The following is a 55841-nucleotide window of genomic DNA, read 5'->3' as shown; positions in this document are numbered from 1 at the left end:
CAAGGGCCTCGACGGGGTCGAGGTGGACGAGCTCGACCTCGGCGACCTCGGCAGCGTACGCGCCTTCGCCGGACGCTTCCTCGCCACGGGCCGCGACGCCCACCTCGTCATCACCAACGCGGGCATCATGGCCTGCCCGGAGACGCGCGTCGGGCCCGGCTGGGAGGCGCAGTTCGCCACCAACCACCTCGGCCACCACGCCCTGGTCAACCTCCTCTGGCCGGCCGTCGAACGCGGGCGAGGCCGGGTGGTGGCCCTCTCGTCCGTGGGCCACCGCCGCTCACCCATCCGCTGGGACGACGTGATGTTCGAGCGGGGGTACGACAAGTGGGCCGCGTACGGGCAGGCCAAGACCGCCAACGTGCTGTTCGCCGTGCACCTCGACGCCCTGGCCAGGGACGCGGGCGTGCGCGCGTTCGCCGTGCATCCCGGAGGCATCCTCACGCCCCTGCAGCGGCACCTGGCCAGGGAGGAGATGGTGGCGCAGGGGTGGATGGACGAGCGGGGGAACGTGCTGCACACGTTCAAGACGCCTGAGCAGGGGGCGGCGACCGAGGTGTGGGCCGCCACGTCGCCGCTGCTCGACGGGATGGGCGGGGTCTACTGCGAGGACTGCGAGGTCGCCGAGATGGTCACCGGACCGGAGGCTCGTTCGGGGGTGCGCGACTACGCCGTCGACCCGGACCAGGCGGCGCGTCTCTGGGCGCTGTCGGCGCAGCTCACGGGCATCGACGCCTTCGCCCGCTGACCCCGCGGATTGCCCGGGGTCAGCGCTTCATGGCGCCGTCGGCGATGGCGTCGGCGGCCTCGCCGATGGCCACCCCCACGATCTCCAGCCGCCGCACCAGCTCCCGCTCCTTCATCGCGTTGGCGGTGATCTCCTCGGAGAAGATGCGCGAGATCTCGTACTGGTACATCCGCCGGATCGCCCCGCCCGCCTTCTTGGCCTCCAGCGCGTCGTGCGACACCGCGGACGGCCGCGCCGCGAGACTCCGCACGGCCTCCTCCAGCGCCTCGATGCCCACGATGACCTGGTCGAGCATGGGTGTGAAGCGGATCTGGTCAGGCACCCGGTACAGGTGCGACTCCCGGACGAAGTCCCGCAGCGAGTCGAGCACGTCGTCGATCGACCGTGACAGCCGGAACAGGTCCTCCCGGTCGATGGGCGTGACGAGGGCGGTCTTCAGCTCGTCGATGAGCCGGGCCCGTTCCTCGTCGCCCAGGTGCTCGATCGAGCGCATCTGCTCGTGCGCCCCCGTCCTGCCCACCTCGCCGCCGATCATCGCCATCGCCAGCCACGCCCCCTCCTTGGTGGCCTCCAACTGCCCGAGGAGCGCCTCCGTCAACGCGCTGTCCATGCGCCCGGTCATGAGGTCCCTGATCCGCCGCAGCCGTTTCACTCCCGACTTTCCCTTCATGACAGCTCCACGCTCGCGAACCCCCTTACCAGCAGGGCCAGCCCCCAGCCCAGCAGGCCGCTGGCCGGCAGGGTCAGCAGCCAGGCGGCGACGATCTTCCCTGCCGCGTGCCAGCGGACCCGGCCGCCGCCCTGTGCCACGCCGGCGCCGATGAGGCCGCCCGCGATGGCCTGCGTCATGCTCACCGGCATGCCGACGGCCGCGCACCCGATGACCGCGACGCCCGCGGCCAGTTCGGCCGCGACGCCGTGCGGGGGCCGGGAGACGATGATCTCGCGGCCGAGCGTGCGGCCCGCCTTGGGCAGCCCGTACAGGGTGCCGGCCGCGAACAGCACGGCGACCAGCACCGTGTACTCGATGGGCGCGCCGGTGAAGCCCAGTGCGATCATGAACACGGCCAGCATCTTCTGGGCGTCGTTGGCCGCGTACGCGAGCGTCTCCAGCAGGAAGCCGGCCCAGTGCCAGCGCCACAGCTGCCGTGCGGTGGTCGTGGCCACCAGCACCCGGATCAGCACCCACGCCAGCAGCCCGCCCACCAGCGGCGCGGCCAGCCCGAACGCCAGCACCAGCGCCACCCACCCGGGCGCCACCTCCAGCCCCCAGCCGAGCCCTGCTCCGGTGAGCCCGCCGACCACGGCCAGGGTCAGGCTGGTCGGACGGCCCTTGGCGCCGAGCACGCCCACGACGGCGAGCGCGGCGACCACCGCGACGGTCATCGCGATCTGGCCGCCGGGCTGGTCGTAGGAGCCGAGCCGGGTCACGAACGTCATCGCCACCTGGTGCGTGACCAGCGGCACGACGGCGACCAGCACCGTCAGCACCACGATCCCGGTCATCGGGCGCACCGTCGGGAGCTTCAGCCCGGTCGCGAGGAGTGCGCCTCCGTCGTTGACCCCGGCCACGACGGCGAACAGGCCGGCCACCACGATCAGCACGACGGCGTCCAAGGGCATGCACTCCATCCCGCCCCGCCTCTGCGGGGACACACGTACCAGGAGACCAAATACCTACCCAAAAAGGACAGAACGTTTCTGCGAACTCGGTCACGCTCCCGCAACCGCTCGTCGCGGGTACCCTCGTCTCAGGCTACGTTTGAGCACTTAGACGTCCGTGAGAGTGAAGGCATGACCAGCCCCGCCGAATACATCCTGACGCTGTCCTGTCCCGACCGGCCCGGTGTGGTGGCCGCGGTATCCGGCCTGCTCGCCGGGCACGGATGCAACATCATCGAGAGCCAGCAGTTCGGCGACAGGGTGGCGCAGCGCTTCTTCATGCGCGTGCAGTTCGCGGCGGGCCTGGGCGAGGACGACCTCAACGCCGCCTTCGCCGCGCTCGCGCCCGACTTCGCCATGGAGTTCAAGCTGCGCGACGTGGCCAGGAAGCCGCGCGTGCTGATCATGGTGAGCAAGTTCGACCACTGCCTGAACGACCTGCTCTACCGCGTACGCTCCAAGGCCCTCGACGTCGAGATCGCCGCCGTCGTGTCCAACCACCCCGACCTGCGGCCGCTCACCCAGTCCAACGGCATCGACTACCACCACCTGCCGGTCACCCCCGAGACCAAGGCCCGGCAGGAGGCCGAGGTGCTGGCGCTGGTCGAGCACTACCAGGTCGATCTGGTGGTGCTGGCCCGCTACATGCAGGTGCTCTCGGAGGACCTGTGCGGGAAGCTGGCCGGGCGGGCGATCAACATCCACCACTCGTTCCTGCCGTCGTTCAAGGGCGCCAAGCCCTACCACCAGGCCCACAACCGCGGCGTCAAGCTCATCGGCGCCACCGCGCACTACGTGACGGCCGACCTCGACGAGGGGCCGATCATCGAGCAGGAGGTGGCCAGGGTCAACCACAGCCACTCACCTGAGGACCTGGTGGCGATGGGCCGCGACGTGGAGTGCCTGGCGCTGGCCAGGGCGGTCAAGTGGCACGCCGAGCAGCGGGTGCTGCTCGACGGCCACAAGACCGTCGTCTTCCCGCGCTGATTATGGCCGGTACGTGCCGAAGTACCAGGGGTTGCCCTCCGGGTCCTGGCAGGCGTACTCGCGCGACCCGTACGGCTGGTCGACCGGCTCCATCGTGATCGTCGCCCCCGCCGCCGCGGCGCGGTCGCGGTGGGCGTCCACGTCCTCGACCGCGACGTAGACGCCGGGGCCGCCGGGCCTGCCCTGGCCGAGCATGATCAGGTCGTCGCCCACGAGCAGCTCGGCGTGGTGGACGACGCCCTCGTCGTTCTTGGACGCCTCGTGCAGGCGGAAGCCGAACGCGCCGGTCAGGAAGTCGATCGCGGCCTGGCAGTCGGCGTAGCGGGCGAGCGCGTAAACAGTGCGTGTCATGACGCCCACGATGCCGCGCCGCCGTCGCCCGGTCTTGGACGAATCTGACCTGGCGTGGTGTCGCCCAGCACCCGGAACTCGCGGTTCATGTGCGCCTGGTCGTAGAAGCCGCACTCCGCCGCCGCCTCGGCCGGAGCCGTGCCCGCCCGCAGCAGCCGCAGCGCCCGCCCGAACCGGATGACCCGGGCCGCCGCCTTCGGGGGCAGCCCGACCTGGTCGTGGAAGCGGGCCACCAGATGGCGGTGACTCCAGCCCAGCGTGTCGGCCAGCGACGAGACGCCCAGCCGGCCGCCCGACTCCAGCAGCCGCGCCCACGCCCACGGCAGCTCGGGCCCCAGCGCGGGGCCCGCCGCGATGCGCTCGCACAGCAGCCGGTCGGTCAGCGCCAGCCTGGCCCGCCACGACGGCGTCGCTGCCAGCCGCTCCAGCATCAGGTCGCCCCACCGCCCGAGCAGGTCGGTGACGGGCACCACCCGGTTCGTCAGGTGCCGCATCGGCATGCCGTACAGGCGGCGGGCGCCGAACGGCGTGAGGAACACCTCCACGCCCTCCGACGGCCCGGCGATGCGGGTGACGGTGAAGCGGTCGCCCAGCCCGCCGCCGAACGCCCTGACCCGCTGCCCGCCCGCCTCCATCGGCGTGCCGAAGGCCAGGATCAGCACGGAGCCGGGCATCGCCACCTCCGACCTGGTCAGCGGGGCCGCGTAGTGCTCGCGGTAGGCGCACAGCCGGGTCACGTACGGGCGCAGGGCAGCGCTGGGGGTGGCCTCGACCATGGCCAGCCCCAGCGCGGTGCTCATGCCTTCGAGCCTAACGGCCGGTGCACCCGGCCAGAAAGGCTCGCGGGCCAGCGCGTCAGGCCGGTGGGAAGGCTCGAGTGCCGGTGCTACAGGCCGGTGCTACAGGCCGGTGTGCTTGGCCAGGAAGGTCAGCGTGTCGGCCGACAGGTCGACCGACCTGCTCACCGAGCGGGCGCCATGACCGACCTCGGTCTCGTTGCGCAGCAGCACCGGCCGATCGGCCGTCGAGGCGTGCTGCAGCGCCGCGCACATCTTCCAGGCGTGCAGCGGGTGCACGCGCGTGTCGGACTGGAAGACGGTGAACAGCGTCGCCGGGTACGCCACCGACTCGCTGACGTGGTGGTAGGGCGAATACCCCCACAGCCAGCCGAACTGCTCAGGGTCGTCGGCCGAGCCGTACTCCACGTTCCAGGTAGCCCCGAGCCCGAACTTCTCGTACCGGATCATGTCGAGCAGCGGCGCCGAGCAGACCACCGCCGCGTACAGCTCGGGGCGCTGCGTCAGCGCCGCCCCCACCAGCAGGCCGCCGTTGGAGCCGCCGGAGATGCCGAGCTGCTCGCGCGTGGTGACGCCGGTGGCGATGAGGTGCTCGGCTGCGGCGTGGAAGTCGTCGAAGACGTTCTGCTTGTTGGCGAGCATGCCCGCGCGGTGCCACTCCTCGCCCTCCTCGCCGCCGCCGCGCAGGTTGGCGATGGCGTAGACGCCGCCCGCCTCCACCCAGGTCAGGATCGAGGCCGAGTAGCCGGGGGTCATGGACAGGCCGAAGCCGCCGTAGCCGTACAGGATGGTCGGGCGCGGGCCGGACGCCTCGCCGACGGGGGAGATGATCAGCATGCGGACGTCGGTGCCGTCCTTGGAGCGGTAGACGACCTGCTCGGTGCGTACCGGAGGCACCTCCACCGCGCCAGGGGAGGCCGCCCAGAGCGTCGTCTCACCCGTCCTGGCGTCGTAGCGCTGGATCGTGGGCGGCGTGGTGTTGTCGGTGTAGCCGAACCACGCCTCGTGGCCGCCCTCGGGGCGCTCGGCGATGCCGCCGATCGAGCCCAGCCCCGGCGCCGGCACCTCGCCCACGACCTCGCCGGTCGCCAGGTCGTGCACGGTGATCTCGCTGATCGCGTGGCGGGTCCAGCCCACCAGCATGACCGGGCTCTCCAGGTCGTCGAGGATCGCGAAGTCGCTCAGCACCGCCTCGGGGTGCTCGGGGATCAGCTCGCGCCAGGTGTCGTAGCCGGGCTCCGCCGGGTCGGTGACGCACACCCGGCCCCTGGACGCGTCGCGGTCGGTGTGCACGTAGAGCCTGCCGTCGCGGCCGAAGTACAGCCCGACCTGCGCGTCCACGCCCTCCTGCACGACCTTCAGCTCCGGCCGCTCGATCGGCGAGGCGGTCAGGTCGGCCACCCAGACGTCGTTGCGCGGCGCGGTGCCCTCGTGCGCCGAGACCTGCAGCCAGCGGCCGTCACGCGAGACCGAGACGCCGTAGTAGTTGGTCATCTTCAGACCCTGGCCGAAGATCATCACATCGTCCTCGGTGGAGGTGCCGACGCGGTGCAGGTAGACGCGGCGGTGGAACTGCGTCTCGTTCTCCGGCACCTCGGTGCTCGGCAGCCTGCGTACGTAGTAGAACGCCTCACCGCCCGGCAGCCACGCGATCGGCGAGTAGCGGCACCGGTCGATCGGCCCCTCGACCCGCTCGCCCGTGGCCACGTCGACGATGTAGAGGATCGACTCCTCGTTGCCGCCCACGGAGATCTGGTACGCCAGCAGGCGCCCCTCCTTGTCGGGCTGCACCGCGTCCAGCGTGGTCAGCCCGGACGGGTCGAGCGCCATCGGGTCGACCAGCGCCCGCTCGGTGCCGTCGGGCTCGACCACGTAGTAGACCGCGTGCTCCTGGTCGGGCGTGCGCCGGGAGAAGAAGTAACGCTCGCCGCGCCAGGCCGGCACGCCCACAGAGCCGGACCTGAGCAGCTCGGCGATGCGGTCCTTGAACCGCTGCGGGCCCCGCTCCGCGCCGAACAACTCGGCCTGCGCGTCCAGCCATCCCTTGGTCTCGGGGCTGTCGGGGTCCTCGAGCCACCGGTAGGGGTCTGGGACGGGGGTTTCGTGCAGGATGTCGACGATGTCTTCGCGACGTGCTGTCGGGTACGGCTCTCGCGTCATGCCAGGAACCCTACTGCCAAAGGGCATGCGTAAAGCGCTGGTAGAGCGGGCATAAAACGTACCGTGCGTCCCTCTGGTCATTCCGGCGAGTGGTATTTGGGGTGGCGGGGACCACGGTGCAAACGCCAGACTTGGTGACAGGACGGTGCCGTGGTGACCATCCGCTGGACCGTCCGGCGGAGGTCCACGTGACGGAAGCACGAGTGCCCCAGGAGGGGCCGACAGGAGGGACATGCCGCGGCATGTCCCCTTTGATACGCGCGCAGCGGGAAGAGGCCCGATGATGCGCCAGGTCCTGCTGCTGAATGCCACCTACGAGCCACTGACCACCCTCTCGCTGCACCGAGCCGTCGTGCTCGTGCTGCGGGAGAAGGCCGACGTCGTCCATCGCGACGGCCGGGGAGCCGTGCTGCGGTCCGCCAGCCGCACGCTCGACGTTCCCTCGGTGATCAGGCTCCGCAGATATGTCCGCATCCCCTACCGGTCCCGCATCCCCCTGACCAGGGCCGCCCTCATGCGGCGCGACGACTACCGTTGCGCCTACTGCGGGCAGAAGGCCGAGACCATCGACCATGTCATCCCCAGGTCCAGGGGCGGCACGCACACGTGGGAGAACTGCGTGGCCTCCTGCACCACCTGCAACCACCGCAAGGCCGACAAGTACCTGGAGGAGCTGGGGTGGACGCTGCGCGTCAGCCCGGCGGTGCCACGGGGCGCTCACTGGCGGCTCATCGGCGCCTCGCTCGTCGGTGACCCGCAATGGGCGCCCTACCTGGAAGCAGCGGCCTGAAACCGCGTTGAGCGCGAGGCCGCATGCCTGACACCATGAGCAGGCATGTGGACCTTCACCTCATCCGTTGAGGAGTACGCCGCGGTCGCCGAGCCGTTCCTGCTCGGCGACCCGGTGCGCAACACCGTGCCACTGACCGTCCTGGCCAACCTGCGGGCCGGCATGCCCGTCAAGGACCCCCGCTACGGGTGGTGGACGGTCGGCGGCGAGGTGCGCGGCGCGGTCTTCCACACGCCGCCGTTCCCCGCCGGGCTGTTCGCCGTGCCCGTCGAGGCCGTCGCGTCCCTCGTGCGGGCGCTGGACGGCGGGCTCACCGCGTTCGTCGGCCCCCTGGAGGTCACCGGCGAGGCCACCCGGCTGCTCGGCGAGCCGTCGCGGGTCGTCTCCGAGCGGCTCTTCCGCCTCGGCGCCCTCACCGTCCCCGACGTGCCCGGCCGGGGCAGGCTCGCCGTGCCCGGTGACCTTCCGCTGCTGGTGAGCTGGTACCAGGCGTTCGGCGACGAGACCGGCATGGGCGAGGGCGACGTCGTCGACAGGGTCGTGCGGCGGCTGGAAGGGCGGGAGCTGTTCGTGTGGGAGGCGGAGCAGGCGCCCGTCTCGCTCGCGGCCCTCTCCCCGGAGGCCGGTGGCGTCTGCCGCATCGGGCCCGTCTACACGCCGCCGTCGCGCCGGCGGCGCGGGTACGGGGCTGCGGTCACCGCTCACGCCAGCCGGGTCGCGCTGGAGGAGCGGTGTGACCAGGTGGTGCTCTTCACCGATCTGGCCAACCCGACGAGCAACGCCATCTATCGGTCGATCGGGTACGAGCCCGTCTCCGACTACGCGCACATCAGCTACGACTAGCGGGGAAGTGGCGAGCGGCCCCTGCGGACACCGCGACCGCGGCTAAACTAGCGCCATGCCGCGCTACGACTTCCGGTGCCGCGCCTGCGGTTCCACGTTCGAGGTGTCCCGCCCGATGTCCGCCTCCGACGACCCGGCGACCTGCCCCGACGGCCACGCCGACACGGTGAGGCTGCTCTCCACGGTCTCCATGACGGGCAGCGCGTCCGCCCCCAGGCCCGCCGGTGGCGGCGGTGGCGGTTGCTGCGGCGGAGGCTGCTGCTCCTGACCGTCCACCCGCCCTGGTCAGCGTGTGAACGGCGAGCCTGGCCATCCGCTCCACGGTGGCGACGCCGTTCTCCATGGCGGGGTTGCGCTCCGACAGCACGGCGATCAGCAACTCGTGTCCGCGCACCACGAGCCGCCCCACGCTGTTGACCGTCCACAGCCCGTCGTGCACCTCGGCGGGCAGCCACCCGTTCTTCAACGCCACCTCACCCTCCGGGGCGGCCGCGCTGACACCCCACGCCTGCGACGGCGCCACCGACGACATGAGGTCGAGCGCGTAGCGCCGGCTGCGGGCGGGCAGCGGCCCTCCGGCGCCGGTCAGCCGCTCCAGGACCTTCACCTGGTCAGAGGGCCTGCTGTGGGTGTAGCCCCAGGACAGCCCGGAGCCCGGCCGCGTGTGCCGCACGCCGATCCGGCGCAGCGCCCGGTCCAGACCGTTCCGGCCGCCGATGGTCAGGTACAGCTCGTGCGCGCAGTCGTTGTCGCTGTAGCGGATCATGCGGGAGGCCAGCCTGCGTTCGTACGCGCTCAGCCGCCGGCCGTCCTTGCCGAGCAGGAACGCCAGCAGGATGTCCACCTTGGCCACGCTGGCCAGCAGGAACGGGGTGTGCTCGCGGAAGGTGTACCAGGCGCCGGTGGTGCGGTCGTGGACGGCCAGCGCCGCCCGTCCCGGACGTTCCCGCAGGTAGCGCTCCAGGGCGTCGTCGAGGGCGCGGCGGCGGTGGGCGGGCGGCAGCGCGCTGTCGGCCGCGTCCGTCGGCGCCTTCCTGGCTGGTGGACCTGGGTGCGGCGCCTCACCGGGAGGCGCTGTGCAGCCGGGCGTGGCCAGCAGCAGGATGGCGAAGAGCGAGAACCCCCGTACGCGCATGTGCGGGAGCCTGCCACCCGCCACCCCAACGGCCGGGGGACGGGTGGTCAAGCCTCGGCCAGTTTCGGCGTGGCCCGCCGCTGCTCGCGCCATGGCCGCCATGAACGCGAGAGCGCCGCTGGCCGCCAGGCGCGCGAGATGGCCGCTGCTCGTCGACGCAGCCAGGAGTGGGAGATGGGCCGCAGCTCGCCGAGGTGGCGAGCGTCACTGAGGCCGCCAGGTGCGTCCAGGACGCTAGCTGCGCCGAAGCCGCCAGCGCGCCCGCGACCCTTCGCTGAGGCAGCGGGCTGGCCAGCCGCAGCTCGCCGAGGTCGCCAGCTGCGCCGAGGCCGCCAGCATGCTCGCCACTCTTCGCTGCGGCGGCGGGCTAGCCAGCCTTCGCCGAGGTCGTCAGCGTCGCTGAGGCCGTCAGGTGCGTCCATGCCGCCAGTTGCGCCGAGCCGCCAGCATGCTCGCCACTCTTAGCTGAGGCAGCAGGCTAGCCACCAGCGTCACTGAGGCCGCTAGCTGCGCCGAGGCCGCCAGCATGCCCGCCACTCTTCGCCGAGGCAGCGGGCTAGCCAGCCTTTCGCCGAGGCCGCCCAGCGAGGCGGCCGCTGTTCGCCGAGTGCCAGCGGTTCCGCCGAGGCCGCCGGCGCAGGGCTTTCTGCGGTGGCGGCTCGGCGGGCGGGTGAGGTTAGGCGGTCAGCCGTCGCTGGCCGGTGCCGGCCGCTGTGACGGCGCGGCGCTTGCGGCGCTGGAACGGCAGGAACCGATCGGCCAGGTGCGGCCGGGACGGCGTGAGGGTGGGCTCGACCGCGATGATCCGGTCGAACCTGAACGCCCTGATCCCACGGCGCATCTTGCACACGCCGACCAGGTACCAGTATTCGCGGTGCACCAGGCACGTCACAGGCTCGACGTCGCGAGAGGTGACGACACCGGAGGCGTCGCGGTAGTGCAGGCGGATCATGAGCCGGCTGGTGATGGCGTCGGCCATCAGCCGGGCACGGGAGGCGACGTCGACGGACAGCGGCTCGGTGAGGGTCGTGAGCGTGGTGGCGATGACGTCGTCGTCGAGGTCGAGGTGCTCGAATGCGTGCTGCAGGCCACGCCGGGCGGTGACGGCCTGGGGGCCCGCCCCGAGGTGGGCGAGGGAGAGGGCGAGTGCGGCGATCTCGGCGGTCGTCAGCGGGCGAGTATCGTGCTTCACGACTGTCGTCATACCCCAACAATAGGGATGAGCACCGACAATTTTCGAAAGTCTGTCCGGGAAGACAGGTGCCTGTGCGGCAGGCGAGAACCCACTCGCCCACCGCACAGGAAACGGTGCGGCAGGCGCGAACCGCCGCACAGGACGGTGGCTAGCGCGAGAGCTGCGACAGGTCGCGCGAGGCGCCGGTCGAGGCGGACGTCGTCATGGCCGCGTAGGCCTGCAGCGCCACGCTCACCTGCCGGTCACGGTCGCGCGGCCGGTAGCCGCCCAGGTCGGCGAGCAGCCGCTCGCGCCGCGCGGCCAGCTCGGCCTCGGGCACCCGCAGCTCCATCGACCGGCCGGGGATGTCGATGTCGATGATGTCGCCGTCCTCGACCAGCGCGATCGTGCCGCCCTCGGCCGCCTCGGGGGAGGCGTGGCCGATCGACAGCCCGGAGGTGCCGCCGGAGAAGCGCCCGTCGGTGACCAGCGCGCACACCTTGCCCAGACCCCTGCCCTTCAGGAAGGACGTCGGGTAGAGCATCTCCTGCATGCCGGGGCCGCCCTTGGGGCCCTCGTAGCGGATGACGACCACGTCGCCGGCCTTGACCTTGCCGCCGAGGATGCCCTCGACCGCCTGCTCCTGCGACTCGAACACCACGGCGGGCCCGCTGAACTTCCAGATGGACTCGTCCACGCCGGCCGTCTTCACGACCGCGCCGTCACGCGAGATGTTGCCGTAGAGCACGGCCAGGCCGCCGTCGGCGGTGTAGGCGTGCTCGCGGTCGCGGATGCAGCCCGCCTGGCGGTCGAGGTCGAGGTCGTCCCAGCGGTTGTCCTGCGAGTACGCCTTGACCGTGCGCACGTTGCCGGGCGCCGCGTGCCACAGCTCCACGGCCTCCGGCTTGACCGTCGGCGACATGGCGTCCCACTGGGCCAGCAGGTCGGCCAGCGTGCCGCCGTTCACGGTGGGCACGTCGCGGTGCAGCAGCCCCGCGCGGTCGAGCTCGCCCAGGATGGCGGGGATGCCGCCGGCGCGGTGGACGTCCTCGATGTGGTACTTGGCGGTGGCCGGGGCCACCTTGCACAGGCACGGCACCCGCAGCGAGATCTCGTTGATCTCCTTGAGCCCGAAGTCGACCTCCGCCTCGCGGGCGGCGGCCAGGATGTGCAGGATCGTGTTGGTGGAGCCGCCCATCGCCACGTCGAGGGTCATCGCGTTCTCGAACGCCTCGCGGGTGGCGATGGAGCGCGGCAGCACCGACTCGTCGCCGTCCTCGTAGTAGCGGCGGGTGATCTCGACGAGCTGGCGGCCGGCGTCCTCGAAGAGCTGCTTGCGCGCCTTGTGCGTGGCCAGGATCGTGCCGTTGCCGGGCAGCGCGAGGCCGATGGCCTCGGCGAGGCAGTTCATCGAGTTGGCGGTGAACATGCCGGAGCAGGAGCCGCAGGTCGGGCAGGCGCTCTCCTCCATCTCCAGCAGCTCGGCGTCGGAGACGGAGTCGTCGGCGGCGGCGATCATCGGGTCGATCAGGTCGAGCTTCTTGCCCGGCGTCTTGCCGGCCTCCATGGGGCCGCCGGAGACGAAGATCGTCGGGATGTTCAGCCGGAACGCGGCCAGCAGCATGCCCGGCGTGATCTTGTCGCAGTTGGAGACGCAGATCAGCGCGTCCGCGCAGTGGGCGTTGACCATGTACTCGACGGCGTCGGCGATCAGCTCGCGCGACGGCAGCGAGTAGAGCATGCCGCCGTGACCCATCGCGATGCCGTCGTCGACCGCGATCGTGTTGAACTCGCGGGGGATGGCCCCCGCCTCCCTGATCGCCGCCGACACCACGTCGCCGACCTCGCGCAGATGCACGTGGCCCGGGACGAACTGGGTGAAGCTGTTGGCCACCGCGATGATGGGCTTGCCGAAGTCGCTCCCGGCTACGCCGGTCGCCCGGAGCAGGGCCCGGGCACCGGCCATGTTCCTGCCGTGGGTGACTGTACGTGACCTGAGGGCGGGCATTGGGCATCTCCCATCGTTGGCGAGTCTTCACATGTTACGGCCACCGCCCGGTAAATGAGACGCTTGTCCATGCCTCGGACGGTTGGTTACCGGATCGTGCCGGAATCGACGGCCGCTCACACCCGAACTCGTGTTACAGAGATCAAATGAGTCACGGGGCAGCCATGCTGGACGACCCCGCAAGGGTCGGCAACTTCATTCATACGATAGACCGCTTATGCCGAAGACCTGCCAGGGGCGAGGGCGTACAGGACTCCCCGCACGTCGCCAGACGGCCACTGCTGACCGGGTGGCGGGAGGGAGCCGAGGCCAGGCAGCACACGGACCGCAAGGGGATCCCGCTCGTCCGGCTCAGCGAGGCCGGCGCCTGGCCGCAGGCGCTCGCCCCCAAAAGTCCTGAAAACTTTGGGGAAAAGGCCGTCACGCACGTCATCTCGCCCGACATCCCGCGCGCCCACCCGGACATCCAGCCCGGCGAGCCGGTCCCCAGGATCCTCGCCCGCGTCGTGGCCGAGCTGCGCAGCAACCGGCTGCGCTTCCCGCGCTACCGGCTGACCGCCCTGCTGGTCGAGCAGCTCGCCGAGACGCACGGCGGCGAGGAGCACGCCCGCCGCGTCCTGCGCGAGGCCGACCGCAACTGGGGCTGGGGCGTGGACACGGCCAGCACGGGCGCCGAGCACGTGCCGTTCCCGATCAACCTGCTGCTGCGGCTGGTGCCCGGCTTCCTGCACGACCTGCGGCTGAGCGGGCGCGTGCCGGGTCTCGGCGGCAGGTTCCGCTGGCTGCGCCGCGCCCTGTCGCAGGACGACCGCGCCGCGCCCGGCGTGCCCGCCCTCCTGGCCGGCCTCGACCCGGACGACGACAAGCGCGTCTCGCGGCTGCTGCTGCGGGCGTTCCTGGACGACCTCACCCGCCAATACCGGCGCTCACCGTCCCACGTGCGGGGCGCCGCCCACGTCTTCTACCCGCTGCTGCTGCTCAACGAGCACGGGGACGAACTGGTCGAGCTGATGGCGGAACGGCGGGCGGATCTCGACAGGTTCGACCCGGTCGTAGTGGTCTCCTACACGGCCGACGCCGTCCAGATCGAGGACGACGAGGAGCCGCTGTGGACGCTCATCCGCTGGCGCAGGGAGCTCGTCACCGCCGACGACGCGGCGACCTGGAGCCAGGTGCTGCGCAACCCGCTGGCCATCAGCGCGCCGCCGCTGCCGTCCGACCTGTCCCGGTACGACGTCGGCGACCGCACCTGGGTGCCGCCCGCCCGCGTGGCCCCCTGGTGGTCGTCCTGGGTGGCCATCACGCTGTTCTGGATGGCCCTGGCCGGCGCCGCGGGCGCGTACGCGGGCCAGACCGCCGCCTGGCACCGGAACGCCTGCGCGACCGGGCTGTGGACGCCCTGGTCGGAGAGCGGCAGACAGCTCACCGGCACCGAGTGCGTGGGCGTGGCCGAGCCCGGCTACCTGTTCGCGCCGGGCAACGCCGAGATGCGGCAGGTCCAGGCGGTGCTCCAGCAGGAGAACGAGCGGGCCGCGCGGCTGAGCGAGGGCAGCGACCGGCCGTACGTGACGATCGTCTACCTGGCGGCGCTGACCTCCTCCGACAACGACACGCTGGCCGCCGCCCGCGAGGGCCTGGCGGGCGTGGCCATCGCCCAGAAGCGGCAGAACAGCGCGGCCGGCCCCAGCGAACCGCTCGTCCGCATCCTGCTGGCCAACGCGGGCGGACGCATGCAGCACGGCTCCCGCATCGCCCGGCTGCTGCTGCGCTACCAGGACGGCCAGGCGCCCATCGTGGGCGTCGTGGGCCTGGACCAGAGCCGCCAGGAGACGGTCGCCGCCATCCAGGAGCTGGGCAAGGCCGGGCTGCCCATGGTGGCCTCCACCCTGTCGGCCGACCGCCTCGTCAACGAGTCGCCGTTCTACTTCCAGGTGGCGCCGCAGAACTCCAGGCAGGCGTGGATGGCCGCGGCCTTCGCCGACTCGCTGGCAGGCAAGGGCGAGGTGGCCCGCCGGGCCCGCGTCTACTACTCCCACGACGAGACCGACTACTACGCGGCCAACCTGAAGTCCCGCGTCGTCGCCAACCTGCGGGAGAGCCGCTTCGCCGTCGAGGCGCACCGCTTCACGCCCATCGGCCTGGCCAAGCCGGGCGCGGGGGACCGCAGCGAGGACCCGTACGCGGGCGACCCGCGCGACGCCGGAGTGTCGGCCTGCGGCTTCGACGGGCTCGTGTACTTCGCCGGCCGCGGCATCCCCGACTTCGCCGAGTTCGTGAAGGGGGTGGCCGACAAGTGCGCGTCGTCGCCGCCGGTCATCCTCGGGGGCGACGACGTCACCCGCTACGTCGCCGACGTGCGCGTCCGAGCGGCCGTCGGCGGGATCGGCTACTACTACGAATCGTTCGCCGTCGCGCCCAGCAAGTGCGGCCAGCCGCAGCGGCACGACTTCTACGCCGAGCTGTTCGCCACGTTTCCCTTCGAGTGCAAGGAACCAGGCCCCGGACGTACCCTGGACGGGCACGCCGCGCTGTCGTACGACGCCACCGAGACGATGATCACCGCCATCCGCAGGCTGGGCGGCATGCGCCACCGCGTGCCCGTGAACTCCTACACCGTCTGGCGCCAGCTCGGCACCCTCTACACCGCGGACCCGGCCGGCCACGCCATCGAGGGCGCCACGGGGGCGCTGGACTTCGGGGCGAGCTCGCCCCGGCAGTACCCGCTGGACAAGGCCGTGCTGATCCTGCACGTCAAAGGCGCGGAGCGGCCCACCCAGATCGGAGCCTGCGGCAACATCACGGGCGCCACCGACGACGAGCTCTTCCCCTGGTGCGACTCGATCCCGGAACGCTACCGCTAGCCCGGCACTCACCGCCGCCGAGGACGCCGGCGGTGAGGAGGGTCAGCCTTCGCCGTAACGGGCGGGCAGCACCTGCGCCGCGATGTCGTAGATCCGGTCGATCTCGGCCGTCGTCAGCGCCCGCTCCCGCTTCGTGATCCACTTCCGGGCCCGATCGCCCTGGTAGACGTCCACGCCGCGGATGTTCATGATCTTCCACGGCACGGGCGGGCCGTAGATCGCCAGCGACGGCACGACCGCGACCTCACGGCCGAACGACTCGCTGATCAGCTCGCTGGCCTGCGTCGCCTCCCACTTCGCCTCGGTGAGGCGGGGCTTCATGTCGAACGGGCCGTGGAACAGCTTCTTGCCCATCTGCACGCGTACGGGCAGCCGCCGGTCCCACTTCTCGGAGTCGACCGCGTACACGCCCGTCGGGCCCACCACGAGGTGGTCGATCTGGGCCTCGCTGCCCGGGATCGCCCTGGCGTGCAACGTTCGGTAGCCGCTGCGCTCAAGCCTGCGCAACTGCGCCTCCGTGCGGCGCTCGGCCACGGACGTCCGCCGCCACGCGGGCACGGACGAACTGGAGCGAGCGCGGTAGACCGCCTCGAGGATGGCCGCGATCACACCCGCGGTCACACCCACCCGCCAGTCCTGCACAAGGAAGCCCACCGCCAGGCCGGCGACCAGCGCGAGGATCGCGCGGTTGCGCAGGCGGCGGAAACGGGGCTGCTGCAGCAGGCTACGCACGGACGCGCGCTCGACCGGCGCGTACGTGGAGGTGGGCGCCGAAGGCTTCGCGGCGGCGGTCTGCTCGCTTTCTGGTCGGTCGCTCACCCAGATGGGTGACGCGTTGTGACCGTCTTCTCGCTGGTTGTCGGAGTCCACGTAACTCACCGTAGCCCGGGGATTCGATCGATTCCTAGTGTTGCCGTGTCCATAGTTTTATGGCCCAGCTCATCGTGTTCCACGCATGTTTTCGGGGTATGTCTACTGTTCTTCTCTAGAGAGCCCCCGCTTGGTAAAAGATCTTAACCCGGGGAGAGGACCACCCCAACGACGGGTCTGGTCGAGCCCGCTGACGAGGTTTACGGTCTTGGTGTGAACAGCGCGGCGGAGATTCTGCTCTTCCTCATCGGCGTGTCCATGGGGCTGTTCGTACTGATCACCCTGCTCGTCATGGTGCCGGTACGCGGTGCGCAGCGCCGCATCGAAGCCGGCCCCGTGTGGCTGGGAGGCCCTTCCCGGAGTGAGCGCGGGGTGAGCACGTCCGGCCTCGTACTGGCCGACAGGGTGGCGGCGTGGGCGGAGGTGCCCGAGGACGACTGGGTGACCGCCGCCGAGACGGCGGAACCCGGCAGACGCGTCGGCGGCGCCTCGGCGGGATGGTGAGGCGCCGCATGTACGCCGCATGTACCTCGGCAGGACCGGTTTCGGCGGGATGGTGGTTTCGGCGGGATGGTGAGGTGAGTCATGAAAGGACTGACCGCCGCCCAGGGCGACGACGTCCGTAAGGCCCTGCACACCGCGGAGCGGCGCAGCGGGCTGCGGTTCGGCGTGTTCCTCGGCGAGCCCGTGGGCGGGCGGCGGCACTTCGCCGAGCGCCTGCACGCCGCCCTCGGCGCGGAGGCCGACGACGCCGTGGTGGTGTTCGTGGATCCGCGGGGGCGGGCGTTGGAGATCGTCACGGGCGAGAACGCACGCCGGCGGCTCAGCGATGGGGCCTGCCGGATGACGGCCATGTCCATGGCCACGGCGTTCAGCGTGGGCGATCTGATCGGCGGCTTGCTGTACGGGATCGGCGCCCTCGGCGAACAGGCCACCGCCCGCCGCTAACGCCGCATGCCCGGCGCCGCCGTGTCGCGCCGCCGTGTCGCGCCGCCGTGCGCCGTGCCGTGCGTGCCGCGCCACGCCGCGCTGTGCTGTGCCGCCGTGCCGCGCCATGCCGCCGTGCCGCGCCACGCCGTGCCACGCTGCCGTGCCGTGCCGTGCCGCGCCACGCCGCGCTGTGCTGTGCCGCCGTGCCGCGCCATGCCGCCGTGCCGCGCCACGCCGTGCCACGCTGCGCTGCCGTGCTGCGTTGCCGTGCTGCGCCGCTGTGCGTCCTTGCCCTTGCGCTGCCACTTCGCCGCCAGCGAGCGCGTTGCCACAGCGAGCGCGACGCCAGTGCGCCCGGGACTTAGGCCCCGGGATGCCCGAGAACGTGTCACGTTGCGCGGCCCGGCAGTGTCACGGGTGGCGTTCGAGCAGGGTCACGATGTGCTCGCTGACCCCGTGCAGCAACGTCGACGGCTCGATGGCCGCGTCGGCGATGGCCGAGAAGAGCGACGGCAGCCCAGGGAGCGGAAAGCCGTCCTCCTTCAGCGCCGAAGTGCCGATCGGGTTCTTGTCGAGCACCGCCCGGCTGCGCTCCCACGCGTCCAGCACCTCTTCGGGCGACGGCACCCCGAACCCGTGCCCCACCGGCGCCGCGTGCCGGAGCCGGACGAGCGGGGTCTCGGCGAACGCGAGCGCCGTACGGGCCCGCGACTGCAGGTCGGCGCGCGGCTCCGGATCGATCCAGGCCATGGACGTGCACGGGTTGCGGCAGGTGGCCACGCACACGCCGATCGCCCCGGCCACCTGGCTGTGCTGGCGGTCGAAGTAGGCGCGCCAGCCCTCGGCGGGCTCGGTCGCGACCCGCAGGGTCCGGTTGGTGGCGGACTGCTCGGACTTGGTGTGGTCGCACTCCCGGTCACCGATCACGCCGAACCGGCTCCCCGCCGCGCTCAGCCCCGCCGGCCACCTGGCCGGATCGCCGGCGTGGCCGAGTTGCGGCTCGACGGCGAGCAGCGGCAGGTACTCGCTGGCGATGTGCACGGCGGCGATCATGGGGCTCAGCTCGCGCCGATGCCACCGTACGGCGATGACCTCAAGCAGCAGCCCGTACGCGGGCCGCAGCGACTCCAGCGCCCCCCGTGGCTGCTCGCGCGGGGTTTGCGGCATGTGGCAGGCCCTGGCGCGTCGTCGCAAATCGGCGGGTACGACCCGGGCCTCGGCCGCGAAGTCCTCGGCGTCGAGCGAGAGCAGCCGGTGCCCGAACTCGCACACCTCCGCGATCTCCGCGGCGGGCGCGAGCGCGCCGAGGTCGGCGAAGGCGTAACGGCGGGCGAGGGCGACGAGCAGGTCACGAGTCGAGTCCACGCGATGACTTTCTCACGATCAGGCAGGGATTACGGACATAGGCCCATGGGTGTCGCCGCCCGGCCCGCCCCCAGGGCTGCTGCTCCGGCCAGGGTCCGCCGCGATCACGGTCGGGCGGGGCGGTGGATGGCGGGAGGGAACGGGCGACGCTGGAGCGGCCGGAGGGTGGGCGGAGGCGGGGAACGCCGGAGCGGGCCGGAAGGTGGGCGGGAGACGAGCAGCGACGGAGCGGGCCGGAGGGGGTGGTGGGTGGAGAGGGAGCGTGGGCGGGTGGAGGGGTCACGGGCGGGAGGCGGTGCCGCCCACGGCCAGGTGGGCGATCACGGCCGGGTGGGCGGTCACGGGCAGGGGGCGCGGATGCACTGGATCTCGCCCGGCTGGCTGGTGATCGTAGGTTCGACCGTCGGCTCCTCGGGCCCCGGCGTGGTCGGCTCCTCCGTGGGCTCTTCCGGCTCGGACGTCGTAGGCGTCGCGGAGGGGCTCTCCGTCGGCGGGCTGGACGTGGTGACCGTCGGGCTGGGGGAGGGCTCGCCGGTCGGGCGGGTCGCCCGCGGGCTGGGCTGGCGCTTGCTCGGCTGCACCGTGTGCCTCCTGCCGCCGGTGGCCGACGGAGTGGTGGGCAGGAGGTCGGCCGGGCCGCTGACGCTGACGGGCGGGGCGGGCGTCTCGCTGCGGGACGCCTGCTCGGTGGGCCGCAACCAGACGAACCCGGCCACGGCGGCCGACACGAGCACCGCGGCCAACATGGTGAGCACCGCCTGCACCGTCCGGCGCCGCCGCCTCGACGGCGGCCCGACGGGCTTGGTCGCCGTGACAGGCGTCCCCTGTGAGCCGGACGCGCCTCCACCCATGCCCGCAGCCGCAACGCCGTCCGCAGCACTACCGGCCGAAGAGCCGAACGAGGCTGACGGATCGGTGGCGCCTGCCCCGCCAAGAGCGCCTGACCCGCCAAGAGCGGCTGACCCGCCGAAAGCGGACGACGGGCCAGAAGCGGACGACGGGCCAGAAGCGGACGACGGGCCAGAAGCGGGCGACGGGTCGTAGGCACCGGCCGCAGGTGAGGTCAGAGCGGCGCGCGCCGCCTCCGCCATCTGCGGCGCGGTCTGCCACCGCCCCTCGGGCGCCTTCTCCAGCGCCCGCTCCACCACCTGCCGCACCCCGAGAGGAATCTCCTCGGGCAGCCGCGGCACAGGAGCGTTGAGATGCTTGAAGATGATCTGAATGGGCGTGTCACCCTGGAACGGCAGGTGCCCGCTCAGGCACTCGTAAGCCACGACTCCCAGCGCGTACAGGTCGACCGCGGGCGTCACCTCGTTGGAGGTGGCCATCTCGGGAGCGCAATAGCCGGCCGAGCAGAGCATCGTCCCCGTGGCGGTGAGCTGGCCGGCGGAGGCGGAGTGGGCGATGCCGAAGTCGGTGAGCACGACGCTGCCGTCGGGCTTGACCATGAGGTTGGCCGGTTTGACGTCGCGGTGCACGATGCCCTGCGCGTGCGCGGCGGTGAGCGCGTCGGCGACCTCGGCGACGAGCTTCATGGTGGCGGCGACGCCGAGCGGCCCGCCCCGCCGCAGGGCGCGGTCGAGCGACTCGCCCTGGATGTGCTCCATGACCAGGTAGCTCACCCTGCGCCCGTCGACGTCGCTGATGCCGTAGTCGTAGACGTCGACGACGCCGGGGTGGGTGAGCGTGGCCATGGCTCTGGCCTCGTTCTGGAAGCGCTGGGCGAACGTGGGGTCCTCGCTGAGCGCGGGCATCAGCACCTTGACCGCCACCGTGCGCCCGAGGACCGTGTCGTCGGCACGCCACACCTCGCCCATGCCCCCGCCACCGATGCGGGTGCCGAGCACGTAGCGTTCGTTGAGGGAGGACCCCGGGCCTAGCACGTTTCGAGGCTAACACCGCGCCTTGGATGCCAGCGTCAACTCGGCGTGACCGGCCCGCGCCTGTCAGGGGCGCGGGCCGGCCGGGGCGTCACGCGGACGCGGCGTCCTTCTCCCTGTTGCGCAGGGCGCGGCGGACGCCGTCGGCGCCTTCGAGGATGAGCCGGCGCAGCGCCTGCGGCGGCTGCGCGGCGGACAGGAAGTCGTGCGCCGCTCGCACCGTGGTGGGCTCGATGAGCAGCGCGGGGAAGCACCCGACGGCGAACGTCGAGGCCTGGTCGAACGTCCACTCCTGGTAGACGCGCCCGACTTCGGCGAAGTACTTCTCCCGGTACGGCCCCATCAGCTCGGGGTGGCGCGGGTCCTGGAAGCCGCCGATCGTGGCGCGGGCGATGTGGTTGGCCAGCGTGCCGCTCACGATCCGCGTCCAGGCCGCCTCCTTCGCCTCGGCGGTCGGGATCGCGGCCCGGCACTGCGCGGCCGAGCGCTCACCCGTGGCCGTAGGGTCCCGCTCCAGCTCGGCCTCGATGTCGGCCTCGCCGAGCCGGCCGCCGGAGACGAGCGCCTGCACGAGGCTCCAGCGCAGGTCGGCGTCCACGGTGACGCCCTCGGGCACCGCCGTGCCGTCGAGCACGCCCTGCAGCAGGCTCAGCTCCTCCTCGGACGTGGCGACGGCCGCGTACGCCTGGAGGAAGGAGAGCTGCTGGTCGGAGCCGGGCTCGGCGGAGTCGAGCAGCGTGCGCAGCTCGGTGGCCAGCAGGGTCAGGCCCTCGGCCCGCCAGGCCGGGTCGGCGTACTGCTGCGCGGCCAGGCGCGCCTGCCGCAGCACGGTCTGCAGGACGGTGATGTCGCTGACGGTGGCCACGCCGGAGATGACCAGCTTGACGTAGTCGCGGGTGGACATCTCGCCGTCGCGGGTCATGTCCCAGGCGGCGGTCCAGCACAGGGCGCGCGGCAGGGACTCGGTGAACGCGGTGATGCCGCCGTCGACCAGCGTCCGCAGGGAGTCGGCGTCGAGGCGGATCTTGGCGTAGGTGAGGTCGTCGTCGTTGAGCAGCACCAGGTCGGGCTGCTCCTCGCCGATGAGCTGGCTGACGCTGGTGCGGGCGCCGACCACGTCCAGCTCCACCCGCTTGGTACGGGTCAGCTTGCCGTCGGCCAGCGAGTACAGGCCGATCGCGATGCGGTGGGAGCGCAGCGTGGGGTGCTCGACCGGCGCTTCCTGCAGCACGTCGAAGCTGGTGAACCGGCCGCCGGACACCTCGAACTCGGGGCGCAGCGTGTTGACCCAGGAGGTCTCCAGCCACTCCTTCGACCAGGACGACAGGTCGCGGCCCGAGGTTCGCTCCAGGGCGTTGAGCAGGTCTTCGAGCTCGGTGTTGCCCCAGGCGTGGGCGGCGAAGTAGTCGCGTACGCCGGCCAGGAAGTTGTCGAGGCCGACGTAGGCCACGAGCTGCTTGAGCACCGAGGCGCCCTTGGCGTAGGTGATGCCGTCGAAGTTGACCTCGACCGCCTGCATGTCGGGGATGTCGGCGGCGATGGGGTGGGTGGAGGGGAGCTGGTCCTGGCGGTAGGCCCAGGACTTCTCCACGTTCGCGAACGTGGTCCACGCCTTGTTCCACCGGGTGGACTCGGCCTGGGCGAGCACGGACATGTAGGTGGCGAACGACTCGTTCAGCCACAGGTCGTCCCACCAGCGCATGGTGACGAGGTCGCCGAACCACATGTGCGCCATCTCGTGCAGGATCGTCTCGGCGCGCCGCTCGACGGCGGCGTCGGTGACGCGGGAGCGGAAGACGTAGTCCTCCAGGAAGGTCACGCAGCCCGCGTTCTCCATCGCGCCGGCGTTGAACTCGGGTACGAAGAGCTGGTCGTACTTGCCGAACGGGTAGCGCACGCCGAACACGCGGTGGAAGAAGTCGAAGCCCTGGCGGGTGACTTCGAGGATGTTGTCGGCGTCGAGGTGCTCGGCCAGCGAGGAGCGGCAGTAGACGCCGAGCGGGATGCCGTCGTGCTCGGAGGTCACCTTGTGGTAATGACCTGCTACCAGTGCGGTGATGTAAGTGGAGATGACCGGTGTGGGGGCGAACTCCCACCGCTTGGCGGCCCGCTCGGTCACTTCCTCGATGGTGGTGGCGGCGGAGTTGGAGACCACCTCCCAGTCGGCCGGGGCCAGCACGGTGAGCTGGAACGTGGCCTTGAGGTCGGGCTGGTCGAAGCAGGCGTACATGCGGTGCGCGTCGGCCGTCTCGAACTGGCTGTGCAGGTAGACCTTCTGGTCCACGGGGTCGACGAAGCGGTGCAGGCCCTCGCCCGAGCGCATGTAGGCGCAGTCGGCGTCCACGACCAGTTCGTTGGACGCGGCGAGCGAGGTGAGCGGGAAGCGCCCCTTGTCGGCGTCGTAGGCCGACACGTCGAGGTCGGCGCCGTTGAGCGTGACCTTGCGGAGGTTGGCGCCGTGGAGGTCGACGAAGGTGGACGCCCCCGGGGTGGTGCTGGTGAAGCGGACCTTGGTGACGCTCTCGAAGCGCTCCTCTCCCTCTGTCAGGTCGAGTGCGACCTCGTACGACTCGACCTTCAACAGCCGGGCGCGCTCACGAGCTTCGTCCCGGGTCAGGTTGCCTGCCAAGTTGCGCTCCTTTTCACCACTTCGTCGGGGTTGTCCGTATCCTGCCATGCCGGGAATAGGACCCGAACCACCTCAGGTTACGGGCAGACATGACTGAGAAGATTCCCGTGGACCTGTGGTTCGACCCCTCCTGTCCGTTCGCGTGGGTGACCTCGCGCTGGCTCCTGGAGGTGGAGAAGGTCCGCCCCATCGAGCCGCGCTGGCGCATGATGTCGCTGTACTTCCTCAACCAGGAGAAGGACGTCCCCGCCGACTACCTTGAGCGGGCCGCCAAGGCCATGGGCGCCATCAGGACCGTCGCCGCGGCCGCCGCCAAGCACGGCGAGCAGGTCATCGGCCCGCTCTACACCGGGCTCGGCACCCGCCTGCACAACCAGGGCATCAAGGACCCCGAGCGCCGCCGCGAGGTCATCGAGGGCGCGCTCGACGACGCCGGCCTCGAGCGCGCCCTCGCCGACGCCATGAACTCCGAGGAGTACGACGACGTCATCCGCGCCTCCCACGACGAGGGCATCGGCCTCGTCGGCCAGGAGGTCGGCACCCCGATCATCCGCGTAGGGGAGAACGCCTTCTTCGGCCCCGTCATCACCAAGATCCTGCGCGGCGAGGACGCGGGCAAGCTCTGGGACGGCGTGCTCATGGTCACCCAGTACGACGACTTCTTCGAGCTGAAGCGCACTCGCACCAAGCGTCCTCAGTTCGACTGATCTGGCGGTGCAGAAAAGCAGGTGGCGGTGCAAAGGGCTTATCCCTCGGTCAGGATGAGCCCTCGCCATGTGGCCTGGGTCACTGTAAGGATGGGCCCATGCGTCAGCTGTTCATCGGCGGCTCCTGGACCGCTTCGGCCTCTGCCGAGCCCATCGAGGTCGTCAACCCGGCCACGGAAGAGATCATCGACCGGGTGCCCGCAGGCTCACCCGACGACGTCGAAGCGGCTGCGGCAGCAGCCAGAAAAGCCTTCCCCGAATGGTCGCGGACGGCTGCGAGCGAGCGCGGGAAACTGCTCGCCCACGCGGCCGACCTGCTGAAACAGCGATCAGAGAAGATAGCAGAGACGATAGCCCGCGACATGGGCGCGCCGCTCGGCTTCGCGCTCAAGGTACAGACGCTCATGCCGGCGACCGTCCTGGCCTCCTACGCCCAGCTCGCCGAGAGCCACCCCCGCGAGTCCCGCGTCGGCAACTCCCTGGTGGTCAAGGAGCCCATCGGCGTGGTCGCCGCGATCACCCCGTGGAACTATCCGCTGCACCAGATCGTGTGCAAGGTCGCCCCCGCCCTCGCCGCCGGGTGCACCGTGGTGCTCAAGCCGAGCGAGGTGGCGCCGCTGGCCGCGTACGCACTGGCCGAGATCTTCGAGGAGGTCGGCCTGCCCCCGGGCGTGTTCAACCTGGTCAGCGGCCGGGGCCCGATCGTGGGCGAGGCCATGGCGGCCCACCCCGAGGTGGACATGGTCTCCTTCACCGGCTCCACCGCCGCCGGCCGCAGGGTGGCCGCGCTGGCCGCCGAGTCCGTCAAGCGGGTCGCGCTGGAGCTGGGCGGCAAGTCCGCCAACATCATCCTGCCCGACGCCGACCTGCCGCTGGCCGTCAAGGTCGGGGTGGCCAACTGCTTCGTCAACGCCGGGCAGACCTGCTCGGCGTGGAGCCGCATGATCGTCCAGCGCGACCAGTACGACGAGGCCGTGCACCTGGCCGTCGAGGCCGCGCGGGGCTACCGCGTCGGCGACCCCTTCGACGAGTCCACCAAGATCGGCCCCCTGGTGTCCGCGACCCAGCGCGACCGCGTGATCCGCTACGTCAACCGCGGCCAGGAGGAGGGCGCCAGGCTGGTGGCGGGCGGCACGGAACGGCCGCACGAGCGCGGCTACTACGTCGAGCCGACCGTGTTCGCGGCCGTGGAGCCGGGGATGACGATCGAGCAGGAGGAGATCTTCGGGCCAGTGCTCACGCTGATCCCGTACACGACCGAGGACAACGCCGTCGAGATCGCCAACGACACCAGGTACGGCCTGGCCGGCGCCGTCTGGGCGGGCACCGAGGAGCACGCGGTCGCGGTCGCCCGCCGGCTGCGCACCGGGCAGGTGTCGATCAACGGCGGCCGGTTCAACCCGGCGGCGCCCTTCGGCGGCTACAAGCAGTCGGGCGTGGGGCGCGAGCTGGGCGAGCACGGCCTGGAGGAGTACCTCGAGGTCAAGTCACTGCAGCTCTGACGGCTCCCCGGAGGAATCCCCCTGGAGGCTTAGAGGAGCAGACCGCCGGTCGCCAGCACGTTCTGCCCGGTGACCCACCGCCCGTCGGGCCCGGCGAGGAACGCCACCACCGCGGCGAGGTCGTCGGGCCTGCCCAGCCGCCGCAGCGCGGTCATGGCGGGCATCTGCTCCAGCGTCTCCGGCGAGTTGGCCTTGCGCAGCATGTCGGTGTCGGTGGCCCCCGACGAGACGGTGTTCACCGTGATCCCGCGCGGCCCCAGCTCCCGCGCGGCCACCTTGGTGAACTGCTCCATCGCGCCCTTGGAGCCGCAGTAGAGCGCCAGGGTCGGCGCGGGCAACTGCGTGTTGAGCGACGAAAGGTTGACGATGCGCCCGCCGTCGCGCATCACCCGGCCGGCCCACTGGATGGCCAGGAAGACGGCCCGGGTGTTCACCGCGAACACCCGCTCGTACTCCTCGTCCGTCAGGTCGGCGATGAGCTTCTTCGGCTCGTCGGTGGCGGCGTTGTTGACCAGGATGTCCACCCCGGGCAGCCGCGCCTCCGCCTCGGCGAACAGCCGCCGCAGGTCCTCCCTGCTGCCCAGATCCGCCTGTACGGCGTGCGCGCCGGTCTCCTTGGCCACCTGCCCGGCGGCCTCCGCTGAACTCTGGTAGTTGAAGACGACTTCCGCGCCGTCGCTGGCCAGTCGCTCCACGATGGCCTTGCCGATGCCCCGGGAGCCTCCGGTGACCACTGCGCCCTTTCCGGAAAGTACGCTCATGCCGCCAAACTATGCCTTGAGCATGATCTCCCGGGCCTCGTTTCGCGGCAGGCGATCGACGTACAGCTTGCCGTCGAGGTGCTCGGTCTCGTGCTGGAAGCAGCGCGCCAGCGAGCCGCGCGCCTTGACGCGCACGGGACGCTGCAGCCGGTCCAGGCCCTCCACGGTCACGCCGGCGGCGCGGGCGACCGTGGCGTAGATCGGCTGGCGGGTCCGGCGGTCGGGCACCGACAGGCAGCCCTCCTCGTCCAGCACGTCCTCGGGGTCGTCCACGGTCAGCAGCGGGTTGATCACGTGGCCCTTGCGCCCGGCGATGTCGTAGACGAACAGCCGCCGCGACACGCCGATCTGCGGGCCCGCGAGGCCGACGCCGTTGACCGCGTACATGGCCTGGAACATCTCCTCGATGAGGCGGCGCAGCTCCCGGTCGAAGTCCGTCACCGGCTCGGCCGGCGTGCGCAGGACGGGATCGCCGATGACGCGGATCTCTCGCATGGCTCTCTGCTTTCGCGATGTAAGGACTGGACTGCGATGCAGACCCTTACTCTAGCGGGCGAGCCCGATCGGCGCGGCTGTGGAAGGCGGCTGTGGAAGACTGGGCGGGTGCGTGTCTACATCGGTGCCGACCATGCCGGCTATGAGCTCAAGAACCACCTGGTGTCCTGGCTTAAGGACCACGGGCACGAGGTGACCGACTGCGGTCCCTTCGTCTACGACGCCGAGGACGACTATCCGGCGTTCGTCCTGCGGGCGGCCGAAGGCGTCGCGGGCGACCCCGGCAGCCTCGGCGTGGTCATCGGAGGGTCGGGCAACGGCGAGCAGATCGCCGCCAACAAGGTGCGCGGCATCCGCGCGGCCCTGGCCTGGAGCGAGGAGACGGCCAGCCTGGGGCGTGAGCACAACAACGCCAACGTGGTGGCGGTGGGGGCGCGCATGCACTCCCTCGACGAGGCCACCCGGTTCGTGGAGGTGTTCCTCGGGACGTCGTTCTCGGGGAGCGAGCGGCACAGCAGGCGGATCGCGCAGCTCACCACGTACGAGACGATCGGGCAACTGCCCTCGCTGCCCTAGCCCCCGCCCGCCCGGGAACGGCGTGGGCGCGTTGCCCTGAGAGGGGCAGCGCGCCCGTGCCGCGCTGCCCCTCAGCTCTTGCGTTTGGTGTCGCGCCTGGGCATCTCGTCCCGCAGCGGCCGCCGATCGGCCGCCTCCTGCTGCTCCTTGGACGGCCGGGACACATCCCGGGCCCGCATGGCCACAACCGCCGTGATCTGCAAACTCTGCAGCGCCATACCTTTGACCCTACGTCAGAACGTCAGCCCGGCCCACGGCCTGGGGCTCCACGACATGGCGGTGGCGAGCCGCCGCACCGCCCCGGGCGAGTGCTCGCGCAGCAGCCCGGCCTCGAGCTGCTCGCCCAGCGTCCCGTCCCCCAGGTACGCCGACCCGAGCGCGTTCACCGGCAGGGTCACGTCGGGTTCGTCGTCCACCGGCTTGCACTCGGCGCCCGTCAGGTCGGCGGTGAGCCGCCACCGGCGGGCGTTCCACGGGCACACGTTGTCCTCGACCTCGATGACCGCGTCCACGGGCGCCGAGTACGACCGCTCGGTGAGCGCCCGGTCGACCTCGACGAGCCGTACCCACAGCTCGTCGGCCCACCGCGGCCGGAGCTGGCGCTGGTCGGCCATGAGCACGGTGAGCGGGTCGTCCACGGGCCTGCCGCCCGCCTGGACGGTGGTGACGAGGTCGCGGTCGAGAACGCTGCGCCAGAGCAGGGCGTAGGCGGCCGGGTCGGACGCCTCCAGTTCGTACAACTTCAGCGTCCCGTCGGGGACGCCCGCGTCGTCCCAGGACGACTTGATGCGGAACAGGGCGTAGCCGCGCACGCCGCCGTCGTCCTCGGCCAGGATCGAGCGCAGCGTGCCCGCGCCGTTCTGGTCGTGCTCCTCGTCGGCGAGCACGGCGGTCCAGGTGTGGGGGACGCGCTCGTACCTGCCGGGCCGCCGCGTGACGACGGTGGCGAAGAGTTTCTCCAGCTCACCGCGTACGTCGGCGGGCTTGGCGACCCTGAGACGGAGCGCGGGGTCGTGCGGCGCGCCGGGCACGAACCCGGAACGGCGGCTGTCGATCGTGAAGGACAGCTCGGTGGAGGCCCTGCCGTAGCCGTACCGGCCGTAGATGAGCGCTTCTGAGGCGTAGAGCGCCGCCACGGACTCGCCGCGCTCGCGGATGTCGTTGAGCTGCCTGCGCATCAGCGACGACAGCACGCCGCGGCGCCGGTGGGAGGCCAGCACGCTGACGGCGGTCACGCCGGCGACGGGGAGCTGCCCGCCCGGGACCGTCATGGTGAGGCTGAAGACGCCGGTGACTCCCACGATCTGCTCGCCGTCGAAGGCGGCGAGGGTCCGGTCGAACTCGGTCTGCGCCTTGTACCGCTCGGCTTGCTGGGGGTGCGGCGTCCAGCCGAACGACTCTTCGTTCACCCTGGCGAAGGCCGGCCACTCGGACTCGTCAATCGGGCGGATGGGATACGTCATCCGTCCACGGTAGGAGCGGGCAAAGGGGGACGGCCACCTAATATACGCCCTAAATGATCAAGGCGTTGGTCAAGTGGGCTGCCCAAACACGGGTCAGACCGATACAGTCAGGCGCATCATGAGTTCCCGTCCGGCGCCGCTGATCCCGCCACGGGTCCGCGCCGCCCTGGTGCGGGTGCCGGGTCTGGTGCCTGTCGTGCGGTTCGTCCGGCGGGTGCTGCTGGCCCGCGACCGCAACCTGCTCACCACGCTGATCGTGGTGGCGCTCGTCATCGGGGTCCTCGCGGTGGAGGTCTCCAACGAGTTCTTCTCGCCGTCCCTGCTCATCCTGGTCACGCTCGTCGGCGGGCTCCAGCTCAGGCTGGCGAGCCTGGTCAAGCTGCTCGTCGGCGTGGGGGTCTCACTCGGGTACGTCGCCGCCAACCTCGGCGCGAACCGCGTCGGGCTGGGGCTGACCGTGACCATCGCGTTCACCGCCGTGCTCGCCGTGCTGATGGCCCGCACCAGGGGCAAGCTGGGCGTGCAGGGCCTGCGCGGCGACGCCATGCTGCTGGAGCTGCGCGACCGGCTGAGGAGCCAGGGCGAGCTGCCCGCGCTGCCCAAGGACTGGGGCGGCAAGGTGGTGCTCAAGCAGGCGGGCGGCTCGTCGTTCGGCGGCGACTTCCTGGTGTCCATGCGCGACGGCGACTCCGTCGAGATCGCCCTGGTCGACGTGTCGGGCAAGGGCGTCGACGCGGGCACCAGGGCGCTGCTGCTGTCGGGCACGTTCGGCGGTCTGCTGGGCTCGGTCGACGACTTCCTGCCCGCGTGCAACGCCTACCTGCACAGGCAGCGCGGCGACGAGGGGTTCGTGACCGCGGTGCACGTACGTCTCGACCTGGCGACAGGCGACTACACGATCACCTCGGCCGGGCATCCGCCGGTGGTCAAGTTCGACGCGGGCACCGGCAACTGGCAGGTCGCCTCCGCCAAGGGCGTGGTGCTGGGCGTGGTGCCCGACCTGCACTGCGAGCCCGACAGCGGCACCCTGCGCAAGGGCGACGCGCTGCTGCTGTTCACCGACGGGCTGATCGAGCAGCCGGGGCGCGACATCGACGCCGGCCTCGACCGGCTGCTCGGCGAGGCGGAGCGGCTGCTGCCCTCCGGCTTCCGCGACGGCGCCAGGGCGCTGGTCAACGCCATGGCGTCCGGCCACAACGACGACTGCGCCCTGGTGCTCATCTGGCGGCCATGAGCCCCGCGCACCCGTGACGTTTCACACGGGCCGGTCGTGATGGCGGTCACTGGCAACGGGCTCGGCCCGGCTGACATCCTCTAGGTGTTCGGGCCCCGGCGGAGCGGCGCGGCTCCTCCGGGTCCCGTCACCGTACCTTCCAGGTCTTGTCTCACAACCAGCCGCAGTCGCTGGCGATGCGCACGGCGTCGAGCCGGTTGCGCGCCCCTGTCTTGCACATGATGCGCGACAGGTGATTGCGCACGGTGCCCACCGACAGGAACAGCTCGTCGGCGATCTCGGTCGATCGTGCCCCGCCCGCCGCGATCCGCAGCACGTCCAGCTCCCGCCTGGTCAGCGGATTGGACGCGCACTGCAGCGCGGCCACGGCCAGCTCCGCCTCGATGGCCTGCCGCCCCGCGGCCACCTGGCGCACCCCCTCGGCCAGCCGCTCCGGCGGCACGCACAGGCTCATGAACCCCAGCGCCGGCCCGGACAGCGCCTCGCGCACCTGCCCCGGGTTGGGCGCGGCCGACAGGATCAGCACCCGGCAGCGCGGCACGTGCTCGGCCAGGTCGCCGGTCACCGGCGGGCCTGGCAGGTCGAAGTCGACCACGGCCACGTCGGCCTCCGACGACAGCGCGGCGCGCACCACCTCCTCCCCGCGCACGGCCTCGGCCACCACCCGCAGGTCGGGTTCGGCGGCCAGGGTGGCCAGCAGGCCACGGCGTACCAAGGGCAAATGTTCGGCGATCAGTATGCGGATCAAGACGTCCCCCTCCGTCGTCTCCCAGAGTGATCGTGCGATCGCAAGCTGTCAATGCCGGGGTCAACCGGTACGCCATGACGCGTGGGGAGTTCGACTACTCTGGGGCTGTCGGTCCTTTCGTCTGTCCTTGTCGTCTGCCGGGGAGTGCGCCTAGATGAACTGGCTCTACGTCGTGGGGATCATCCTCTTCCTCCTGGGGTTGATGTTCTCCATCGCGCTGCACGAGCTCGGCCACCTGATCCCGGCCAAGATCTTCGGGGTCAGGGTGACCCAGTACATGGTGGGCTTCGGCTCCACGGCGTGGTCGCGGCGCAAGGGCGAGACCGAGTACGGCGTCAAGTGGATCCCGTTCGGCGGCTACATCCGCATGATCGGCATGCTGCCGCCGCGCCCCGGCGACGAGCCGGGCAAGCTGAGGAGCACGGCGACGGGCCCGTGGCAGGGCCTGATCGAGTCGGCCCGCGACGCCGCCCAGGAAGAGGTGCGGCCGGGCGACGAGAGCCGCGTCTTCTATCGCAAGAAGTGGTGGCAGAAGGTCATCATCATGTCCGGCGGCCCGGCGATGAACTTCGTGCTGGCCTTCATCTTCTTCACCATCCTGCTGGTCGGCATCGGCCTGCCCACCCTGGCGCCGATCGTCTCGCCCGACACCAACACGTGCGTGATCCCGATCTCGGAGCAGCGCACGGAGTGCAAGCCGACCGACAAGCCCACCCCGGCGGTGCAGGCCGGCATGAAGCCCGGCGACCACATCGTCTCCTTCAACGGCAAGCGGATCGAGTCCTGGGAGCAGGCCACCCAGCTCATCCGCTCCCACGGCGCGGGCGCGGTGCAGCTCGGCATCGTCCGCGACGGCAAGCCCCTGACGCTCGGCGTCACCCTCATCGCCCAGGACCGGCCCAACCTGGAGGACCCGAAGAAGATCGACAAGAACGTCGGCTTCCTCGGCGTGCTGCCCACCGAGGTGATGCAGCAGCAGAGCATCGGCCAGGTCATCGGCTACATGGGCGAGCTGACGGGCAGGGTGGCGGCCTCGCTGGTGAACCTGCCGGAGAAGATGGTCGGCGTCTGGCACGCCGCCTTCTCCGGTGAGGAGCGCGACCCCGAGGGCCCGGTCGGCGTGGTCGGCGCGGGCCGGATGGGCGGCGAGATCCTGGCCTCCGAGGCGCTGACCGCCGAGAACAAGATCGCCATCTTCGTCAACCTGCTGGCCGGCTTCAACCTGGCGATCGGCATGTTCAACCTCATCCCGCTGCTGCCGCTGGACGGCGGGCACATCGCCGGGGGCCTGTGGGAGGGCCTCAAGCGCGGCTACGCCAGGATCATGAAGCGGCCGGAGCCCGCCCACGTGGACATCGCGAAGGTGCTGCCGCTGACGTACGCGATCGCGATCGTGATGATGATCATGGCCGGTCTGCTCGTCTACGCCGACCTGGTCAACCCGCTCACGCTGACGAACTAGCCGTCCCCGGCTCCGCGGCCCGCACGCCTCGAAGGCGTGCGGGCTGCCGTCGTTTTACCCGCCGCATACACACATCTCCCTAAAGTGCTAGGACACTAGATAAACCGCACTTGTACGGGAGGTAGTGCGCATGACCGCTGTCTTAAGGGCACAAGGACTCGGCAAGAGGTACGGCAAGCGCTGGGCGCTGCGCGACTGCACCGTCGACATCCCCGAGGGCCACGTCGTCGGACTCGTCGGCCCCAACGGGGCGGGCAAGACGACGCTGCTCAAGCTGGCCACCGGCCTGCTGGAGCCCACGACCGGCGGCATCGGCGTGCTGGGCGGCCGTCCTGCAGCAGGCCCCGCGCAACTGGCCAAGGTCGGCTTCGTCGCCCAGGACACCCCCGTCTACGCGGCCCTGACCGTCGCCGACCACCTGCGGCTGGGCGCCGGCCTCAACCCCGCCTGGGACGCCGCGCTGGCCAAGGACCGGATCGCGCGGCTCGGCCTGGACCCCGCGCACCGCGCGGGCAAGCTGTCAGGCGGCCAGCGCGCCCAGCTCGCCCTCACCCTCGGCCTGGCCAAGCGGCCCGAGCTGCTGATCCTGGACGAGCCGGTCGCCGCGCTCGACCCGCTGGCCCGCCGCGAGTTCCTGCAGAACCTGATGGAGGCCACCGCCGAGCACCGGCTCAGCGTGGTGCTGTCCTCCCACCTCGTCTCCGACCTGGAGCGGACCTGCGACTACCTGATCGTGCTCGTCGACTCGCGCGTCCAGGTCGCGGGACGGACCGAGGACCTGCTGGCCGGCCACCACCGGCTCACGGGCCCGCGCGACCGCGCCCTGCCCCACGGCCCGCGCGTCGTCTCCGCCCGGCACACCGACCGGCAGAGCACCTTCATCGTGTACGGCGACGCCTCGGCCCCCGACCCCGCCTGGACCGCCGGCCGGCTCAACCTGGAGGACCTCGTCCTGGCCTACATGGACAACGCCACCGCCGAACGGCGCACCGCCCTGGAGGCCACCCGATGATCTGGCTGACCTGGCGGCAGTTCCGCGGCGCCGCCACCCTGATGGCGGCCCTGATCGTGCTGCTCGCCGCCATCCTGCTGCTGACCGGCCCGCAGCTCGCCGCCGACTACGCGAGCGGCGTCGGCTCCTGCGTCAGGGGCGAGGATTGCGAGCTGTTCTACGACCAGTTCTTCCAGGACTACCAGATCCCGTTCCTGGCCAGCACCCTCGTCGTGCTGATCCTGCCCGGCCTGGTCGGGCTCTTCTGGGGAGCCCCGCTGATCACCCGCGAGCTGGAGGCGGGCACGCACCTGCTGGTGTGGAACCAGAGCATCACCAGGACCAGGTGGCTGGCGATCAAGCTCGGGTTCACCGGCCTGGTCGCCACGGCCGCCGCCGGGGTCAGCGGCCTGGCGGTGACCTGGTGGTCGGGGCCGCTGGACCACTCCGCGCCCGAGGGCTTCGCGCTCATGGACCCGCTGGTGTTCAGCGCGCGCGGGATCGCCCCGCTGGCGTACGCGGCCTTCGCCTTCGCCCTCGGCGTGACCGTGGGGATGTTCGTCCGCCGCACCCTGGTCGCCATGGCGCTCACCCTGGCCGTCTTCGCCGCCGTACAGATCGCCGTGCCGCTGCTGGTCAGGCCCTACCTGATCCCGCCTGTCACGGCCACCTTCGAGCTCGGCAAGCAGAACATCGACGGCCTGGGCATGAGCCGCGACGGCACCTTCTCCGTGGGCCTCGAATCGGCCATCCCGGGGCACACGGGCTCGTGGGTGCTGTCCAGCGAGCTCGTCGACTCGTCAGGACGCCGGCTCGGCGGCAGCGGCGACCAGGTGCCGCTCCCGATCTCCACCACCTCGGGGCCCTGCTCCCAGTCGGGAGCCGGTCCGCAGGGCGGGGAGGGGTGCCTCGTCGAGGTCAACCGGCTCGGCTACCGGCAGCAGGCGACCTACCAGCCGCTGGAGCGGTTCTGGCCGCTGCAGTGGATCGAGACCGGGCTGTACGCCCTGCTCACCCTCGGCCTGACCTGGCTGTCCTTCTGGTGGATCAGAAGGCGGCTGTCATGAGGCTCAGGACGGTGACGGCCGGGCTCGTCCTCCTCCTGGCGGCGGCGTGCACCGCCCCCGCGCCGCCGCGCAGCCAGGCGGGCGCCGCCGACGCCGCCGTCTGCGCCCGCCCCCAGGGAACCATCGGAGCGGAGACGGCCACCACCATCGACGTCCTCGAACAGGCCTACTTCTGCGTCCTGGCCCACTACTACGGCGCCGCCACGCTCGACGCCCGCGCGCTGCTGACCGCCGGGTTCGTCGCCCTGACGCAGGAGCTCAACCGCGACGGGCGCGACGTGGCCGACGCCACCATGCCGGCGCTGACCGGCGACAGGAAGGCCGACTGGGCCGCCTTCGAGACCGTCTACCGCAAAGTCACCGAGCAGGTCCCCGAGAAGCTGCGCGGCGAACTGGCCGCCGGGACCCTCGAAGCGATGGTGGCCGCCCTCGGCGACAACCACGCCCGCTGGTCGCATGACTCCGCGCGGCACCCCGACTACTACGACGGCGACGGCTACGGCCTGGGCCTGACGGCGAACGTCAACGGCCCCCAAGTGGACGGCAACCCAGGCGTCGCCCTGCCGCCGCTGTTCGTCACCGCGGTGGAGGGCGGCGCGGCGCGGGCCGCCGGGGTGCGGCCGGGCGACGTCATCGAGTCGATCAACGACTCGGCGCCCTTCATCGACGGCACGCCCACCCCCGCGATCGCCGCCCTCTACCCGCGCTACCCGGAGGCGCGCCCCGTCCGGCTGGGGCTGCTGCGGGAGAGCACCGGCCGCCGCTGGAGCGTGACGCTCCAGCCCGGCCTCTACCCGCGCGAACTCGCCGACCTCCAGGTGGTGCGGTCGAAGCTGCTGGACGGCGGCATCGCCTACGTCCGGGTGTCCGGCTTCGCCTCCGACTCGGCCAAGCGGGCCCTCGCCGCCATCGCCAGGCTGCGTACCGGCAGGACGCTCAACGGCGTCGTGCTGGACCTGCGCGGCAACGGCGGCGGCATCCCCAACGAGGCGGTGCGGCTGGTGAGCGGGTTCGTCCACGGCAAGGTCACCGGCTACCAGTGCGCCGCCGACGGCGCCTGCGAGGCCTTCCGCACCGACGACACCGTGGAGCTGGTCGGGCTGCCGCTGGCGGTGCTGATCGACCGGAGCTGCGCCTCGGCGTGCGAGCACGTCAGCTCCGCCGTCAAGGACCTGCGGATCGGGCGGCTGGTCGGCACCAGGACGGCCGGCGTCATCTCCGGGCCTGCGCAGCCGTACCTGCTGGCCGACAACACCGTGCTGAGCTTCCCCGCCAAGCACCACCTCGGCCCGAACCGCGAGGTGGTCGACAGGATCGGCGTCGCGCCCGACCACCACGTGCCGCCGACCCCGCGCGACGCCGCCGCCGGGCGCGACGCCGCCCTGGCCCAGGCCCTGACCCTGCTGCGCAAGTGAAGAGAACGGATCGCCACATGAGACCTGTTGCGGTGGCGCTCGCCGGGCTGACCGTCCTGGCGGCATCCGCCTGCACCGCGCCCGCCCCGCCCCGGCCCGCCGCCGTGTCGCCCCCGCCGTCCGGCCCCGCCACGCTGCCCGCCCCCACCGGCGAGCACGCCGTCGGCACGACCGTCCTGCACCTGACGGACACCTCCAGGCCCGACCCGTGGAACCTGGACGCCGACGCCAGGCAGCTCAAGGTCACCCTCTGGTACCCGACCGAGCAGCGGGACGGGCGGCGGGCACCGTACATGTCGCCGAAGGAGTCGCAGCTCATGGTGAAGCGGCTCAGGAGCGCGGCGGTGCCGGACGACACGCTCAGCAAGACAGGCACGAACGCCGTCGCGGACGCCGAGCCTGCCGGGCGCGGGCTGCCGCTGGTGGTGCTCTCGCCCGGCTTCACCAAGCCGGTGAGCACGCTCACGTCGCTGGCCGAGGACCTGGCCAGCCGCGGGTACGTCGTGGCCGGCGTCGACCACCCCTACGAGAGCTACGCCACCACCCTGGCCGACGGCACGGTCGCGGAGTGCCTGGCGTGCGACAGCGACGCCGACCCTGGCTTCGGTCCGGGCGTCGTCGGCGGCAGGGCGGCGGACGTGTCGTTCGTGCTCGACCGGTTGCCGGCGAAGTGGGACGGCGCCGGAGTGCTCGACCGCGGCAAGATCGCCATGGTCGGCCAGTCGATCGGCGGGGCGAGCAGCGTCGCGTCCATGCTGGCCGACCCGCGGATCCGCGCGGGCATCGACATGGACGGCACCACCTACGCCCGCATCCCGAAGAGCGGGCTCTCGCGGCCGTTCCTGTTCCTGGGCACGCCGCAGCACGTGCCCGGCGGCCGGGACCTGTCGTGGGAGCGCGACTGGAAGCTGCTGACCGGGTGGAAGCGGTGGATCGTGCTGACAGGCGCGGAGCACCAGTCCTTCACCGACGGGCCGCTGCTGCAGGGCGCGCTCGGCGTCACGCCCGTCAGCGGAACGCTGTCCGGTGAGCGCGCCGCCGAGCTGACCCGCACGTACGTGGCGGCCTTCCTCGACCGGCACCTGAAGGGGCTGCGGCAGCCGATCCTGGACGAGCCGTCACCGCGTTACCCCGAGGCCAAGCTCTGTCCGTCGGCGTGCGCCGCCTCTTAGTTCATCGAGATGTGCACGTGGTCGAAGTGGTTCTCGGTGACGCTGCCACGGTCGGACATCGCGCGCCAGCCTGAGCCCTGGTTGATGCGCTGCTTCCAGATCACGTACTTGACGCCCAGCTTGTCCTTGTTCTGGATCGCCCAGGCCGCGATGCGGTCGCCGAGCGCGTTGTTCGCGGCCGAGGGCATCGAGCCGCCCGTGCTCATCATGAAGTCGCAGGCCCGGCCCAGCGGGTGCTCGCCGCTGGAGCCGGAGCGGAAGCAGCCGACCGTGAACGGCAGCGAGAAGTTCTTCGCCACCTGCGCCTTCATCAGCCGGGTGCGGGCGGTGATGTTGTCGGAGCCGGTGGGCAGCTGGGGCGCCCAGGTGCCGTTGGAGTTGCGGCCCGTCGCGACGGGGACGAGATCCTGGAGCTTGTCCTTGATGTCGTCGATGACGTCCTCGGCCTCGTCGCGCTGCTCCTCCACCTTGGCCGCGTCCGCCTTGATCTTGGTGGTCAGCGCGGCGGCCTCCTGGCTGGCCTTCTTCTTGTCGTCGCGGGCCTTGGCCACGGTCGCGACGAGCGCCTGCTGCTCGGCGGTGAGCTGTTCGAGCAGCGCCGCGGTGCCGGCGTCCGTGGGGAGCATGAAACCGGGCAGCGCGGAGGGGTCGCCGTTCTGGTAGCGCAGGCGGGCGATGTCGGCGACCCGCTGCTCGGCGGCGGCCAGCGTCTGCTCCGCGGTGGACGCCTTGGCCGCGGCGGCCTTGGCGGCGTCCTGCGCCTCGGCCAGCTCGACGCGCTTGAGGTTGTACTGCTCGATCAGCTTGTCGACCTTGCTGTTGAGCTGCTTGAGCTGGGCGCGGAGCTCGGCTTCCGACGGCTTGGGCGCCGCGGCTGCCGCGGGGGTGGCCGACAGGGCGACGGCGGTGGCGGTGAAGAGGCCGATGGCCAGGATCGCGGGGGACGAAGCCGCCACGTAGATGTTCCTCTCCCTCTGCCGGCCGGGTTAGCTGACGGGTTCGGGCATGGGAGTGCGCTTCCCTACCGCCGTAGCGGATTCACCCCAGGTGCGGTTTGGGTCCCCGGCTCCCGGGCGCCTCGCCCGGGATTAGGCCTGCTACCGGGCCGTTACGGCCGGTGCATATGGGGATATTAGTGGTAGATCACGAGTCATGCGACCTTAAGTAGAAATCTATTAGTGATCAATCTGTGATCGAATCAGGCGGGCCGCCTCCTCCGGCAGCACGTCGTTCACGAACGCGCCCATCGCCGACTCCGAGCCGGCCAGGAACTTGAGCTTGTTCGCCGCCCGCCTGATGCTGAACAGCTCCATGTGCAGGTAGCCCAGCTCCCTGCCCTGCCGCACCGGCGCCTGGTGCCAGGCCGCGATGTACGGCATCACCAGGCCGAACAGCCCGTCGAACGCGCGCAGCACCGAGGTGTACAGCGGCGCGAACGCCGCCCGCTCCTCCTCGGTCAGCGCCGCCAGGTCGGGCACCCGCCGGTTCGGGTAGAGGTGCACCTCGAACGGCCAGCGCGCGGCGGCCGGCACGAACGCCGTCCACAGCTCGTTGCCCGCCACCACCCGCGTGCCCGCCTCCCGCTCGGCGGCCAGCACGTCGGCGAACAGGTTGCCCCCGGTGTAGCGGCCGGCGGCGGCGAGCTGCAGCTTGGTCCTGGGCGTGACGTAGGGGTAGGCGTAGATCTGGCCGTGCGGGTGGGCCAGCGTGATGCCGATCTCCTCACCCCGGTTCTCGAAGCAGAACACCTGCTCCACGCCCTCGATCTGGGACAGCTCCGCCGTCCTGTCGGCCCACGCCTCCATGACCAGCTCCACCTGCGAGTCGGACAGCTTGGAGAAGGAGGAGTCGTGATCGGAGGTGAAGCACACCACCTCACACCTGCCCACGCCAGGACGGACCTCGCTCAGGCCGCCCGGCTCCCCGTAGGCCCCGAAATTGGTGGAGAAGGACGGAAACCGGTTCTCGAACACCACCACGTCGTAGTCGTAGGCCGGGATCTCCGTCGAACGCGTGTCGGACGACGGGCACAGCGGGCACTCGGCCGTGCCGCCGGTCGGCAGGAACGTGCGCGTCTGCCGGTGCCCGGCCATCGCGATCCACTCCTCCGTCAGCGGGTCGTAGCGCAGCTCGGAGGCCACCGGCCGGGGGTCGAGCGTCCGCCGGTCGATCGCGCTCCTGTCGGCGTCGTCGCGCCGGTCGAAGTAGATCAGCTCCCGACCGTCGGCCAGATGGGTGATGGTGCGCTTCAAGGGGTGCCCTCCGCGATGATCAGTTCTCCGGCCCGTTCGGCCAGCTCGGTGCGTGCGTCCTCCGGCAGCCCCGCGTCGCTGATGACCACGTCGGCCTCACTCAGCTCGGCGATGGTGCTGATGCCGACCGTGTTCCACTTCGTGTGGTCGGCCGGGACGACCAGCCGGGTCGCGGCCGTCACCAGCTCCCTGTCGGTCTCGGACTCCAGCAGGTTGGGAGTGGTGAAGCCGGCGCGCACGCTCATCCCGTGCACGCCCAGGAACAGCGTGTCCACGTGCAGGCGGCGGATCGCGGCCACGGCGACGGGGCCCACCAGCGCGTCGGACGGCGTGCGCACGCCACCCGTCAGCACCACCGTGCGGTCGGCGCGCGGGTTGCGGTGGAAGACGTCGGCCACCGGGATCGAGTTCGTGATCACGGTCAGCTCGGGCACGCCGATCAGGTGGCGGGCCAGCGCCCACGTGGTGGTGCCCGCCGACAGCGCCACGGCCGTGCCGGGACGCACCAGCGTGGCGGCGTGCCGCGCGATCGCCTCTTTCTCCTGCTGCTGGCGGGCGGACTTGGCGGTGAAGCCGGGCTCCTCGGTGGAGCCTGGGCCGAGCGCGGTCGCGCCTCCGTGCACCTTCTCCAGCAGCCCGCGCTCGGCCAGTACCTCGAGGTCGCGGCGGATGGTCATGTCGGAGACGCCCAGCTCGCGGACGAGGTCGGCGACCCGGACGCCACCGTTGCTGCGCACGCGTTCGAGAATCGCCTGCTGACGCTGCTGTGCGAGCACGCCCGCTCCTTCCAACAGATTCCACCAAATTATGACACGGAATTGTTGGGGAATGTTAGTTAGCGCGGGAACGCTTGCGCTGGTCAGCGCGACGGGGGACGGTGAGGGCTCACCGATCACTCAGCAGAGACTCACCGGGAACTCACCGGAGACTCGGCCGGGACTCACCGGAGACCTCGACCGGAGGCGAGCTTATGGCCAGGCGGGCACGTAAGGGCAAGGCGCGCAAGAAGAAGAAGGCGAACCACGGCAAGCGCCCCACAGCACGATGAACGCGCGGGTGGCCGCCACGGCCGTGGCGGCCACCCGTGGTGTTCAGCCGGGCAGCTCGGCGAGCGCCTGGTCCACCCGCTCCTGCGGCAGCGTGTAATCCTCCAGCTCGCCCGCCAGATAACGGTCGTAGGCGCCCAGATCGAAATGGCCGTGACCGCACAACGCGGTCAGGATGACCTTCTCCTCGCCGCTCTCCCTGCACCGCAACGCCTCCGCGATGGTCTCCGCCAGCGCGTGGGTCGGCTCGGGCGCGGGCACGATGCCCTCCGTCCTGGCGAAGCGCACCCCGGCCTCGAAACACTCGCTCTGCGTGCGGGTGACCGCCTCGAACAGGCCCAGCTCGTACAGGTGCGACAGCAGCGGCGACATGCCGTGATAGCGCAGCCCGCCGGCGTGGATCGGGTCGGGCACGAACGAGTGGCCCAGCGTGTGCATCTTCAGCAGCGGCGTGAATCCGGCCGCGTCGCCGAAGTCGTAGGCGTACACGCCGCGCGTGAACGACGGGCAGGCGGCCGGCTCGACCGCCCTGAACACCGTCCCGGCCCGCCCGGCCAGCTTCTCCCGCAGGAACGGGAACGCGAGCCCCGCGAAGTTCGACCCGCCGCCGGTGCAGCCGATCACCAGGTCGGGCATCTCGGGAAGCTGCGTCAGCGCCTCCTCGCCGATCACCGTCTGATGCAGCAGCACGTGGTTGAGCACGGACCCGAGCGCGTACCTGGCATCGGCCGTCGCCCCGGCCACCTCCACCGCCTCGCTGATCGCGATCCCCAGGCTGCCGGGGGAGCCGGGATCGTCCGCCAGGATCTTGCTGCCCGCTCCCGTCACGGTGGAGGGGCTGGCGTGCACGGTTGCGCCGTACACCTGCATGAGGGAACGGCGGTAAGGCTTCTGATCGTAGGAGGCCCGCACCATCCAGACCCGGCACTCCAGCCCGAACTGCGAGCACGCGAACGCCAGCGCGGAACCCCACTGGCCCGCGCCCGTCTCGGTGGTCAGCAGCCGCACGCCCTCGCGCGCGTTGTAGAACGCCTGCGGCACCGCCGTGTTCGGCTTGTGCGAGCCGGCGGGGGAGACGCCCTCGTACTTGTAGTAGATCCTGGCCGGGGTGCCCAGCGCCCGCTCCAGGCGGCGCGCCCGGATCAGCGGCGTCGGCCGCCACAGACGGTAGACGTCCAGCACCTCCTGCGGGATCGGGACGTACCGCTCGCCGCTGACCTCCTGCGCGATCAGCTCCATGGGGAACAGCGGTGCCAGATCGGCGGGGCCCACGGGTTCTCGCGTGGCGGGGTGGAGCGGGGGAGGGGGCGGGGACGGCAGATCGGGAACGATGTTGTACCAGTTGCCGGGGATCATCGCTTCAGTCTGCGCCGCCCTCGCGCGACCCGCCAGAGCCTTTCACGGCAGCTCACCTGACCAGGATGGCGGGCCTGTCCGGGTGATCGGTCCGCCGGGGCCTTGCGCGGCGGCTCACCTGACCAGTACGGCGGGCCTGCCCGGATGATCGGCCCGCCGGGGCCTTGCGCGGCGGCTCACCTGACCAGGATGGCGGGCCTGTCCGGATGATCGGCCCGCACCACGACATCCGCCACCTCCTGGGGCCGGACCTCCCGCTCATACCGCTCGTAAGCGGGCAACCTCCAGCGCTCCTCCTCGCCCGTCCCCCGCTCCAGAGCCCCAGGCGACAACCACACGTGCACGCTCACCTCGAACGCCAGCCCCCGCCCCAGCAGCAGCGTCCCGTCCACCAGCACCACCCCGCCCGCGGGCAACTCGGTGTACGGCACCCGATAAGCCCGATCGACCCCGCTGTCCCACAGCGCGGGCAACACCCGCCCCGACCCTCCCTCGTCGAGCGGATCCAGAACTTCCCTGCGCAACGCCTTGGCATCCAGCCAGTCGTCGTAGAAGGCGTCGGGGTCTGTCCTGCCGTACTCCAGCCGCAACGACGCCGGCCGCAGGAAGTCGCCCGCCGACACCCGCAACACGGGCCTGCCCCGCAGCCGCAACGGCGCCACCAGCTCATCGGCTAGCGCGCCAGGCCGCGCGGGCGGCGCCCCGTCCACGGCCACCCGCACCCATGAGCCGGGTGGGCGCGCGGAGATCAGCTCGGCCAGCTCCTCGACGAGAGCCTCACGGGAGATCGGTCGCACACGCATCGCTCACAGCTTACGAGCGCCCGGAACGCCTCTCGATCCCAGCTTACGAGCGCCCGGAATACCTTCGATCACGGCGTACGAGCGCCCGGAACGCTTGCGAGCACAGCTACGAGCGCCCTGTGTCCACGTACGCCCCGAAATACCTTCGACGAGCCTGCGGCCGCCTCGCTAGGGTGCCCGCCATGACCCAGTGCGACTGCGGCGCCCCGCCCGGCCCGCTCGGCACCTGCGCCGACTACTACAACACCATCCTGGCCGAGGAACAACTCGACCCGGAGATGTACCGGTGGCACGCGGTCGTCGTCTGCGTCTACCTCCTGCAGCACCCCGCCCGCGGACACGAGAAGCACCTCGACAGCCAGTTCCGCTGGCTGCAGTTCTACCTCGACCGTGGCATCGACGCCACAATCCGCCTCCAGGCCCACCAGGTCGCCCGCAACAACCGCCGATCCAGCGCCGGCTACGACATGGCACCCCTGGAGCCCTACGCACCCCTGCCCTCCGGCGGACCCCCAGCGCACTTCGCCACGAGCTTCTGCGAGCTTCCGTACGGAGAAGGCGGCTTCGTCCTCGACGGACACGCGACATACGGCAATCGCCTGCACACCCTCGCGCAAGCGACCGAACAGGCCTGGAAAAGCCTCGGGCCAGGCACCCCATCGCGGGGTTGACCTGGCCCTTCGCCATGCTGGAGCGGACGACGGGAATCGAACCCGCGTAGCTAGTTTGGAAGACTAGGGCTCTACCATTGAGCTACGTCCGCGCGAACCGGTCGAACTCTGGTCTAGACTTCATCCGGTCGTCAGGGCGTAAGCGTACCGGAGTCCCGGAGCGCATGCGCAATCGGCGAGACGGGGCGTGGCGCAGCTTGGCAGCGCGCTTGCTTTGGGAGCAAGAAGTCGCAGGTTCAAATCCTGTCGCCCCGACCAGCCCCGAAGGCCCCTCCCAGATCGGGAGGGGCCTTCTGCTTGTCTGTCTGCTTGACTAGCGCGTTTTCGAGGCCAGGCCATTCCGCCGAGCCCTGGTGCGATACGGCGAAGACCAGTTGGTCGCCGCGTGAGTCTGAGGCGTAGATCGGCTGTTCAGGACCGGGTCGGGGAAGCCATGGAGGGTGGGGCGAAGGCGGGCCACAGCCAGTGCTTCTGGTACGTCCGTCAGGATGTGTCCTCATCCACCCGTTCTGTCTCTTCGGCGGGGAACCAGCCGCGGACGAACTCTTCTAGGGCTCGGATCGCGTCCGTGTTCACATGGTCGACCCAGCCGACCTTGGCACGGCTGCCGCTTCGGTGATCATGTGCCGCTGTGCGCGTTGTCGATCACGATGGCTCTTCACGACGCAGGCGGGATGGCGGTGTTCCTGCCTCTTCCGCGCCCTGGCGACCGCCCGTACGGAACCAGGAGGCCTGGAGGCTGGAATGGTGTTGATCGAGGCGGTCCCGCAGGAGTTACCGAGACAGCGGAGCAGGCTGCCGTTCCTCGTCTGCGTGACGCTCCTGGCTTTCATCGCCGGCTGCGTGGCCGTGGTCAAGGTGCCTCAGTGGCGCAACGATGAGAGGCTCGCTCAGTTACAGGAGCGGGTGAGCATGCTGCCGCTCCCAGCCGATACGGAGCGTGACTTGGGGCTGGTGGTGCAGGGGACCGTGGGGTTGCAATCGGGCAACAGCGTCGCGGGTGGCGAGCTCGCCGGCACCGTGTACGTCAATCCGAGCGGCTCCTGGCGGGACGGTTACAAGAGCGTCATCGTGCGGTTCTTCGACGGGCCCCACGATCCGGGGTTCGACTTGCGTTGCCACTGACGTTCAGGCCTCGGATGAGGGGCGCCTGATCTCACCGTCCCGGTGGGGAGGCGGGCGGGATCGCTCACGACAGACGGACGCCCCCGGAAGGCGTCTCCTGATGACGGACCGGCCGCATGACCTGCTTGGCGACGCAGCTGGGCAACCCCGCGGCGTCCCCCGCCGCCAGTCGCCGGTAGGTGCTGGGCGACATGCCGACCAGTTCGGAGAAGCGGGTGCTGAAGGTGCCCAGCGACGAGCAGCCGACGGCGAAGCAGACTTCGGTGACCGACATGTCGCCGCGCCGCAGCAGCGTCATGGCCCGTTCGATGCGGCGGGTCATCAGGTAGCTGTACGGCGATTCGCCGTAGGCGGCGCGGAACAGCCGGCTCAGGTGCCCGGACGAGAGGTGTACGCCGCGCGCCAGCGCCTCCACGTCCAGCGGCTGCGCGTAGTCGCGGTCGATCCTGTCGCGCACGCGGCGCAGCAGGGTGAGCTCGCGTAGGCGCTGGTCGGGTTGGGTGGCCATGTCGTACAGCCTGCCCTGTGGACGGCTGCGCTGTCCACGCGGCGGGGGTGCAGCCAGGTACACCCCTATCGGGCAGGTAGCTCGATTCCGGTCGCCGGTCGTGGTGCCTAGCGTCGGAGGCCGGAGGAGGCGACAGAGAAGGGGACATGTCGGGTGCGTGTGGTGATGTGGGTTCTGCAGGTTGTCGTGGCCGGGTTCTTCGTGGTGGCGGCGCTGGGGAAGTTCGCGGGGGCTGAGCCGTCGGCGTCGACGTTCGCGGCGATCGGGTTCGGCGACTGGTTCCGGGTGCTGGTCGGGGTGCTGGAGGTGGCCGGGGCGGTGGCGTTGCTGGTGCCGCGGCTGGCCGGGGTGGCGGGGCTGGCGCTGGCCGGGTTGATGGCGGGCGCGGTGGTGACCGAGGCGTTCGTGTCCGGGGGTGGGGTGGTGTTGCCGCTGGTGCTGCTCCTGTTGTGCCTGGTCGTCGCGTGGGGGCGCAGGAAGGAGACGAAACAGGTGTGGTCGGCGGTCGCTGGGCAGGCCTCTTGAAGGGGCTTCTAAAGCTCCGCGGTGGTGTGGGATGCGGCGGGCGGGCATGGTGAGAGGCGTGGCACTTTCCGAGGACGACGACGAGCTGCTGTTCGCGGGCGATCCGATGGCGTTCCCGCTCACCTACCCCGGCCGGATCCCGTCCGGCTCCGGTGTGCTGGTGGACGACGCGTACAGGAGGCAGGAGTGGGGTGAGGGCGGCGCGGCGATCGCCGCGCTGCTGGCGTCGCTGGGTCAGGCGCCGCTGGACGCGCGCCACCGCGTGGTGGCTGTGGGTTCGAACGCCGCTCCGAGTCAGGTGCGCAGGAAGTTCCTCGACCACGGGGTACGTCCGGTGGTGCCGATGACGCAGGCCGACGTGCCGGGGATCGCGCCCGGCGTGTCCGCGCACGTGAGCAAGTGGGGTTACGTGCCGGCCGCGCCCGTGGAGACGCCGGGTGAGACGTCCAGGCTGTTCGTGCTGTGGCTGGACGAGCACCAGCTCGCGGCGCTGGACCTCACGGAGCCCAACTACCGCAGGCGCCCGCTGGAGGAGCCGGTCACGCTGGAGGACGGGACGGAGCTGCCGCCGCCTTTCGTGTACGAGGGCAGGCACGGCTGCCTCGCCGCCCCCGGGGACGGCGGCCGGCCGCGGCGGCTGATCTCGCAGCCGGCGCTCATCCAGTCGCTTCTGGACGACTCCGCGGACCTGCGTCACCTGTGCGGGGACACTCCGGAGCGATTCGTGGCCAGCGTGCGGGACGACACCGTGCGCGAGGCGGCCTACCTGCTGCTCCAGCGGGAGAGCCGGGTGAGAGACGCGGTGGGCGGGGGATAAGGTCGGGGCTCGTGACAGACAACCGAACCCCTCCCCCCTTCGCCGGCGACGAGCGGGCGATGCTGAACAACTGGCTCGAATGGCACCGCGGCACGCTGGCCGTCAAGTGCGACGGCCTGTCGGAGGAGCAGCTGCGCGAGCGTTCCGCGCCGCCCTCCGCGCTCTCCCTGCTGGGCCTGGTCAGGCACATGGCGCACGTCGAGCGTTCCTGGTTCCGCCGGGTGCTGAACGGCGAGGACCTGCCCAAGCTGTGGGACAAGGACCGCGACAACGACGCCGACTTCAACGAGGTCGATACCGCCTCGGCGAAGGAGGCGTTCGACACGTGGCAGGAGGAGATCCGGTTCGCCCGCGCGATCTCGGACGCCAAGCCGCTGGACGCGGTGGGTGACCGTAACGGGCAGGACTGCACGCACCGGTGGATCCTGATTCACCTGATCGAGGAGTACGCCCGCCACAACGGCCACGCCGACCTGCTGCGCGAGCGCATCGACGGCGTCACCGGCGAATAAGGGGATCAGTCGTCGGCGCGGAACAGCGCCCAGACGGCCTTGCCGCCGCGGGCCAGCGGGTCCCAGCCCCAGCACTGGCTGTAGGTCTCGACGATGTAGAGGCCACGCCCGTTCTCGGAGATGAAGTCGGGCTCCTTGGGCCTGGGCACCTCGTCGCTGGGGTCGGCCACGGCGAGCAGCACGTGGGGGGCGACCCGCATGAGCAGCAGCTCGATCTCGCGGCGGCCGGCGTCGTACATCGCGTACCTGACGGCGTTCGTCACCAGCTCGGAGACCACCAGTGCGGCGTCGTCGCTGAGGTCGTGCAGGCCCCAGCCGCGCAGTGTCCTGCGGGTGACGTCCCTGGCGGTTCTCACCGAGTCGGCCTGAAAGGGCAACGGGCACGAGGTCGTGTACGGCTTGCCACCCGTGAGGAGGCGGTCGAAGCCGACCTCCCGGGTTATCTGCAGGCAATCGGCAGTGGCCAGAGGGTCCTCCACCATGCCGCCGATACCTCCCCGTTCAGCCTTGGTTAGTGCATGTTTGGCCCAATATGCACTAAGCCATCATGGGTCACGAACGCGGCACCTGCAAGACCCAAATGCACGTGCAGTTGCAATGTGCAGGAGCAAGCGACGTTTTCGGGATAAATCTCCGAATCCGGACACGAGGTTGAGACCTTGTCATACCCGGCAATGTGGTGTCACTGTGTGTGCGGACCTTGATAGGAGGCAAAGTGACGCAGAACCAGCCGGGTTCCGGACCGACGGCGCTGCGCATCCTCCTGGGCTCCCAGCTGCGCAAGCTCAGGGAAGCGAAGAACGTCACTCGTGAGGAGGCCGGCCACCTCATCAGGGGGTCGGAGTCCAAGATCAGCCGAATGGAGCTCGGCCGGGTGGGGTTCAAGGAACGCGACGTGGCGGACCTGCTGACCCTGTACGGGGTCGTGGATCATCAGGCCCGCTCCGCCGTCCTCGATCTGGTCGCCACCGCCAACGAGCCGGGCTGGTGGCACCGGTTCAACGATGTCCTGCCCACGTGGTTCCAGGCGTTCGTCGGCCTTGAAGAGGCCGCCGCCAGGATCAGGACCTACGAGGTCCAGTTCGTGCCAGGACTGTTGCAGACCAAGGAGTACGCAAGGGCCGTGGTGACCGCCGGTGCGGCGGGCATCGGGGCAGAGGAGATCGCCCGCAGGGTGGATCTCCGGCTGGAGCGCCAGCGGATGTTCGACAGGCCGGACGGGCCGGTCTTCTGGGCCGTGATCGACGAGGCCGCGCTCAGGCGGCCCATCGGCGGGGCCGAGGTCATGAGGGCGCAGATCGAGCACCTCATCGACCTGATGCGGCAGCCGAACATCACCATCCAGGTCATGCCGTTCAGCTTCGGCGGGCACAGCGCGGAGGGCGGGGCGTTCAGCATCCTGCGCTTCCCCGACAGCGACCTGCCCGACGTCGTGTACGTGGAGCAGCTCGCCAGCGCGCTCTACCTGGACAAGCGTGAGGACGTGGACCGATACACCGAGGTGATGGAACGGCTGTGCGCCGTGAGCACCACTCCGGACGAGACGATCGAGCTTTTGCGGACGATCGCGGACGAGTTCTGACCGCGGCGGCGTCGTGGTTGGGTGTGCATCTGCCCTAGACTGGCCATCGGCGTTGGATGCCGCCGTTGCGGAGCATGCCCAACACCGCTCATGTGGGCGCGGCGCGCGAGCCGTACCAATGGGACGCGCCCGCGATCACTCGTAGCTTGATCAAGGAGACCATTCCGTGAAGACCGCTGTCGAGGAGCTCAGCCCGACCCGGGTCAAGCTCACTGTCGAGGTGCCGTTCGACGAGCTGCGCCCGAGCATGGATGCGGCGTACAAGAAGGTCGCGCAGCAGGTGCGCGTCCCCGGGTTCCGGCCTGGCAAGGTTCCGGCCCGCATCATCGAACAGCGCTTCGGCCGGGCGGTAGTGCTTGAGGAGACCCTCAACGACGCGGTGCCCAAGCTGTACGGCCAGGCCGTCGACGAGGCCGACGTGTTCCCGGTCAGCCAGCCCGACATCGAGGTCACGAAGATCGACGACGGTGAGCAGATCGAGTTCACCGCCGAGGTCGACATCCGGCCCAACTTCGAGGTGCCCGACTACCAGGGCATCGAGGTCACGGTCGACTCCGCCGAGGTCTCCGACGAGGACGTGGACGCCCAGCTCGACGCGCTGCGCCAGCGCTTCGCCACGCTGACCGGCGTGGAGCGCGCCGCCGCGAGCGGCGACTTCGTCGTGATGGACCTGCGCGCCGAGATCGACGGCGAGAACATCGAGGAGCAGCAGGCCAGCGAGGTCTCCTACGAGGTCGGCGCCGGCTCCGTGCTGCAGGGCCTCGACGACGCGCTCGAGGGCATGTCCGCGGGCGAGGAGAAGAGCTTCAAGACCGAGCTGGTCGGCGGCGAGAATGCCGGTCAGGAAGCCGACGTCATCATCAACGTCAAGTCGGTCAAGGAGAAGGTCCTGCCCGAGCTGGACGACGAGTTCGCCCAGCTCGCCAGCGAGTTCGACACGCTGGAGGAGCTGAAGAACAGCATCCGCGAGCAGGCCCGCCGCAACAAGCTCATCGACCAGGTCGTCCAGGCCCGCGAGAAGGCGCTCGACGCGCTGCTCGACAAGATCGAGATCCCGCTGCCGGACAGCGCGCTCAAGGCCGAGGTCGACGCGCGCAAGCACAACCTCGACCACCAGATCGCCGAGAGCGGCCTCAGCCGCGACGCCTTCTTCCGTCTGTACCAGACGACGGAGGACGAGCGCTTCGAGGAGTTCGACAAGAACTCCGCTCGCGCGATCAAGGTCGGCTTCGTGCTCGACAAGATCGTCAAGTCCGAGGAGCTGGGCGTCTCCGAGCAGGAGCTGACCAACTTCGTGGTCCGCCGCGCCATGGAGATGGGCGTGCAGCCCAACGAGCTGGCCAAGCACCTCGCCGACAACGACCAGCTCACGCTGGCCATGGTCGAGATCGTCCGCGACAAGGCCAAGTCGGTCCTGGGCGACGCCGCCAAGGTCGTCGACACCGAGGGCAACGAGGTGGACCTCAAGGCCATCTACACCGAGATCAACGGCGAGCCGCCGGTCGAGGAGGAGGAGGCCGCCGCCGCCGACTCCGACGAGGCCGCCGACAAGCCCGCCGAGGACAAGGCTCAGGCCTGACGCTCAGGCTTAACGGGAGCCCCTGGACCAGCCGGTCCGGGGGCTCCCGCTTTTCGCGGGCCGGGGCGTCCACGGAAGTGTGCCGGGTCCGCGAGGGGAGTGTGGCCTCCCCGCGACGTTTCCGCCGCGGGCGGAGGTCGTCAGGGGCGCTCAGATGGCCGCTGCGGGGACGGCGGCCCGGTGACGCACCCAGCCGGGAGCGCGCCCTCCCGCGACACCGGGGCGCCGTCTCAGGGCCCTGTGGGTGTACGGCGAGTGATGGCGCGCGGTCCGGGGGGCGGCTGCCGCGCGTCAAGCGGGACGAATGCCGCATGCGACCGCGAAGGGTTACAGGGGCCGGTCCATCCGAACCTGCGCCGTCAGCGAACAGTCCGGGGGACCGGGCATGACCTGTGGGCGGCGCGCGTTAAGGTCACAAGCAAAGCCAATCGATTACGACGCATCGGAAGGTGACGCTGTGACCAGCCCGCCGACCTTCTATCAGCCTGAGTCTCGAGGCCGTGAGAACGGCTCCGCCTTCCGGCTTGAGGACCAGCTTTACCAGCGCCTGCTCCGCGAGCGCATCATTGTGCTCGGGCAGGAGGTCAACGACGAGATCGCCAACCGCATCTGCGCCGAGCTGCTGCTGCTCGCCGCCGATGACCCGGAGCGTGACATCACGCTCTACATCAACTCGCCGGGTGGCTCGGTGAGTGCGGGCATGGCGATTTACGACATGATGGAATACGTGCCGAACGACGTCTCCACCGTGGTGATGGGCATGGCCGCCTCGATGGGGCAGTTCCTGCTCACCGCGGGGGCGCGGGGCAAGCGTTACGCGCTGCCGCACGCCCGGGTGATGATGCACCAGCCGTCCGGCGGCATCGGCGGCACCGCCGCTGACATCGCCATCCAGGCTGAGCAGATGCTCTACGTGAAGAAGACGCTGGCCGAGCGGATCGCCTTCCACACGGGGCAGTCGCTGGACCAGATCGAGTCGGACTCCGACCGTGACCGCTGGTTCACGGCCGAGGAGGCCAAGGACTACGGCTTCATCGACCACGTGGTGCGCAGCGCGCGTCAGGTGCCCTCCGCGGGCCCGGTTTCCTAGGGGGAGCTGACATGAACATCCAGAGCCGTTACGTTCTCCCCTCCTTCGTCGAGCGCACGTCCTACGGCGTGAAGGAGATGAACCCGTACAACAAGCTCTTCGAGGACCGCATCATCTTCCTCGGGGTGCAGATCGACGACGCGTCGGCCAACGACGTGATGGCCCAGCTGCTCACGCTGGAGTCGCTCGACCCCGACCGTGACATCAGCATCTACATCAACTCGCCGGGTGGCTCCTTCACCGCCATGACGGCGATCTACGACACGATGCAGTTCGTCCGGCCGGAGATCCAGACCGTCTGCCTCGGCCAGGCCGCGTCCGCCGCGGCCGTGCTGCTGGCCGGCGGTACCCCGGGCAAGCGGTTCGCGCTGCCCAACGCCCGGGTGCTGATCCACCAGCCGTCCACCGAGGGCGGCGGCCAGGGCAGCGACATCGAGATCCAGGCCCGCGAGATCCTCCGCATGCGCACGCTGCTGGAGGACATCGTGGCCCGGCACACCGGTAAGACCTCCGCTGACGTCCGCAAGGACATCGAACGCGACAAAATTCTCAACGCGGACGAGGCAAAGGCGTATGGTCTGATCGACGACATCATCCCGTCCAGGAAGAAACGAGCTCAGGCCGTGGCTTCCTAGACGAGACGTGACGCACCGGAGCGCTGCCCAATAGGGCACGTTCCGGTGCGACTCGCCGCTAGGGGGCTCACTGAGGGCCCAGAAGACGGTAACGTCGAAACCTGAGCGGTTCGGCCTAGTCCGGAGGATGTCCGGAGACACTGCTCGCGGGAGCAGGGCGGTCCCACGCAAAGGAGTATCTGGGGTGGCACGCATCGGCGACGGGGGAGACCTGCTGAAGTGCTCTTTCTGCGGGAAGAGTCAGAAGCAAGTCAAAAAGCTCATTGCCGGTCCAGGCGTCTACATCTGCGATGAGTGCATCGATCTCTGCAACGAGATCATCGAGGAGGAGCTCACCGAGTCCTCCGAGCTCAAGTGGGACAACCTGCCCAAGCCAAGAGAGATCTACGAGTTCCTCGACGCCTACGTCATCGGTCAGGACAAGGCGAAGAAGGCCCTCTCGGTGGCGGTGTACAACCACTACAAGCGGGTGCAGTCCGGCGACCGGGGCAGAGACGACGTTCTCGAGCTGGCCAAGAGCAACATCCTGCTGCTCGGGCCCACCGGCTCGGGCAAGACGCTGCTGGCGCAGACCCTGGCGAAGATGCTCAACGTGCCCTTCGCCATCGCCGACGCCACGGCGCTGACGGAAGCGGGATACGTCGGCGAGGATGTGGAGAACATCCTGCTCAAGCTGATCCAGGCCGCCGACTACGACGTCAAGAAGGCCGAGACCGGCATCATCTACATCGACGAGGTCGACAAGATCGCCCGCAAGAGCGAGAACCCGTCGATCACGCGCGACGTCTCCGGTGAGGGCGTGCAGCAGGCGCTGCTGAAGATACTGGAGGGCACCACCGCGTCGGTTCCTCCGCAGGGCGGCCGCAAGCACCCGCACCAGGAGTTCATCCAGATCGACACCACCAACGTGCTGTTCATCTGCGGTGGCGCGTTCGCCGGCCTCGAGAAGATCATCGAGTCGCGCATCGGCAAGAAGGGCATCGGCTTCAACGCGATCATCCGATCGAAGGAAGAAGTCGACACCGCCGACATCTTCGGTGACGTGATGCCCGAAGACCTGCTGAAGTTCGGCATGATCCCCGAGTTCGTGGGCCGCCTGCCGGTCATCACCTCGGTGCACAACCTCGACCGCGAGGCGCTCATCCAGATCCTCACCGAGCCGCGCAACGCGCTGGTCAAGCAGTACCGCAAGCTGCTCGAGCTCGACGGCGTGGAGCTGGAGTTCACCGACGGCGCCCTGGAGGCCATCGCCGACCAGGCCATCCTGCGCGGCACCGGCGCCCGCGGGCTGCGCGCCATCCTGGAGGAGGTGCTCCAGTCCGTCATGTACGAGGTGCCCTCCCGGCAGGACGTCGCCCGCGTGGTCATCACCCGCGAGTCGGTGCTGGAGCACGCGATCCCGACGCTCGTCCCGCGCGACCAGCTCGCCGTCAAGCAGCAGCACACGCCGCAGGAGAAGTCGGCCTGAGCAGGCCCTTGGCAGCACCCGAACGCCCCGTGGTGGAAACCATGGGGCGTTTCGCTTGCCCGCCTCCCTAGAATTGGTTGCTGTGACAACGCCAGAGCTGCCTACTCAATACACACCGGCCGACGTCGAGACCCGCAGCTACGAGCGCTGGGTATCCGAAGGCTACTTCCGCGCCGACCCGGGCAGCTCGCGCGAGCCGTACAGCATCGTCCTCCCGCCGCCCAACGTGACGGGCGTCCTGCACATCGGGCACGCGCTCGACCACTCCATCCAGGACGCGCTCACCCGCCGCGCCCGCATGCAGGGCCGCGAGACCCTCTGGCTGCCCGGCATGGACCACGCCGGCATCGCCACCCAGAACGTCGTCGAGCGCGAGCTGGCCAAGCAGGGCAAGTCCCGCCACGACCTGGGCCGCGAGGCGTTCGTCGAGCGCGTCTGGGAGTGGAAGGAGGAGTCCGGCGGCCGGATCCTCGGCCAGATGCGCAAGCTCGGCGACGGCGTCGACTGGTCGCGCGAGCGCTTCACGATGGACCCGGGGCTCTCGCGGGCCGTGCAGACCATCTTCAAGAAGCTCTACGAGGACGGGCTGATCTACCGCGCCGAGCGCATCATCAACTGGTGCCCGCGCTGCCTGACCGCGCTGTCCGACATCGAGGTGGAGCACAGCGAGGACGAGGGCGAGCTCGTCTCGATCCGCTACTCCGACGAGATCGTGGTCGCCACCACGCGCGCCGAGACCATGCTCGGCGACACCGCCGTGGCCGTCCACCCCTCCGACGAGCGCTACGCGCACCTGATCGGCACGATGGTGGAGGTGCCGCTCACCGGCCGCATGATCCCGGTCGTCGCCGACGAGCACGTCGATCCGGCGTTCGGCACCGGCGCGGTCAAGGTGACGCCCGCCCACGACCCCAACGACTTCGAGATCGGCCGGCGCCACTCGCTGCCGTCCCTCACCGTCATGGACGAGCGCGGCGTCATCACCGCGCACGGGCCGTTCGAGGGGCTCGACCGCTTCGAGGCGCGGCCCGCCGTGGTCGCCGCGCTGCGCGCCGAAGGCCGCATCGTCGCGGAGAAGCGGCCGTACCTGCACTCCGTCGGCCACTGCTCGCGCTGCAAGACGGTGGTCGAGCCGAGGCTGTCGCTGCAGTGGTTCGTCAACGTCGCGCCGCTGGCCAAGGCCGCCGGCGACGCCGTCCGTGACGGGCGCACCCGCATCCACCCGCCGGAGCTGGCCAAGCGCTACTTCGACTGGGTCGACGACATGCACGACTGGTGCATCTCTCGCCAGCTCTGGTGGGGCCACCGCATCCCGGTCTGGTACGGCCCTGGCGGCGAGGTCGTGTGCGTCGGCCCCGACGAGGAGCCGCCGGCCGGCTACACGCAGGACTCCGACGTCCTCGACACCTGGTTCTCCTCCGGGCTGTGGCCGATCTCGACGATGGGCTGGCCCGACAGGACGGCGGAGCTGGAGCGCTTCTACCCGACGTCCGTGCTCGTCACCGGCTACGACATCCTGTTCTTCTGGGTCGCCAGGATGATGATGTTCGGCCTGTACGCCATGGACGGCGAGCCGCCGTTCCGCGTCGTCGCCCTGCACGGCATGGTCCGAGACCAGTACGGCAAGAAGATGTCGAAGTCGTTCGGCAACGTGGTCGACCCGCTCGACTGGATCGACCGCTTCGGCGCCGACGCCACCCGCTTCACCCTGCTGCGCGGCGCCAACCCCGGCGCCGACGTCGCGGTGAGCGAGGAGTGGGCGGCCGGGTCGCGCAACTTCTGCAACAAGATCTGGAACGCCACCCGTTTCGCGCTGATGAACGGCGCGGCCGTCGGCTCGCTCGACGGCGCGGAGCTGACGGCGGCCGATCGCTGGATCCTTTCACGCCTGCAGTCGGTGATCGAGGCGACCGACGCCGCCCTGGAGGACTTCGAGTTCGCCAAGGCCTCCGACCTGCTCTACCACTTTGCGTGGGACGAGGTCTGCGACTGGTACCTGGAGCTGGCCAAGATCCAGCTCGGTGAGGGGCTGGAGCACACCAGGCTGGTGCTCGGGCACGTGCTCGACGCGCTGCTGAGGCTGCTGCATCCGCTGGTGCCGTTCGTGACCGAGGAGCTGTGGCGGGCCGTCACCGGGGGCGAGTCGATCGTCGTGGCGCCGTGGCCGGTGCGCGAGGAGCGGTACGTGAACCCGGCCGCCGAGGCCGAGATCGACGCGTTGCAGGAGCTGGTGACCGAGGTCCGCCGGTTCCGTTCGGATCAGGGGCTCAAGCCCGGCCAGAAGGTCGCGGCGCGGCTCGGGCTGAGCGGCACGCCGCTGGCCGGCCAGGAGTCGGCGATCAGGTCGCTGCTGCGGCTGACGGAGCCGTCGGAGTCGTTCAGCGCCACGGCGCGGTTCACGGTGGGCTCGGTGACCGTGGAGATCGACACGGCCGGCGCCATCGACGTGGCCGCTGAGCGCAAGCGGCTGGAGAAGGACCTGGCCGCCGCGCGCAAGGAGGCCGCCCAGGTGGCCGCCAAGCTGGGCAACGAGCAGTTCATGGCCAAGGCGCCGCAGGACGTGGTGACCAAGGTCAGGAGCAGGGCCGAGCAGGCGTCGGCCGACATCGAGCGGCTGGAAGCCCAGCTCGCCGCCCTGGGTGTTTGAACCACGAGCACGAGGGGAAGGTCCATTCGTTACCGAGAATGGACCTTCCTCGTCTCCGAGGCTGCTACAGTTTTCAACGCGGGGCCACTCGGCCCTGACATCCCGCTGAACGAACCCCGACTTTCGGGTGGCTGCAGCCGCACGGTTGGACAAGAGCCGAAAGTTAGAGTAAGTTAGCAGGGTTGCCTCGAAGAGAGGCAAGTCCGGAAGCTCCCGGATCGGGCGGTTTGACAAGAATCGTCCGGATCTGGTAGACTGAAGGAGACGAAATGTGCGCCTCGCGCACTAGGGCCCGAAAGGGATCTGGTGCGAGATGTACGCGTCCGTTTCTTGAGAACTCAACAGTGTGTCAAAAGCCAGTGCATGATTTTTCATGCAACACCTCGTCAAGTGATACTTGATGAAACGCTTGGATTAGTTTCCAGACATTGTTTGGAGAGTT

Annotated in this window: 53 protein-coding genes, 2 tRNA genes, 1 pseudogene and 1 riboswitch (1 of these 57 running past the window's edge); of the genes and pseudogenes, 30 read left to right on the top strand and 26 right to left on the bottom strand. The window is 70.5% G+C overall.

Features of this window, described 5'->3' with window-relative positions; all coding sequences use genetic code 11:
- Positions 1–748: the 3' portion of an SDR family NAD(P)-dependent oxidoreductase gene (locus ABD331_RS09280; RefSeq protein ID WP_344472635.1), read on the top strand. Its footprint begins 209 nt before the window's first position; the window shows 748 of its 957 coding nt (coding positions 210–957); its start codon lies off the left edge, out of view; it ends in the stop codon at positions 746–748.
- A 19-nt stretch (positions 749–767) separates the two neighbouring features.
- Here ABD331_RS09280 and ABD331_RS09275 read toward each other — a convergent pair whose 3' ends face one another.
- Both ABD331_RS09275 and ABD331_RS09270 read right to left on the bottom strand, forming a co-directional pair.
- Complete coding sequence (locus ABD331_RS09275) at positions 768–1418, bottom strand: DUF47 domain-containing protein (RefSeq protein ID WP_262380116.1); 651 nt, start codon at positions 1416–1418, stop codon at positions 768–770.
- Positions 1415–2371, bottom strand: coding sequence for an inorganic phosphate transporter (locus ABD331_RS09270; RefSeq protein ID WP_344472630.1), 957 nt, complete (start codon positions 2369–2371; stop codon positions 1415–1417). Before ABD331_RS09270 ends, ABD331_RS09275 begins: the two co-directional genes overlap by 4 nt.
- 171 nt (positions 2372–2542) lie before the next feature.
- Between ABD331_RS09270 and purU the strand changes: the two genes are divergently transcribed.
- Complete coding sequence (gene purU / locus ABD331_RS09265; RefSeq protein ID WP_344472628.1) at positions 2543–3397, top strand: formyltetrahydrofolate deformylase; 855 nt, start codon at positions 2543–2545, stop codon at positions 3395–3397.
- Here purU and ABD331_RS09260 read toward each other — a convergent pair whose 3' ends face one another.
- The 3 genes from ABD331_RS09260 to ABD331_RS09250 form a co-directional block, all read right to left on the bottom strand.
- A complete protein-coding gene (locus ABD331_RS09260) occupies positions 3398–3748 on the bottom strand; it encodes a VOC family protein (RefSeq protein ID WP_344472625.1) in 351 nt (116 codons plus the stop codon).
- Positions 3745–4548, bottom strand: a complete 804-nt coding sequence (locus tag ABD331_RS09255) for a helix-turn-helix domain-containing protein (RefSeq protein WP_344472622.1) — start codon at positions 4546–4548, stop codon at positions 3745–3747. The genes ABD331_RS09260 and ABD331_RS09255 overlap by 4 nt, the downstream gene beginning before the upstream one ends.
- 99 nt (positions 4549–4647) lie before the next feature.
- A complete protein-coding gene (locus tag ABD331_RS09250; protein ID WP_344472619.1) occupies positions 4648–6705 on the bottom strand; it encodes a prolyl oligopeptidase family serine peptidase in 2058 nt (685 codons plus the stop codon).
- 283 nt (positions 6706–6988) lie between these two features.
- Here ABD331_RS09250 and ABD331_RS09245 point away from each other — a divergent pair, with 283 nt between their 5' ends.
- Genes ABD331_RS09245 through ABD331_RS09235 form a run of 3 tightly spaced genes read left to right on the top strand, consistent with a single transcriptional unit; the run spans position 6989 to position 8606 of the window.
- Positions 6989–7495 carry an HNH endonuclease gene (locus tag ABD331_RS09245; RefSeq protein WP_043640342.1) on the top strand — a complete coding sequence of 169 codons (507 nt, stop codon included), beginning with the start codon at positions 6989–6991 and terminating at the stop codon, positions 7493–7495.
- A 45-nt stretch (positions 7496–7540) separates the two neighbouring features.
- Entirely contained in the window at positions 7541–8338 is a 798-nt protein-coding gene (locus ABD331_RS09240; protein ID WP_344472613.1) for a GNAT family N-acetyltransferase, read from the top strand.
- 55 nt (positions 8339–8393) lie between these two features.
- Positions 8394–8606 (top strand): FmdB family zinc ribbon protein, encoded by a 213-nt coding sequence (locus ABD331_RS09235; RefSeq protein WP_344473389.1) that lies wholly within the window; start codon positions 8394–8396, stop codon positions 8604–8606.
- Between the two features lie 174 nt (positions 8607–8780).
- On the opposite strand, the pseudogene ABD331_RS09230 reads toward ABD331_RS09235, so the two are convergent.
- The 3 genes and pseudogenes from ABD331_RS09230 to ilvD form a co-directional block, all read right to left on the bottom strand.
- A pseudogene (locus tag ABD331_RS09230) lies at positions 8781–9473 on the bottom strand (serine hydrolase); the annotation flags it as partial.
- A 676-nt stretch (positions 9474–10149) separates the two neighbouring features.
- Positions 10150–10677 (bottom strand): helix-turn-helix transcriptional regulator, encoded by a 528-nt coding sequence (locus tag ABD331_RS09225; protein ID WP_344472610.1) that lies wholly within the window; start codon positions 10675–10677, stop codon positions 10150–10152.
- Positions 10678–10816: 139 nt separating this feature from the next.
- Positions 10817–12655: a dihydroxy-acid dehydratase gene (gene ilvD / locus ABD331_RS09220; RefSeq protein WP_344472607.1), complete on the bottom strand. Its 1839-nt coding sequence runs from the start codon at positions 12653–12655 to the stop codon at positions 10817–10819.
- 146 nt (positions 12656–12801) lie between these two features.
- Between ilvD and ABD331_RS09215 the strand changes: the two genes are divergently transcribed.
- A complete protein-coding gene (locus tag ABD331_RS09215; protein ID WP_344472604.1) occupies positions 12802–15516 on the top strand; it encodes an ABC transporter substrate-binding protein in 2715 nt (904 codons plus the stop codon).
- Between the two features lie 42 nt (positions 15517–15558).
- On the opposite strand, the gene ABD331_RS09210 is transcribed toward ABD331_RS09215, so the two are convergent.
- The gene (locus tag ABD331_RS09210; protein WP_344472601.1) at positions 15559–16386 is read right to left on the bottom strand and encodes a nuclease-related domain-containing protein; all 828 of its coding nucleotides are present in this window, start codon (positions 16384–16386) and stop codon (positions 15559–15561) included.
- A 213-nt stretch (positions 16387–16599) separates the two neighbouring features.
- Here ABD331_RS09210 and ABD331_RS09205 point away from each other — a divergent pair, with 213 nt between their 5' ends.
- Positions 16600–16890, top strand: a complete 291-nt coding sequence (locus tag ABD331_RS09205) for a hypothetical protein (RefSeq protein ID WP_148439818.1) — start codon at positions 16600–16602, stop codon at positions 16888–16890.
- An 81-nt stretch (positions 16891–16971) separates the two neighbouring features.
- Positions 16972–17334 carry a DUF5130 family protein gene (locus ABD331_RS09200; protein ID WP_344472597.1) on the top strand — a complete coding sequence of 121 codons (363 nt, stop codon included), beginning with the start codon at positions 16972–16974 and terminating at the stop codon, positions 17332–17334.
- On the opposite strand, the gene ABD331_RS09195 is transcribed toward ABD331_RS09200, so the two are convergent.
- The 4 genes from ABD331_RS09195 to pepN all read right to left on the bottom strand — a co-directional run bounded on the left by ABD331_RS09195 (position 17331) and on the right by pepN (position 23190).
- Positions 17331–17648, bottom strand: coding sequence for a hypothetical protein (locus tag ABD331_RS09195; protein ID WP_344472594.1), 318 nt, complete (start codon positions 17646–17648; stop codon positions 17331–17333). The genes ABD331_RS09200 and ABD331_RS09195 overlap by 4 nt on opposite strands.
- A gap of 79 nt (positions 17649–17727) precedes the next feature.
- Positions 17728–18681, bottom strand: a complete 954-nt coding sequence (locus tag ABD331_RS09190) for a hypothetical protein (RefSeq protein ID WP_344472591.1) — start codon at positions 18679–18681, stop codon at positions 17728–17730.
- Between the two features lie 338 nt (positions 18682–19019).
- Positions 19020–20564, bottom strand: a complete 1545-nt coding sequence (locus ABD331_RS09185) for a serine/threonine-protein kinase (protein ID WP_344472588.1) — start codon at positions 20562–20564, stop codon at positions 19020–19022.
- 88 nt (positions 20565–20652) lie between these two features.
- On the bottom strand, positions 20653–23190 hold the full coding sequence (gene pepN / locus ABD331_RS09180; RefSeq protein WP_344472585.1) for an aminopeptidase N: 2538 nt from the start codon (positions 23188–23190) through the stop codon (positions 20653–20655).
- A gap of 89 nt (positions 23191–23279) precedes the next feature.
- Between pepN and ABD331_RS09175 the strand changes: the two genes are divergently transcribed.
- Positions 23280–23897 carry a mycothiol-dependent nitroreductase Rv2466c family protein gene (locus ABD331_RS09175; RefSeq protein ID WP_344472582.1) on the top strand — a complete coding sequence of 206 codons (618 nt, stop codon included), beginning with the start codon at positions 23280–23282 and terminating at the stop codon, positions 23895–23897.
- Between the two features lie 98 nt (positions 23898–23995).
- A complete protein-coding gene (locus tag ABD331_RS09170; protein WP_344472579.1) occupies positions 23996–25399 on the top strand; it encodes an aldehyde dehydrogenase family protein in 1404 nt (467 codons plus the stop codon).
- 29 nt (positions 25400–25428) lie between these two features.
- Here ABD331_RS09170 and ABD331_RS09165 read toward each other — a convergent pair whose 3' ends face one another.
- Complete coding sequence (locus ABD331_RS09165) at positions 25429–26160, bottom strand: SDR family oxidoreductase (protein WP_344472576.1); 732 nt, start codon at positions 26158–26160, stop codon at positions 25429–25431.
- A gap of 9 nt (positions 26161–26169) precedes the next feature.
- Positions 26170–26655: a peptide deformylase gene (gene def / locus ABD331_RS09160; protein ID WP_344472573.1), complete on the bottom strand. Its 486-nt coding sequence runs from the start codon at positions 26653–26655 to the stop codon at positions 26170–26172.
- Between the two features lie 108 nt (positions 26656–26763).
- Here def and ABD331_RS09155 point away from each other — a divergent pair, with 108 nt between their 5' ends.
- Positions 26764–27231: a ribose-5-phosphate isomerase gene (locus tag ABD331_RS09155; protein WP_344472570.1), complete on the top strand. Its 468-nt coding sequence runs from the start codon at positions 26764–26766 to the stop codon at positions 27229–27231.
- 71 nt (positions 27232–27302) lie between these two features.
- On the opposite strand, the gene ABD331_RS09150 is transcribed toward ABD331_RS09155, so the two are convergent.
- Both ABD331_RS09150 and ABD331_RS09145 read right to left on the bottom strand, forming a co-directional pair.
- Positions 27303–27449: a hypothetical protein gene (locus tag ABD331_RS09150; protein ID WP_344472568.1), complete on the bottom strand. Its 147-nt coding sequence runs from the start codon at positions 27447–27449 to the stop codon at positions 27303–27305.
- A gap of 15 nt (positions 27450–27464) precedes the next feature.
- Positions 27465–28694 carry a GNAT family N-acetyltransferase gene (locus tag ABD331_RS09145; RefSeq protein WP_344472565.1) on the bottom strand — a complete coding sequence of 410 codons (1230 nt, stop codon included), beginning with the start codon at positions 28692–28694 and terminating at the stop codon, positions 27465–27467.
- A gap of 118 nt (positions 28695–28812) precedes the next feature.
- On the opposite strand from ABD331_RS09145, the gene ABD331_RS09140 reads away from it, so the two are divergent.
- Positions 28813–29928 (top strand): PP2C family protein-serine/threonine phosphatase, encoded by a 1116-nt coding sequence (locus ABD331_RS09140; protein ID WP_344472562.1) that lies wholly within the window; start codon positions 28813–28815, stop codon positions 29926–29928.
- 151 nt (positions 29929–30079) lie between these two features.
- Here ABD331_RS09140 and ABD331_RS09135 read toward each other — a convergent pair whose 3' ends face one another.
- Positions 30080–30676 (bottom strand): response regulator transcription factor, encoded by a 597-nt coding sequence (locus ABD331_RS09135; RefSeq protein ID WP_148439828.1) that lies wholly within the window; start codon positions 30674–30676, stop codon positions 30080–30082.
- A gap of 154 nt (positions 30677–30830) precedes the next feature.
- Here ABD331_RS09135 and ABD331_RS09130 point away from each other — a divergent pair, with 154 nt between their 5' ends.
- The 5 genes from ABD331_RS09130 (at position 30831) to ABD331_RS09110 (ending at position 36783) form a co-directional block, all read left to right on the top strand.
- Complete coding sequence (locus ABD331_RS09130) at positions 30831–32138, top strand: M50 family metallopeptidase (RefSeq protein WP_344472559.1); 1308 nt, start codon at positions 30831–30833, stop codon at positions 32136–32138.
- Positions 32139–32268: 130 nt separating this feature from the next.
- Positions 32269–33150, top strand: coding sequence for an ABC transporter ATP-binding protein (locus ABD331_RS09125; RefSeq protein ID WP_344472556.1), 882 nt, complete (start codon positions 32269–32271; stop codon positions 33148–33150).
- Complete coding sequence (locus ABD331_RS09120; protein WP_344472553.1) at positions 33147–34196, top strand: ABC transporter permease; 1050 nt, start codon at positions 33147–33149, stop codon at positions 34194–34196. The genes ABD331_RS09125 and ABD331_RS09120 overlap by 4 nt, the downstream gene beginning before the upstream one ends.
- Positions 34193–35611 carry a S41 family peptidase gene (locus ABD331_RS09115; RefSeq protein ID WP_344472550.1) on the top strand — a complete coding sequence of 473 codons (1419 nt, stop codon included), beginning with the start codon at positions 34193–34195 and terminating at the stop codon, positions 35609–35611. The genes ABD331_RS09120 and ABD331_RS09115 overlap by 4 nt, the downstream gene beginning before the upstream one ends.
- Positions 35612–35628: 17 nt before the next feature.
- Positions 35629–36783, top strand: a complete 1155-nt coding sequence (locus ABD331_RS09110) for an alpha/beta hydrolase family protein (protein WP_344472547.1) — start codon at positions 35629–35631, stop codon at positions 36781–36783.
- On the opposite strand, the gene ABD331_RS09105 is transcribed toward ABD331_RS09110, so the two are convergent.
- The 3 genes from ABD331_RS09105 to ABD331_RS09095 all read right to left on the bottom strand — a co-directional run bounded on the left by ABD331_RS09105 (position 36780) and on the right by ABD331_RS09095 (position 39811).
- Complete coding sequence (locus tag ABD331_RS09105) at positions 36780–37739, bottom strand: coiled-coil domain-containing protein (RefSeq protein ID WP_344472544.1); 960 nt, start codon at positions 37737–37739, stop codon at positions 36780–36782. The genes ABD331_RS09110 and ABD331_RS09105 overlap by 4 nt on opposite strands.
- A gap of 5 nt (positions 37740–37744) precedes the next feature.
- A riboswitch (cyclic di-AMP (ydaO/yuaA leader) is annotated at positions 37745–37888 on the bottom strand.
- Between the two features lie 70 nt (positions 37889–37958).
- On the bottom strand, positions 37959–39035 hold the full coding sequence (gene galT, locus ABD331_RS09100; protein ID WP_344472541.1) for a galactose-1-phosphate uridylyltransferase: 1077 nt from the start codon (positions 39033–39035) through the stop codon (positions 37959–37961).
- On the bottom strand, positions 39032–39811 hold the full coding sequence (locus ABD331_RS09095; RefSeq protein ID WP_148439836.1) for a DeoR/GlpR family DNA-binding transcription regulator: 780 nt from the start codon (positions 39809–39811) through the stop codon (positions 39032–39034). The genes galT and ABD331_RS09095 overlap by 4 nt, the downstream gene beginning before the upstream one ends.
- A 194-nt stretch (positions 39812–40005) precedes the next feature.
- Here ABD331_RS09095 and ABD331_RS60910 point away from each other — a divergent pair, with 194 nt between their 5' ends.
- Entirely contained in the window at positions 40006–40083 is a 78-nt protein-coding gene (locus ABD331_RS60910; RefSeq protein ID WP_371252575.1) for a 50S ribosomal protein bL37, read from the top strand.
- Positions 40084–40126: 43 nt separating this feature from the next.
- On the opposite strand, the gene ABD331_RS09090 is transcribed toward ABD331_RS60910, so the two are convergent.
- Together ABD331_RS09090 and ABD331_RS09085 are read right to left on the bottom strand one after the other, a co-directional pair.
- On the bottom strand, positions 40127–41473 hold the full coding sequence (locus ABD331_RS09090; protein ID WP_344473387.1) for a TrpB-like pyridoxal phosphate-dependent enzyme: 1347 nt from the start codon (positions 41471–41473) through the stop codon (positions 40127–40129).
- A gap of 140 nt (positions 41474–41613) precedes the next feature.
- On the bottom strand, positions 41614–42240 hold the full coding sequence (locus ABD331_RS09085; RefSeq protein ID WP_344472538.1) for a nucleoside/nucleotide kinase family protein: 627 nt from the start codon (positions 42238–42240) through the stop codon (positions 41614–41616).
- 182 nt (positions 42241–42422) lie between these two features.
- On the opposite strand from ABD331_RS09085, the gene ABD331_RS09080 reads away from it, so the two are divergent.
- Complete coding sequence (locus tag ABD331_RS09080) at positions 42423–42911, top strand: DUF5946 family protein (RefSeq protein ID WP_344472535.1); 489 nt, start codon at positions 42423–42425, stop codon at positions 42909–42911.
- 18 nt (positions 42912–42929) lie between these two features.
- On the opposite strand, the gene ABD331_RS09075 is transcribed toward ABD331_RS09080, so the two are convergent.
- Positions 42930–43003: transfer RNA gene (locus tag ABD331_RS09075), tRNA-Gly, on the bottom strand.
- Between the two features lie 89 nt (positions 43004–43092).
- On the opposite strand from ABD331_RS09075, the gene ABD331_RS09070 reads away from it, so the two are divergent.
- Both ABD331_RS09070 and ABD331_RS09065 read left to right on the top strand, forming a co-directional pair.
- A tRNA-Pro gene (locus ABD331_RS09070) sits at positions 43093–43169 on the top strand.
- Between the two features lie 486 nt (positions 43170–43655).
- Complete coding sequence (locus ABD331_RS09065) at positions 43656–44036, top strand: hypothetical protein (RefSeq protein ID WP_344472533.1); 381 nt, start codon at positions 43656–43658, stop codon at positions 44034–44036.
- A 64-nt stretch (positions 44037–44100) separates the two neighbouring features.
- On the opposite strand, the gene ABD331_RS09060 is transcribed toward ABD331_RS09065, so the two are convergent.
- Positions 44101–44544, bottom strand: a complete 444-nt coding sequence (locus ABD331_RS09060) for a helix-turn-helix transcriptional regulator (protein ID WP_148439840.1) — start codon at positions 44542–44544, stop codon at positions 44101–44103.
- Between the two features lie 165 nt (positions 44545–44709).
- On the opposite strand from ABD331_RS09060, the gene ABD331_RS09055 reads away from it, so the two are divergent.
- From ABD331_RS09055 to ABD331_RS09045, 3 genes are read left to right on the top strand one after another with little or no spacing between them, the layout of a single operon-like run.
- Entirely contained in the window at positions 44710–45069 is a 360-nt protein-coding gene (locus tag ABD331_RS09055; RefSeq protein ID WP_344472529.1) for a DoxX family protein, read from the top strand.
- Between the two features lie 58 nt (positions 45070–45127).
- Positions 45128–45886 carry a hypothetical protein gene (locus tag ABD331_RS09050; RefSeq protein ID WP_344472527.1) on the top strand — a complete coding sequence of 253 codons (759 nt, stop codon included), beginning with the start codon at positions 45128–45130 and terminating at the stop codon, positions 45884–45886.
- 11 nt (positions 45887–45897) lie between these two features.
- Positions 45898–46398 (top strand): DinB family protein, encoded by a 501-nt coding sequence (locus ABD331_RS09045; protein ID WP_344472525.1) that lies wholly within the window; start codon positions 45898–45900, stop codon positions 46396–46398.
- Between the two features lie 5 nt (positions 46399–46403).
- Here ABD331_RS09045 and ABD331_RS09040 read toward each other — a convergent pair whose 3' ends face one another.
- On the bottom strand, positions 46404–46880 hold the full coding sequence (locus ABD331_RS09040) for an ATP-binding protein (protein WP_344472522.1): 477 nt from the start codon (positions 46878–46880) through the stop codon (positions 46404–46406).
- 233 nt (positions 46881–47113) lie between these two features.
- Here ABD331_RS09040 and ABD331_RS09035 point away from each other — a divergent pair, with 233 nt between their 5' ends.
- The 6 genes from ABD331_RS09035 to ABD331_RS09010 all read left to right on the top strand — a co-directional run bounded on the left by ABD331_RS09035 (position 47114) and on the right by ABD331_RS09010 (position 55399).
- Positions 47114–47980, top strand: coding sequence for a helix-turn-helix domain-containing protein (locus ABD331_RS09035; protein WP_148439843.1), 867 nt, complete (start codon positions 47114–47116; stop codon positions 47978–47980).
- 166 nt (positions 47981–48146) lie between these two features.
- The gene (gene tig / locus ABD331_RS09030; RefSeq protein WP_344472519.1) at positions 48147–49559 is read left to right on the top strand and encodes a trigger factor; all 1413 of its coding nucleotides are present in this window, start codon (positions 48147–48149) and stop codon (positions 49557–49559) included.
- Between the two features lie 457 nt (positions 49560–50016).
- Entirely contained in the window at positions 50017–50649 is a 633-nt protein-coding gene (locus ABD331_RS09025; protein ID WP_148439845.1) for a ClpP family protease, read from the top strand.
- A gap of 11 nt (positions 50650–50660) precedes the next feature.
- Entirely contained in the window at positions 50661–51284 is a 624-nt protein-coding gene (locus ABD331_RS09020; protein ID WP_148439846.1) for an ATP-dependent Clp protease proteolytic subunit, read from the top strand.
- A 184-nt stretch (positions 51285–51468) separates the two neighbouring features.
- Positions 51469–52752 carry an ATP-dependent Clp protease ATP-binding subunit ClpX gene (gene clpX / locus ABD331_RS09015; RefSeq protein ID WP_148439847.1) on the top strand — a complete coding sequence of 428 codons (1284 nt, stop codon included), beginning with the start codon at positions 51469–51471 and terminating at the stop codon, positions 52750–52752.
- 73 nt (positions 52753–52825) lie between these two features.
- Positions 52826–55399: a valine--tRNA ligase gene (locus ABD331_RS09010; RefSeq protein WP_425565976.1), complete on the top strand. Its 2574-nt coding sequence runs from the start codon at positions 52826–52828 to the stop codon at positions 55397–55399.
- The last annotated feature ends 442 nt before the right edge of the window (positions 55400–55841 follow it).

Source organism: Nonomuraea monospora (assembly GCF_039531895.1).
GTDB lineage: Bacteria > Actinomycetota > Actinomycetes > Streptosporangiales > Streptosporangiaceae > Nonomuraea > Nonomuraea monospora.
The sequence above is the reverse complement of the archived record's forward strand: the minus strand, read 5'-3'. Positions and strand labels throughout refer to the sequence as shown.

Bases quoted from the DNA above. Each gene is read 5' to 3' on its own strand.
- ABD331_RS09275 (WP_262380116.1), bottom strand. From the start codon at position 1,418: ATGAAGGGAAAGTCGGGAGTGAAACGGCTGCGGCGGATCAGGGACCTC.
- ABD331_RS09270 (WP_344472630.1), bottom strand. From the start codon at position 2,371: ATGCCCTTGGACGCCGTCGTGCTGATCGTGGTGGCCGGCCTGTTCGCC.
- purU (WP_344472628.1), top strand. From the start codon at position 2,543: ATGACCAGCCCCGCCGAATACATCCTGACGCTGTCCTGTCCCGACCGG.
- ABD331_RS09260 (WP_344472625.1), bottom strand. From the start codon at position 3,748: ATGACACGCACTGTTTACGCGCTCGCCCGCTACGCCGACTGCCAGGCC.
- ABD331_RS09255 (WP_344472622.1), bottom strand. From the start codon at position 4,548: ATGAGCACCGCGCTGGGGCTGGCCATGGTCGAGGCCACCCCCAGCGCT.
- ABD331_RS09250 (WP_344472619.1), bottom strand. From the start codon at position 6,705: ATGACGCGAGAGCCGTACCCGACAGCACGTCGCGAAGACATCGTCGAC.
- ABD331_RS09245 (WP_043640342.1), top strand. From the start codon at position 6,989: ATGCGCCAGGTCCTGCTGCTGAATGCCACCTACGAGCCACTGACCACC.
- ABD331_RS09240 (WP_344472613.1), top strand. From the start codon at position 7,541: ATGTGGACCTTCACCTCATCCGTTGAGGAGTACGCCGCGGTCGCCGAG.
- ABD331_RS09235 (WP_344473389.1), top strand. From the start codon at position 8,394: ATGCCGCGCTACGACTTCCGGTGCCGCGCCTGCGGTTCCACGTTCGAG.
- ABD331_RS09225 (WP_344472610.1), bottom strand. From the start codon at position 10,677: ATGACGACAGTCGTGAAGCACGATACTCGCCCGCTGACGACCGCCGAG.
- ilvD (WP_344472607.1), bottom strand. From the start codon at position 12,655: ATGCCCGCCCTCAGGTCACGTACAGTCACCCACGGCAGGAACATGGCC.
- ABD331_RS09215 (WP_344472604.1), top strand. From the start codon at position 12,802: ATGAGTCACGGGGCAGCCATGCTGGACGACCCCGCAAGGGTCGGCAAC.
- ABD331_RS09200 (WP_344472597.1), top strand. From the start codon at position 16,972: ATGAAAGGACTGACCGCCGCCCAGGGCGACGACGTCCGTAAGGCCCTG.
- ABD331_RS09175 (WP_344472582.1), top strand. From the start codon at position 23,280: ATGACTGAGAAGATTCCCGTGGACCTGTGGTTCGACCCCTCCTGTCCG.
- ABD331_RS09170 (WP_344472579.1), top strand. From the start codon at position 23,996: ATGCGTCAGCTGTTCATCGGCGGCTCCTGGACCGCTTCGGCCTCTGCC.
- ABD331_RS09165 (WP_344472576.1), bottom strand. From the start codon at position 26,160: ATGAGCGTACTTTCCGGAAAGGGCGCAGTGGTCACCGGAGGCTCCCGG.
- def (WP_344472573.1), bottom strand. From the start codon at position 26,655: ATGCGAGAGATCCGCGTCATCGGCGATCCCGTCCTGCGCACGCCGGCC.
- ABD331_RS09150 (WP_344472568.1), bottom strand. From the start codon at position 27,449: ATGGCGCTGCAGAGTTTGCAGATCACGGCGGTTGTGGCCATGCGGGCC.
- ABD331_RS09145 (WP_344472565.1), bottom strand. From the start codon at position 28,694: ATGACGTATCCCATCCGCCCGATTGACGAGTCCGAGTGGCCGGCCTTC.
- ABD331_RS09140 (WP_344472562.1), top strand. From the start codon at position 28,813: ATGAGTTCCCGTCCGGCGCCGCTGATCCCGCCACGGGTCCGCGCCGCC.
- ABD331_RS09130 (WP_344472559.1), top strand. From the start codon at position 30,831: ATGAACTGGCTCTACGTCGTGGGGATCATCCTCTTCCTCCTGGGGTTG.
- ABD331_RS09125 (WP_344472556.1), top strand. From the start codon at position 32,269: ATGACCGCTGTCTTAAGGGCACAAGGACTCGGCAAGAGGTACGGCAAG.
- ABD331_RS09120 (WP_344472553.1), top strand. From the start codon at position 33,147: ATGATCTGGCTGACCTGGCGGCAGTTCCGCGGCGCCGCCACCCTGATG.
- ABD331_RS09115 (WP_344472550.1), top strand. From the start codon at position 34,193: ATGAGGCTCAGGACGGTGACGGCCGGGCTCGTCCTCCTCCTGGCGGCG.
- ABD331_RS09110 (WP_344472547.1), top strand. From the start codon at position 35,629: ATGAGACCTGTTGCGGTGGCGCTCGCCGGGCTGACCGTCCTGGCGGCA.
- ABD331_RS60910 (WP_371252575.1), top strand. From the start codon at position 40,006: ATGGCCAGGCGGGCACGTAAGGGCAAGGCGCGCAAGAAGAAGAAGGCG.
- ABD331_RS09085 (WP_344472538.1), bottom strand. From the start codon at position 42,240: ATGCGTGTGCGACCGATCTCCCGTGAGGCTCTCGTCGAGGAGCTGGCC.
- ABD331_RS09080 (WP_344472535.1), top strand. From the start codon at position 42,423: ATGACCCAGTGCGACTGCGGCGCCCCGCCCGGCCCGCTCGGCACCTGC.
- ABD331_RS09065 (WP_344472533.1), top strand. From the start codon at position 43,656: ATGGTGTTGATCGAGGCGGTCCCGCAGGAGTTACCGAGACAGCGGAGC.
- ABD331_RS09060 (WP_148439840.1), bottom strand. From the start codon at position 44,544: ATGGCCACCCAACCCGACCAGCGCCTACGCGAGCTCACCCTGCTGCGC.
- ABD331_RS09055 (WP_344472529.1), top strand. From the start codon at position 44,710: ATGTGGGTTCTGCAGGTTGTCGTGGCCGGGTTCTTCGTGGTGGCGGCG.
- ABD331_RS09040 (WP_344472522.1), bottom strand. From the start codon at position 46,880: ATGGTGGAGGACCCTCTGGCCACTGCCGATTGCCTGCAGATAACCCGG.
- ABD331_RS09020 (WP_148439846.1), top strand. From the start codon at position 50,661: ATGAACATCCAGAGCCGTTACGTTCTCCCCTCCTTCGTCGAGCGCACG.